This is a genomic window from Sporobacter termitidis DSM 10068, from assembly GCF_900130065.1.
In the GTDB taxonomy this organism is placed as follows: Bacteria; Bacillota; Clostridia; order Oscillospirales; family Oscillospiraceae; genus Sporobacter; species Sporobacter termitidis.
In genome coordinates, this window is the sequence record NZ_FQXV01000012.1 from 1 (window position 1) to 56,995 (window position 56,995).

54 protein-coding genes (1 of these 54 cut by a window edge) are annotated in these 56,995 nt (G+C 59.8%); 20 read left to right on the top strand and 34 right to left on the bottom strand.

All coding sequences use genetic code 11. The features are described 5' to 3' along the window. Nucleotides 1-57: 57 nt before the first annotated feature. The 7 genes from BUB60_RS14900 to panB form a co-directional block, all read right to left on the bottom strand. On the bottom strand, nt 58-1,038 hold the full coding sequence (locus tag BUB60_RS14900) for an ABC transporter ATP-binding protein (RefSeq protein ID WP_073080657.1): 981 nt from the start codon (nt 1,036-1,038) through the stop codon (nt 58-60). A 14-nt stretch (nt 1,039-1,052) separates the two neighbouring features. Next, nucleotides 1,053-1,997, bottom strand: coding sequence for an ABC transporter permease (locus BUB60_RS14905; protein WP_084726530.1), 945 nt, complete (start codon nt 1,995-1,997; stop codon nt 1,053-1,055). An 11-nt stretch (nt 1,998-2,008) separates the two neighbouring features. Then, nucleotides 2,009-2,965: an ABC transporter permease gene (locus BUB60_RS14910; protein ID WP_073080659.1), complete on the bottom strand. Its 957-nt coding sequence runs from the start codon at nt 2,963-2,965 to the stop codon at nt 2,009-2,011. Nucleotides 2,966-3,050: 85 nt separating this feature from the next. Further along, nucleotides 3,051-4,700, bottom strand: coding sequence for an ABC transporter substrate-binding protein (locus BUB60_RS14915; protein WP_073080662.1), 1,650 nt, complete (start codon nt 4,698-4,700; stop codon nt 3,051-3,053). A gap of 16 nt (nt 4,701-4,716) precedes the next feature. Continuing rightward, nucleotides 4,717-5,859, bottom strand: coding sequence for a uroporphyrinogen decarboxylase family protein (locus tag BUB60_RS14920; RefSeq protein WP_143162377.1), 1,143 nt, complete (start codon nt 5,857-5,859; stop codon nt 4,717-4,719). 12 nt (nt 5,860-5,871) lie between these two features. Then, a complete protein-coding gene (locus tag BUB60_RS14925; RefSeq protein ID WP_073080666.1) occupies nt 5,872-6,993 on the bottom strand; it encodes a mandelate racemase/muconate lactonizing enzyme family protein in 1,122 nt (373 codons plus the stop codon). A gap of 24 nt (nt 6,994-7,017) precedes the next feature. Further along, on the bottom strand, nt 7,018-7,866 hold the full coding sequence (gene panB / locus BUB60_RS14930) for a 3-methyl-2-oxobutanoate hydroxymethyltransferase (protein ID WP_073080669.1): 849 nt from the start codon (nt 7,864-7,866) through the stop codon (nt 7,018-7,020). A 327-nt stretch (nt 7,867-8,193) separates the two neighbouring features. On the opposite strand from panB, the gene BUB60_RS14935 reads away from it, so the two are divergent. The 5 genes from BUB60_RS14935 (at nt 8,194) to BUB60_RS14955 (ending at nt 14,239) form a co-directional block, all read left to right on the top strand. Beyond that, the gene (locus tag BUB60_RS14935; RefSeq protein WP_073080671.1) at nt 8,194-8,967 is read left to right on the top strand and encodes an IclR family transcriptional regulator; all 774 of its coding nucleotides are present in this window, start codon (nt 8,194-8,196) and stop codon (nt 8,965-8,967) included. A 463-nt stretch (nt 8,968-9,430) separates the two neighbouring features. Beyond that, complete coding sequence (locus tag BUB60_RS14940) at nt 9,431-10,645, top strand: sugar ABC transporter substrate-binding protein (RefSeq protein ID WP_073080673.1); 1,215 nt, start codon at nt 9,431-9,433, stop codon at nt 10,643-10,645. A 104-nt stretch (nt 10,646-10,749) separates the two neighbouring features. Next, on the top strand, nt 10,750-11,739 hold the full coding sequence (locus tag BUB60_RS14945) for an ABC transporter permease (protein ID WP_073080675.1): 990 nt from the start codon (nt 10,750-10,752) through the stop codon (nt 11,737-11,739). Continuing rightward, nucleotides 11,736-13,241: a sugar ABC transporter ATP-binding protein gene (locus BUB60_RS14950; RefSeq protein ID WP_073080677.1), complete on the top strand. Its 1,506-nt coding sequence runs from the start codon at nt 11,736-11,738 to the stop codon at nt 13,239-13,241. The genes BUB60_RS14945 and BUB60_RS14950 overlap by 4 nt, the downstream gene beginning before the upstream one ends. Further along, a complete protein-coding gene (locus BUB60_RS14955; protein ID WP_073080678.1) occupies nt 13,241-14,239 on the top strand; it encodes an ABC transporter permease in 999 nt (332 codons plus the stop codon). Before BUB60_RS14950 ends, BUB60_RS14955 begins: the two co-directional genes overlap by 1 nt. 78 nt (nt 14,240-14,317) lie before the next feature. On the opposite strand, the gene BUB60_RS14960 is transcribed toward BUB60_RS14955, so the two are convergent. The 3 genes from BUB60_RS14960 to BUB60_RS14970 all read right to left on the bottom strand — a co-directional run bounded on the left by BUB60_RS14960 (nt 14,318) and on the right by BUB60_RS14970 (nt 16,014). Next, entirely contained in the window at nt 14,318-14,653 is a 336-nt protein-coding gene (locus BUB60_RS14960) for a type II toxin-antitoxin system RelE/ParE family toxin (RefSeq protein ID WP_073080680.1), read from the bottom strand. Next, nucleotides 14,650-14,955, bottom strand: a complete 306-nt coding sequence (locus BUB60_RS14965) for a type II toxin-antitoxin system RelB/DinJ family antitoxin (protein ID WP_073080682.1) — start codon at nt 14,953-14,955, stop codon at nt 14,650-14,652. Before BUB60_RS14965 ends, BUB60_RS14960 begins: the two co-directional genes overlap by 4 nt. A 123-nt stretch (nt 14,956-15,078) precedes the next feature. Continuing rightward, nucleotides 15,079-16,014 carry a M15 family metallopeptidase gene (locus tag BUB60_RS14970; RefSeq protein WP_200796642.1) on the bottom strand — a complete coding sequence of 312 codons (936 nt, stop codon included), beginning with the start codon at nt 16,012-16,014 and terminating at the stop codon, nt 15,079-15,081. Nucleotides 16,015-16,150: 136 nt separating this feature from the next. On the opposite strand from BUB60_RS14970, the gene nudC reads away from it, so the two are divergent. Then, nucleotides 16,151-16,984: an NAD(+) diphosphatase gene (gene nudC / locus BUB60_RS14975; protein WP_073080685.1), complete on the top strand. Its 834-nt coding sequence runs from the start codon at nt 16,151-16,153 to the stop codon at nt 16,982-16,984. 64 nt (nt 16,985-17,048) lie between these two features. On the opposite strand, the gene BUB60_RS14980 is transcribed toward nudC, so the two are convergent. Further along, nucleotides 17,049-17,741 (bottom strand): Crp/Fnr family transcriptional regulator, encoded by a 693-nt coding sequence (locus tag BUB60_RS14980; RefSeq protein ID WP_084726532.1) that lies wholly within the window; start codon nt 17,739-17,741, stop codon nt 17,049-17,051. A gap of 143 nt (nt 17,742-17,884) precedes the next feature. Next, complete coding sequence (locus tag BUB60_RS14985; protein WP_159435434.1) at nt 17,885-18,940, bottom strand: FAD:protein FMN transferase; 1,056 nt, start codon at nt 18,938-18,940, stop codon at nt 17,885-17,887. Nucleotides 18,941-19,051: 111 nt separating this feature from the next. Between BUB60_RS14985 and BUB60_RS14990 the strand changes: the two genes are divergently transcribed. From BUB60_RS14990 to BUB60_RS15015, 6 genes are read left to right on the top strand one after another with little or no spacing between them, the layout of a single operon-like run. Beyond that, nucleotides 19,052-20,977: an FAD-dependent oxidoreductase gene (locus tag BUB60_RS14990; protein ID WP_073080693.1), complete on the top strand. Its 1,926-nt coding sequence runs from the start codon at nt 19,052-19,054 to the stop codon at nt 20,975-20,977. Continuing rightward, on the top strand, nt 20,970-21,941 hold the full coding sequence (locus BUB60_RS14995; RefSeq protein WP_073080696.1) for a polyprenyl synthetase family protein: 972 nt from the start codon (nt 20,970-20,972) through the stop codon (nt 21,939-21,941). The genes BUB60_RS14990 and BUB60_RS14995 overlap by 8 nt, the downstream gene beginning before the upstream one ends. Before the next feature lies 1 nt (nt 21,942). After that, complete coding sequence (locus BUB60_RS15000) at nt 21,943-22,860, top strand: UbiA family prenyltransferase (RefSeq protein WP_073080698.1); 918 nt, start codon at nt 21,943-21,945, stop codon at nt 22,858-22,860. An 8-nt stretch (nt 22,861-22,868) separates the two neighbouring features. Then, on the top strand, nt 22,869-23,276 hold the full coding sequence (locus BUB60_RS15005; protein ID WP_073080700.1) for a NusG domain II-containing protein: 408 nt from the start codon (nt 22,869-22,871) through the stop codon (nt 23,274-23,276). A gap of 25 nt (nt 23,277-23,301) precedes the next feature. After that, the gene (locus tag BUB60_RS15010) at nt 23,302-23,916 is read left to right on the top strand and encodes a Gx transporter family protein (protein WP_073080702.1); all 615 of its coding nucleotides are present in this window, start codon (nt 23,302-23,304) and stop codon (nt 23,914-23,916) included. After that, on the top strand, nt 23,891-24,886 hold the full coding sequence (locus BUB60_RS15015; protein WP_073080705.1) for a hypothetical protein: 996 nt from the start codon (nt 23,891-23,893) through the stop codon (nt 24,884-24,886). Before BUB60_RS15010 ends, BUB60_RS15015 begins: the two co-directional genes overlap by 26 nt. 98 nt (nt 24,887-24,984) lie before the next feature. Here BUB60_RS15015 and BUB60_RS15020 read toward each other — a convergent pair whose 3' ends face one another. After that, nucleotides 24,985-25,248 carry a helix-turn-helix domain-containing protein gene (locus BUB60_RS15020; protein WP_073080707.1) on the bottom strand — a complete coding sequence of 88 codons (264 nt, stop codon included), beginning with the start codon at nt 25,246-25,248 and terminating at the stop codon, nt 24,985-24,987. A 19-nt stretch (nt 25,249-25,267) separates the two neighbouring features. Continuing rightward, the gene (locus BUB60_RS15025) at nt 25,268-25,933 is read right to left on the bottom strand and encodes a GOLPH3/VPS74 family protein (protein WP_073080946.1); all 666 of its coding nucleotides are present in this window, start codon (nt 25,931-25,933) and stop codon (nt 25,268-25,270) included. 184 nt (nt 25,934-26,117) lie between these two features. Between BUB60_RS15025 and BUB60_RS15030 the strand changes: the two genes are divergently transcribed. After that, a complete protein-coding gene (locus BUB60_RS15030; RefSeq protein ID WP_200796643.1) occupies nt 26,118-26,846 on the top strand; it encodes an acyl-[acyl-carrier-protein] thioesterase in 729 nt (242 codons plus the stop codon). A 390-nt stretch (nt 26,847-27,236) separates the two neighbouring features. Beyond that, the gene (locus tag BUB60_RS15035) at nt 27,237-28,511 is read left to right on the top strand and encodes a hypothetical protein (RefSeq protein ID WP_073080709.1); all 1,275 of its coding nucleotides are present in this window, start codon (nt 27,237-27,239) and stop codon (nt 28,509-28,511) included. A 101-nt stretch (nt 28,512-28,612) separates the two neighbouring features. Here BUB60_RS15035 and BUB60_RS19865 read toward each other — a convergent pair whose 3' ends face one another. After that, nucleotides 28,613-29,011 (bottom strand): hypothetical protein, encoded by a 399-nt coding sequence (locus tag BUB60_RS19865; RefSeq protein ID WP_143162379.1) that lies wholly within the window; start codon nt 29,009-29,011, stop codon nt 28,613-28,615. Between BUB60_RS19865 and BUB60_RS15040 the strand changes: the two genes are divergently transcribed. Continuing rightward, nucleotides 29,010-29,933 (top strand): hypothetical protein, encoded by a 924-nt coding sequence (locus BUB60_RS15040; RefSeq protein WP_073080712.1) that lies wholly within the window; start codon nt 29,010-29,012, stop codon nt 29,931-29,933. The two genes, BUB60_RS19865 and BUB60_RS15040, sit on opposite strands and share 2 nt — an antisense overlap. Nucleotides 29,934-30,270: 337 nt before the next feature. On the opposite strand, the gene hypE is transcribed toward BUB60_RS15040, so the two are convergent. The 15 genes from hypE to BUB60_RS15115 all read right to left on the bottom strand — a co-directional run bounded on the left by hypE (nt 30,271) and on the right by BUB60_RS15115 (nt 46,125). Continuing rightward, on the bottom strand, nt 30,271-31,260 hold the full coding sequence (hypE, locus tag BUB60_RS15045; RefSeq protein ID WP_073080714.1) for a hydrogenase expression/formation protein HypE: 990 nt from the start codon (nt 31,258-31,260) through the stop codon (nt 30,271-30,273). Beyond that, nucleotides 31,257-32,309 (bottom strand): hydrogenase formation protein HypD, encoded by a 1,053-nt coding sequence (hypD, locus tag BUB60_RS15050; RefSeq protein WP_073080716.1) that lies wholly within the window; start codon nt 32,307-32,309, stop codon nt 31,257-31,259. Before hypD ends, hypE begins: the two co-directional genes overlap by 4 nt. After that, a complete protein-coding gene (locus BUB60_RS15055) occupies nt 32,293-32,499 on the bottom strand; it encodes a HypC/HybG/HupF family hydrogenase formation chaperone (protein ID WP_242941223.1) in 207 nt (68 codons plus the stop codon). The genes hypD and BUB60_RS15055 overlap by 17 nt, the downstream gene beginning before the upstream one ends. After that, nucleotides 32,492-34,828, bottom strand: coding sequence for a carbamoyltransferase HypF (gene hypF / locus BUB60_RS15060; RefSeq protein WP_073080721.1), 2,337 nt, complete (start codon nt 34,826-34,828; stop codon nt 32,492-32,494). The genes BUB60_RS15055 and hypF overlap by 8 nt, the downstream gene beginning before the upstream one ends. Continuing rightward, complete coding sequence (gene hypB, locus BUB60_RS15065; RefSeq protein WP_073080723.1) at nt 34,801-35,454, bottom strand: hydrogenase nickel incorporation protein HypB; 654 nt, start codon at nt 35,452-35,454, stop codon at nt 34,801-34,803. The genes hypF and hypB overlap by 28 nt, the downstream gene beginning before the upstream one ends. Next, on the bottom strand, nt 35,455-35,799 hold the full coding sequence (locus BUB60_RS15070) for a hydrogenase maturation nickel metallochaperone HypA/HybF (RefSeq protein WP_073080724.1): 345 nt from the start codon (nt 35,797-35,799) through the stop codon (nt 35,455-35,457). Continuing rightward, nucleotides 35,792-36,163: a 4Fe-4S binding protein gene (locus tag BUB60_RS15075; protein ID WP_084726533.1), complete on the bottom strand. Its 372-nt coding sequence runs from the start codon at nt 36,161-36,163 to the stop codon at nt 35,792-35,794. The genes BUB60_RS15070 and BUB60_RS15075 overlap by 8 nt, the downstream gene beginning before the upstream one ends. 116 nt (nt 36,164-36,279) lie before the next feature. After that, nucleotides 36,280-37,359, bottom strand: coding sequence for a hydrogenase large subunit (locus tag BUB60_RS15080; RefSeq protein WP_073080726.1), 1,080 nt, complete (start codon nt 37,357-37,359; stop codon nt 36,280-36,282). Between the two features lie 3 nt (nt 37,360-37,362). Continuing rightward, complete coding sequence (locus BUB60_RS15085; RefSeq protein ID WP_073080728.1) at nt 37,363-37,716, bottom strand: NADH-quinone oxidoreductase subunit C; 354 nt, start codon at nt 37,714-37,716, stop codon at nt 37,363-37,365. Next, nucleotides 37,713-38,162 (bottom strand): NADH-quinone oxidoreductase subunit B family protein, encoded by a 450-nt coding sequence (locus BUB60_RS15090; RefSeq protein WP_073080730.1) that lies wholly within the window; start codon nt 38,160-38,162, stop codon nt 37,713-37,715. The genes BUB60_RS15085 and BUB60_RS15090 overlap by 4 nt, the downstream gene beginning before the upstream one ends. A 29-nt stretch (nt 38,163-38,191) precedes the next feature. Beyond that, nucleotides 38,192-39,043, bottom strand: a complete 852-nt coding sequence (locus tag BUB60_RS15095) for a respiratory chain complex I subunit 1 family protein (RefSeq protein WP_073080732.1) — start codon at nt 39,041-39,043, stop codon at nt 38,192-38,194. Beyond that, nucleotides 39,040-40,890: an NADH-quinone oxidoreductase subunit 5 family protein gene (locus BUB60_RS15100; protein WP_242941224.1), complete on the bottom strand. Its 1,851-nt coding sequence runs from the start codon at nt 40,888-40,890 to the stop codon at nt 39,040-39,042. The genes BUB60_RS15095 and BUB60_RS15100 overlap by 4 nt, the downstream gene beginning before the upstream one ends. 551 nt (nt 40,891-41,441) lie before the next feature. After that, the gene (locus BUB60_RS15105) at nt 41,442-42,644 is read right to left on the bottom strand and encodes a type 1 periplasmic-binding domain-containing protein (protein ID WP_073080734.1); all 1,203 of its coding nucleotides are present in this window, start codon (nt 42,642-42,644) and stop codon (nt 41,442-41,444) included. 83 nt (nt 42,645-42,727) lie between these two features. Further along, nucleotides 42,728-45,178: a pyruvate formate lyase family protein gene (locus tag BUB60_RS15110; protein ID WP_073080737.1), complete on the bottom strand. Its 2,451-nt coding sequence runs from the start codon at nt 45,176-45,178 to the stop codon at nt 42,728-42,730. A gap of 35 nt (nt 45,179-45,213) precedes the next feature. Then, nucleotides 45,214-46,125 carry a glycyl-radical enzyme activating protein gene (locus BUB60_RS15115; RefSeq protein WP_073080739.1) on the bottom strand — a complete coding sequence of 304 codons (912 nt, stop codon included), beginning with the start codon at nt 46,123-46,125 and terminating at the stop codon, nt 45,214-45,216. 125 nt (nt 46,126-46,250) lie between these two features. On the opposite strand from BUB60_RS15115, the gene BUB60_RS15120 reads away from it, so the two are divergent. The 5 genes from BUB60_RS15120 (at nt 46,251) to epsC (ending at nt 51,427) form a co-directional block, all read left to right on the top strand. Further along, complete coding sequence (locus tag BUB60_RS15120; RefSeq protein ID WP_073080753.1) at nt 46,251-47,675, top strand: PucR family transcriptional regulator; 1,425 nt, start codon at nt 46,251-46,253, stop codon at nt 47,673-47,675. Nucleotides 47,676-47,781: 106 nt separating this feature from the next. Further along, a complete protein-coding gene (larE, locus tag BUB60_RS15125) occupies nt 47,782-48,594 on the top strand; it encodes an ATP-dependent sacrificial sulfur transferase LarE (protein WP_073080755.1) in 813 nt (270 codons plus the stop codon). A gap of 41 nt (nt 48,595-48,635) precedes the next feature. Beyond that, a complete protein-coding gene (locus BUB60_RS15130; protein ID WP_073080758.1) occupies nt 48,636-49,403 on the top strand; it encodes a tRNA threonylcarbamoyladenosine dehydratase in 768 nt (255 codons plus the stop codon). Between the two features lie 10 nt (nt 49,404-49,413). After that, the gene (locus BUB60_RS15135; protein ID WP_073080760.1) at nt 49,414-50,454 is read left to right on the top strand and encodes an XdhC family protein; all 1,041 of its coding nucleotides are present in this window, start codon (nt 49,414-49,416) and stop codon (nt 50,452-50,454) included. Nucleotides 50,455-50,545: 91 nt separating this feature from the next. Then, nucleotides 50,546-51,427: a serine O-acetyltransferase EpsC gene (gene epsC / locus BUB60_RS15140; RefSeq protein ID WP_073080762.1), complete on the top strand. Its 882-nt coding sequence runs from the start codon at nt 50,546-50,548 to the stop codon at nt 51,425-51,427. Nucleotides 51,428-51,499: 72 nt separating this feature from the next. Here epsC and BUB60_RS15145 read toward each other — a convergent pair whose 3' ends face one another. The 4 genes from BUB60_RS15145 to BUB60_RS15160 all read right to left on the bottom strand — a co-directional run. Beyond that, nucleotides 51,500-53,266, bottom strand: a complete 1,767-nt coding sequence (locus BUB60_RS15145; protein WP_073080765.1) for a GGDEF domain-containing protein — start codon at nt 53,264-53,266, stop codon at nt 51,500-51,502. Nucleotides 53,267-53,407: 141 nt separating this feature from the next. Next, nucleotides 53,408-55,693, bottom strand: coding sequence for an ABC transporter permease (locus BUB60_RS15150; protein WP_073080767.1), 2,286 nt, complete (start codon nt 55,691-55,693; stop codon nt 53,408-53,410). Then, nucleotides 55,693-56,394 (bottom strand): ABC transporter ATP-binding protein, encoded by a 702-nt coding sequence (locus BUB60_RS15155; protein WP_073080770.1) that lies wholly within the window; start codon nt 56,392-56,394, stop codon nt 55,693-55,695. The genes BUB60_RS15150 and BUB60_RS15155 overlap by 1 nt, the downstream gene beginning before the upstream one ends. Nucleotides 56,395-56,406: 12 nt before the next feature. Beyond that, nucleotides 56,407-56,995, bottom strand: the 3' portion of a protein-coding gene (locus BUB60_RS15160; RefSeq protein WP_073080773.1) for a TetR/AcrR family transcriptional regulator. It continues 17 nt past the right edge of the window; only the last 589 of its 606 coding nucleotides appear in the window; the start codon falls outside the window, past its right edge; it ends in the stop codon at nt 56,407-56,409.

Here is a 56,995-nt window from a genome sequence, read left to right on the forward strand (position 1 = left end):
CCGGGAAATACATCCGAAGGTTAGCGACGTCCACTATATTGCCTTTTTCCACCGGGCTCATCTCTCCCCACCTCCCAGCTTTGACGGACACGTCACATAGTGCTCCCCCTCCACGTGCTCAAGCTCATGCGCCGGCGCCGTAAAGCACCTCTTTGTCCGGCGGCGGCATCTGGGCAGGAACGGGCACGTGGCCGGGCGGTTGATGAGCGACGGCGGCATGCCCTTGATGGGCACGAGCCGCTCTCCCAGCTTCGGCACGCAGCTCAAAAGCCCCTCCGTGTACGGATGCAGCGGGTTGGCCCAGATCTCCCGCACCGTGCCGGACTCCACGATCCGGCCGGCGTACATGACGTTGATGCGGTGGGCATACCGCGCCACGATGCCCAGGTTGTGCGTCACCATGACCAGCGCCGTGTGGTATTTGTTCACCATCTCGTAAAGGAGCTCCAGCAGCTGTGCCTGGATCGTCGCGTCCAGGGCCGTGGTGGCCTCGTCGGCGATGATCAGCTTCGGATGGCACAGCATCGCCATGCCCACCATGACGCGCTGGCGCATGCCGCCCGAGAGCTGGTGCGGATAATCGTCGATCCGCTTTGACGGATCGGGGATGCCCACCTGCCGCAGCATATCGATGCTGCGCTCGCGCGCCTCCTTCCTGTCGATACCGAGGTGCTCGATCATCACCTCGGACATCTGCCGGCCGATCGTCATGGCCGGATTCAAGGACGTCATCGGCTCCTGGAACACCATGGAGATCTTTCCGCCGCGGATGGCGCACATCTCCCGGCTGTTCCTGGCGTGCTTTAAGATATCCTCGCCCTCGAACTCGGCCGAGCCGGCCACGATCTTCCCCGGCGGGTTCGGAACGAGCTGCATGACGGACAGCTGGCTGACGGACTTCCCGCAGCCGCTCTCGCCCACCAGGCCGATGATCTCGCCCTCGTCCACGTGATAGGACACGTTGTTGACGGCCTTGACGATGCCGCGCTCCGTCCTGAACTCCGTCGTCAGCCCGCTGACGGTTAACAGTCTTCCCATACGTATCCCTCCCGTCAGTTGGATGACGTGCCGCGCAGCTTCGGGTCCAGCGCATCGCGCAGGCCGTCGCCGACCATGTTGAAAGCGAAGACGAGTATCATGATGGCAAGCCCCGGCGCGATGGACAAGAGCGGCCGCATCATCAGATATTTGTACCCGTCGTAGCACAGGCTGCCCCAGGCCGCCGTCGGCGGCAGGATGCCGAGCCCCAAAAAGCTCAGGGACGCCTCCTGCAGGATCGCCACGCCCATCATCATCGTCATCTGGACGATGAGCGGCGACAGGCAGTTGGGCAGGATGTGCCGGAATAAAATCCGGGCCTTCCTTGTCCCCATGGACCGCTCGGCCATGACGTAATCGTTCTGCTTGACGGACATCACCTGCCCGTTGACAAGGCGGATATACCCCGGCAGCAGCGTGAAAGCAATGGCCAGCACCACACCGGGGACACCGGCCCTCAACAGACTCACGATAATGATAGAGAAAACCAGGTTCGGGATGGACATCATCGCGTCTGTCAGGCGCATGATGATCACCTGGGCGGCACCCTCGGCGTAGCCGGCGATCAGTCCGATGAGCGTACCGACGGCCGCCGACACGAGGACCGTAAATATGCCGACGGAGAGCGCCACGCGAGAGCCGTAGATGATCCGGCTCAGCAGGTCGCGCCCCAAGGCGTCCGTGCCCAGCAGATGCGCGCCGCCCGGCGCGGCCAGGACGTTGTGCAGGTCCTGGTCATACGGCCCATATGGCGCGATGACGCCCGCGAAGACCGCCATGAGAAGCATCAGAACAACCAAAACAAAACCGACAAAAACGACCTTTCGCTTGAAAAAGACCTTGACAAATCTTTTAAATTCGTTGACCGGAGGAAGCAGCTCTTCCCTGACGACGTCAAGTTCTTCACTCTGGCTTTCCGCCGGCACAGCGGCTGGCGTCTTCTCAAGTTCAATATTCATTCTCCGGCCCCCTATTCATATTGAATACGCGGGTCGATCCAGCCATACAGCAAATCGACGATCAGACTGGAAAAGACAACGATCAGCGTCATCACCAGGGTCACCGCCTGGACGACGGGATAGTCGTTGGCCAGCATCGAATCGACCATCAGCTTGCCCATGCCCGGAATGACAAAAACGGTCTCAACAACGACGGCACTGCCGACGATAAGCCGCAGCATGGTGCCCTGCAGCGTGATGACCGGCATGAGCGAGTTTTTTATCACGTGCCGCAGGATGACCTTTTTCTCATTGAGACCCTTGGCCCAGGCGGTGCGTATGTAGTCCTCGCCCAGCGTCTCCAGGACGCTGGAGCGCATCTGCCGGGCCGAAGAAGCGATCGGCCCCAGCGCAATGACGACAACGGGCATGATGCTCTGCCTGACACTCATGCCGAAATTGTCCCACGGCAGCGTATACCCGTAGCTGGGGAGCCACTTCAGCTTCAACCCAAACAAAAAGATGAACAGAATACCCACCCAGAACTGCGGCGCCGTGATACCGATATTCGCAAGCACCGCGACAAGATTGTCGATAAACTTTCCCCGCCGTATCGCGCTGATCACGCCCAGCAGAGGTCCCACGAGCAGGCTGATGACAAAGGCCGTCAGCCCCAGCAGGAGCGACACCGTCACCCTGCTGGCAAGCTCCTTGCCGATATCGTAGTTGTGCATGATGGACAGGCCGAAATTTCCCTGGACCACCTTGCTCAGCCAATCGGCGTACTGGACCAGCACCGGGCGGTCCAGGCCCTTTTCATGCCGCATTTCCTGAATGTCCGCCGGCGTCAGCGTTACCATCACGTTCTGCGTGACCAGCATCTCGATGGGGTCGCCGGGGAGCGCCCTGACCATGACGAAAACAGAGAAGCTCACTAAAACAATAATGACGATTGCGTGCAGCAAGCGCCGAAGAATATAACTCAGCATCGTATTCTCCTTCTGCCCAAAGGCGGCCGGGGGAAGACGCCGGAAAGCCGGACGGCTTCCCCTCGGCCGTTTGAAATATGTACCGCTATTTCGTCATGTAGGCGTCCGCCGCCAGATACATGGTGCTGGAGCCCCAATTGGTGAAATCGGCGCCCTGGATATTCGCCTTGGCGATCCAGCAGTCCACCAGGTTGTAGACGGGGACGATCAGCATGTTGTCGTAGATCATCTTGGACAGCGTTTCCAGCTGCGTCTTGTTGTCGGGGGTTGTCATGGCCTCCTGGATCGCCGCTTCCATGTTATCGGGATACCACAGGCTGGACAGCAGCATCTGTGTTTTTCCGAAATAGAAGTTGAAGGAGCTGACGATCTGCGTCAGAGACCTGGTGTGCTGGATCAAAAGGCCGTCCCAGCCGTTTTTGCGGATGGCCGAATAGCCCCCGCTGTCCGGGAACTGCAGCTCCGCCTTGATGCCGATCTGGCCGAGCATGCTCTGGATGGCGACCGCGGCGTCCTTATCCGCCAGGGCCGGCTGCGCGTACAGCGTCGTTGTAAACCCGTCGGGATAGCCGGCCTGCTTCATGAGCTCCTTGGCCTTATCCAGGTTGTACGACAGGTTGTAGGAGTCCGGCAGATGGCCGTTCCAGGCCGGGCCGATGAACTGATAGGCGGGCGTCAGAACGTCGAAGCCCCTGGCGTCGACGATGGACTGACGGTCCAGACAGTAGGAAATGGCCTCTCGAACCTCTTTTTTGCTCAGCGGAGAGCTCTGATCCAGGCTGCTGGGAACGAGAGAGATCGGCCCGATGGGCATGAGGTTCACATTAAAGCCCATCTGCTTGAGCGTGGCGACCTGCTCGCCGTTGGTCGTGTCGAGGACGTCGATGCTCTGCTCGCCGGAGGATTGCATGGCCACGTTCTGAGTCATGACGTCGCGGATGAACTCATACTCGATGCCGTCCAGATACGGCTTGCCCTTCTGCCAGTAGTCCGAATTTTTCGTATAGGATATGGACGCGCCGTGGGTATAGCTCTTGAGCATGAACGGGCCCGTACCGACAGGATTTTCCTTGGCCCATTCCTCGCCGTTTTTCTCATAGGACGCCTTGGAGATCACGGCGTTGGAGTGGGACGCCAGCGCCGACAGGATGTCGTTGGCGTATTTCTCGAATTTGAGCCCCACCTGATAGTCGCCGAGCTTGACGACGTCCGTCACGGCGGTGCTCAGGTAATTGGCCTTCTTATCGTTTAACAGGTTCCAGACCACGGCGTCGGCGTTGAAGTCAGAGCCGTCGGTGAATTTGATGCCCTGGCGCAGGTCGAGGACGACCTGCTTGTTGTCCAGGTCAATTTTGTAGGAAGAAGCGAGGAAAGGCACGATGTCGCCGTTTGTTCTTTCGAATACCAGCGTTTCGCAGACGGGGATCAGCAGCGCCGTATCGACGCCGAAGACAAGCCAGGGCACGCCGATGGGGTTGGCGCCTTCCGCCGTGCAGACGATGCGCATGATGCCGCCGGTCGGTTTTCCCGCCGTATCCGTATTGAGCGGATCGACGGGGGCGGCGGGGGCGGTGGAGGGCGCGTCGGACGTTTCGCCCGGCGAGGCCGGCGATGCGCCCGACGGGGGCGGCGCGGCGGGGCTTCCGCTCTGAGTCGCCGTGTTTGCCGCTGTGCCGCAGGCAAACAGGGAAAAGACTAAGACCAGCGCGAAGACGATAGCAATTGCCTTTTTCATTAATTTTCCTCCTAACTCATTTTTCCTCCATACTGAAAACTGTGCTCTTGTTTTGCTGGGCCTCGTAATATTCCCGGCTGCAGGCGTAAAGCTCCGCGAGCGTCTCCCACAGCTGCATGGGCTCCTGAGGGCTGACCGTTGCGTAAAAGCCGCCGTGTTTTCCGTAAAGGTCCACCGTGTTTTTGACCATGCGCGCAATCTCCCCGGCGGTATAGGCAGCGCCGGGCGCCATCCCCTCGATCCCGGTGTTAAAGCCGATGCTCTCCCCGTACTTCTCCTTCATGGCGGGGATGTCGACGGCCCGGCGCTGGATCTGCAGGAAGTCGGCCTGCAGCGCCACCATATAAGGGAGAAACCGCGTGATGTTGCCGCAGCTGTGCAGCTCGAAGGCCACGCCCCTGGACCTTATATGGTCGATGATCCGCTTCGTGGGCGGAAACACGATCTCCTCCAGCATTTTTTCCGAGAAAAACGTGTCGCGCTCCGTCCCCCAGTCATCGTGATACGTCACCATGTCCAGAGGGTACAGCCCGTACAGGAGCTCAAACAATTCGATCTCAAAGTCGGCAAAGCGCTCCAGAAAGTCCCTGACGGCCTCCGGCTCCATGGCCAGCGCCAGCATTCCCTCCGTGTAGCCTCCCAGAACGGCAATCAGCCGCTCCGTGGCGCCCCGGCCGATGTCGTAGTGCAAAGCCTTGGCCGGATCGTCGTCGTTTTTCATGAACCTTTCGGCCGGCGTTTTGAAATCCCATTCGGACAAATCCGGCCATTGGACGGCGCGCTCCCATTCGGTAATGTCGTCCAAAAGCCGCGTCCCCGGCGTGAGCATGGCGCCGCCCGCTGAGCAGACCCAGGTCCAGGAGTTTTTGAACCAATCGATGAACACGTAGTCTTCCCTGGCGTTCCGGCGGAAATCGGTGTGCATCTGCATCCCGCGCACGTCGCCGGCCACCACATCCAGCGTCATCAGATTCTGGAAATCCGTCAGAGAATTGGGCACCCAGAGCGGTGCCTGCCGCGCCGCCGCGCGGCGGAAGTTTTCTCTCGGCGAAATCGGCGTGTCAAATTTCGGCACCTCGACGGCGCCGCTGCCGTACAGGACGGGCACCTTTTCCGTCTTCACGGCGCTGTCCCCGTATGCGGGCCTTGGATATCTCACAGCATCGTCACCTCAAAAAGCGCCGCTGAAGATGATCTGCGGCGTCACCTTTTGCGGATACTTATCGCACTCCTCGGGGATGATGTCGATGCCGAGCCCCGGCGTATCCGGCACGATGATATAACCGTCCTCCACCGTCAGGTTCTCGGTGGATATCTGGCCGCGGTACGGCGCGTCGTTCATCATTTCAAGGAACTCGAAGTTCGGCAGCGTCGCACAGACGTGCAGCGTCGCCGCTGTCGCAACGGGCCCATTGGGGTTGTGCGGCGCGAGCTGAATGTTCTGCACCTCCGCCATGACGCCGATTTTCTTGAGCTCGTTCATCCCGCCGCAGTGCAAAAGGTCCGGCTGGACATAATCGGCGCCGTTTTTATGAATGAGCTCCCGGAATACCGTTTTGCCGAAAAGCCGCTCGCCCGCCGCCACCGGCACGGGGCTGTATTTGTGGAACTCCGCCGTGTCCTCCACGATATCCGTGAGGACGGGCTCCTCCATGAAAAACGGCTTATACGGGGCCAGCTCTTTCGCCACCTTGAGGGCCGTATGTAAATTGAACCGCCCGTGGGCTTCCACTAAAAGGTCGACCTCCGGCCCCACCGCCTCCCGGACCGCCGCCATGGTGCGCACTGCCCGGTCCATGGCCTCGTGGGTGATGTTCAGGTAGCTCTTGCCGAAGAAGTCCCACTTCAGCGCCTTGGCGCCCTTTTGGACAGCTTCCCTGGCGTGGGCGGCGAATTCCTCGGGCGTCCTGGCGTCCCGGCTCCAGCCGTTGACATAGATTTTGATCCTGTCGTGGACCTTGCCGCCGAAAAGCTGGTAGGCCGGCATGTTGTACAGCTTCCCCGTGATATCGACGCAGGCTATCTCCAGCGCCGCGATGGCCGAGAGCGTGCAGGGGTCCGTGTGCCAGTAGGACTGGCGGAAGCAGTCGAAGAAAAACCACTCGATCCTCCGCGGGTCCTTGCCGATGACATAAGGCCGCAAATCCTCAAACGCGCCGAGGGTGGCGTTCGTCTTCCATTCGATCGTCGCCTCGCCGACACCGTAGGGCCCCTCGTCGGTAAACACCTTAACAAAAATCAGATTGCGGTACGCCGCGTTGACGGCATACGTTTTGTAATCCGTTATCTTCACAGTCCGTTCCCCCTTTCGCCGGCGCTATTTCTTCAGCAGCTCGTCGAGCTTTGCGGCCTCGTCGCCGGAAATTTTGTAGGAATGCTCCCGGTCGTCCGGGAACCGGCCTTCCTTGACGTCCTTGCAGTATTCGGTAAAGCCCCGGAGCAGCTCGGCCCCCACGTCCGCGTATTTCCGGACAAATTTCGGCGTGAAGTTGTCGTACATGCCCACCATGTCCGCGTAAATGAGCAGCTGGCCGTGGGTGTAGGAGCCGGCGCCGATGCCCAGGATGGGAATGCCCGCCCGCTCTGTGATGGCCTTGCCCACAATAGCCGGCACGCCCTCCACAAGGATCATCGCCGCGCCCGCTTTTTCCAGCGCCTGCGCCTGATCCAGCAGCTTGAGGGCGTTCTCCGCCGTCCGGCCCTGCGCCTTGTACCCGCCCAGCTGCCCGGCGAACTGCGGCGTCAGTCCGATATGGCCCGACACCAGGATGCCCGCTTCGGCGATGGCCCGGACCCGCTGTACGATCGATGGCGTGCACCCCTCCAGCTTGACGGCGTCGCACCCTGCCTCCTTGACGAACCGGCCCGCATTCTCCACGGCCTGCTCGTCGGAGACCTGATAGGACATGTACGGCATATCCCCGACCACGAAGGTGCCGGGCGCGCCGCGCCGCACCGCGCGGCTGGCGCTGATCATATCGTCCATCGTCACCGGAAATGTTGTTTCATAGCCCTGCGTGACCATCCCCATGGAGTCTCCGACAAGGATCATCTCGACGCCGGCGCGCTCCTGATACTTGGCGGTCAGGTAATCGTAAGCGGTCAGATATGTAATCCTTTCCCCCGCCGCAGCCATTCTGTTTAAATCCAAAATCGTCTTTTTCATAAAAAGCCCTCCTCGAAAACGTTTGACATTATAGTCTATCGTGCTATAATGTCGTACATCACGAGAATCAGTTTAGCAGGGTCTGGGGAAAAAAGCTATTCGCAGATTACACAATTTTCACAGTTTGTTTCATTAATATCAGAATATCATTGTGACTTTTTTCTGTAAAATATATTGTTTTTTAGTAATATGTGCCCAAACGGCCGATGTCGACCCTATTTCTTTGTTTTTCGGCACCCGTTTGGGCGGCTGCCGGCAGGCGCCAGGCACAGGTTATTGCGCGGAAAAACCCCATATGGTAAAATGTGTCGAAAGGAAGCGGATCATATGTCAGAAGACAGCGCCAGACAGCAGCCCTTGATTCAGTCTGTCTCGAGAGCGGTCGCTATTTTAAAATGCTTTACCGGTAATCCGGAGCTCGGCCTGGCCGAGCTCAGCCGCATGGTCGGCCTACACAAGTCCACCACGGCCGGCATCGTCAATACCCTTAAGGCGGAGGGCTTCCTCGAGCAAAACGAGAAAACGGGGCGGCTCCGCCTGGGCCTGGAGCTTTTTTCGCTAGCGGTCCAGGCCCGGCACGGGCTCAGTGAGATCTGCGAGCCGTATCTCAATTCTCTGCTGGATTTCACCGGCGAGACGGTAAATCTGGCCGTTCTGGACAAGACGGAGATCGTCTATATCGCCAAGAAGGAGAGCTCCCATTCGATCCGTATCAGCACCAGCGTGGGCGCGCGCCTGCCCGTCTACTGCACCGCCATCGGCAAGTCGATCCTGGCGTTTATGGACCGGGCCAAGGCCGAGGCGCTGCTGGGCCGCGTCGTCATGACGCCCTACACGGACAGGACGCTTACGGACAGGCCCGCCCTGCTTGCCGAAATGGACAGGATACTGAACGCCGGCGTCGCCTACGATTTTGAGGAATACGAGCAGGGCGTCATTTGTATCGCCGCGCCCCTGTACTACAAAAAGGGCGACCCCATCGGCGCCATCAGCGTCTCGGGGCCGACGATCCGCATGGATGAGGCGGCCCGCAAAAAAATCACGGAAACCCTCACCGGCATCGCCGCCCAGGTCAACGGCGAGCTTTCGCGGCTGGCCTGACACCGCCCCGGTACAAGAGCAGCCGTTACCCCAAAATACGAAAAGTCACATTCCCAGGCGGAATGTGACTTTTTACGTCAAAAAAACAACATCTTTACCATGTTTCCGATCTATGTTATAATTTTAACGTAGTCATCAAAAATAACCAAAGGTCAATAAATTATGTTTTTAAATTAGCGGAAATTCTTGCCTATCAGGACTGTGTGATGTACCATAAATGAGCAGGCAATCCATCCAATAATTATATATTTCTTATAAAACACCCTCTGCATTAAGAAGAAGCGCCTTTTTTTACCGTTTTATTTGTTCGCAAAATCGCTTGTTTAGACCCCGCAATGATTCTCCCGGTCCGGAAGCCGGCCCGGAGGTTTTCATATGTGCTCTCTATGGAGGTGGTAACGGGAAACAGACATTGTTCAATTTAATTTTAGTTGCAGCAAGTTAAAAATGGAGGAAAGTAGAAATGTTCAGAGGTTTAACAAGGAAAATTGCACCCATTTTCGCGATCATCCTGAGCTTCTCCGTCGTCGTTTCGGCCTGCGGCTCGACGGCGACGACAACCCCGAGCGCTTCCCCCAGCGCGTCGGCTTCCGCGGATGCCTCCGCCTCATCGTCCGCGCCGCCGGCATCCGTCACCACATCGTATAAAATCGGCATCAACACATGGGGCTCGGGCGTTCCTGTCCTGGACCAGTTCGGCGATAACGGCGAGTATGTCTTCAAGGTGCTCGGCAGCACGACCATGAGAGCCAGCGACGACTTTACCCCCGATAAGGAATCGGCAAACGTTCAGAACTTCTGCTCGGCGGGCGTCAACGGCCTCGACCTTCAGGCCGCGGGCGTGACGAATCTGCTGCAGATGGCCCAGACGGCCCAGAACGCAAAGGTTCCTTTCGTCATCAACACCTTCGTCGGCAGCGACGCCGACCGCGCAAAGCTTGCCGACAGCAACCCCTACTACGTCGGCAGCATCGCCAACGATCTCGTTGAGGACGGCAAAACCGTCGCCGACATCGCCATCGCCGACGGCTGCAAAACGGCCGTCATTCTCGGCGGCAACATCGGCGACACCACGCAGGACCTGCGGCTGCAGGGCTTTACGGAAGAATTCACGGCCAAAGGCGGCACCGTTCTGGCGAACGCCCGCTGCACCGACGCCTCCGAAGCCCCGGCGAAGGCCGAGGATATGCTCTCGGCCAACAAGGACGTACAGGCCGTGTACGCGATGGTCGGCGACTATGTCCCCGGCGCCGTTTCCGCGCTGGACAACCTTGGCCTGACGGGCAAGGTGAACATCTATCTGTCCGGCGTCGACAAGCACTCTGCCGGCTACATCAAGGACGGCACCGTCAAGGCGGGCGCGGACGGCCTCTTCCTGGCCTCCTATATCGCCCCGACGCTCCTTTTGAATTACCTGGACGGCCACCCCATCAAGGACCAGAACGGCAAAGCCCCGGAGCTGCGCAACAATTGCTTTAAGGTCGACAGCGCGAACATTGACGCGTACATGTCTATTTTCACCACCGACGGCGTTAACCCCATCACCGACGATATGCTGAAGAACCTCTGCTGGAGATACAACTCCAGCGTCACCTATCAGACATATGTCGATCTGCTGGACAGCGGCCTGACGCTCAACGCGCTCCTGACGGCGCACAACCTGCCGACAGTCGGCTGAAACGCATCTGTATAAACCGGAAACCGGCCGAACAGCCTGCCTTTTAGGCAGGCTGTTCCGGATACCGACATGCTCCATATCAGCAGGAATAGGGGTAAAGCTTCATGCAAACATTACAACCAACAAAGGACCCGGCAAAGGAAAAGCATCATAATCCGGTCGTCTTTGCCGCAATTCTGATCGCGGCGATCGTCGTTGTTGCAGTCATCTTCAATTTTATCGTGGGGGATAACAAATTCCTCGACCCGGCAAATATCGGCGTTATCATTTCGCATACGATCTGGCCCATATTCGTGGCCTGGGGGCTCTGCTTCCTGTTTGCCTGCGGATATACGGACCTGTCCATCGGCGCGATCCTCGTGCTCGGCTCTTTCTCGACCACGCTCTTCGGCAACTGGCTGGGATTTCCGGGCGTCATACTCGGGGGCCTGATCGTCGGAGCGCTGCTGACGTTTATCAACTTCAACGTTTTTGCCTTTACGAAAATACCGTCGTGGATCGCCGGCATCAGCCTGGCGATGGTCTACGAGGCCCTGGCTGTCGCCCTCAAGGTCAATAAAACGACCTCGTCGCTCATTTATACGGATATGGACAAGGGCCTCCGGCTTCTTGGCAAGATGCCGTGGAGCCTCGTCCTCGTCGCCGTGGGATTTATCGTGGCATACATCATTTACAACAGGACCACCGTGGGCCTGAACATCCGGGCGCTGGGCGGCAACAAGGACGTGGCCAAGGCGCTGGGCATCAATATCCTGAAAACGCTCCTGTGGGTCGGCGTGATCGCCGGATTATTTATCGGGCTCGCCGCCGTCGTGCAGCAGAGCTTCGCCGGGCGCACGACGGTGAAGACGGGCCTCACAAGCATCTATATGGTCTTCCAGCCGCTGGCGATCGTCCTGCTGGCGCAGGTGCTGCAGAAAAGGCTCAATATCATCGTCGCGGTGCCGATCTGCGCCGTCGTCATTTACGGCGTTTTCAATCTGCTGACAATACTGGGCATACCGTCCGGCACGCTGCAGGAGGCGTTTCTCGGCGCCTTCATGATCGTGTTCGGCATCTTCGGCCAGAGAGGCGTCAAGGGGGTCGTGAAATGAACGCGGAAACAATTCTTGAGATCAAAAACCTCAACAAATATTTCGGCCCGACCCACGCCAACAGGAACATCAGCTTCAGCGTGAAAAAAGGCGAAATCAAGGGGCTCATCGGCGAAAACGGCTCCGGCAAGTCCACCCTCATTTCCCAGATCGCCGGCCTGTACCCGAGAGACTCCGGCGAAATGCTGCTGGACGGCCGGGATTACTGCCCCCGCAGCCCCACGGACGCCAACTGCCGCGGGATCTCCATGGTCATGCAGGAGCTGGGCGTCGTCGGCAGCCTGCCGGCGGGCGTCAACGTCTTTCTGGGCAGGACGGGCCAGTTCACGAAAAACGGCGTCGTCAGCCTGAAGGCGCTCAATAAGGCCGCCGCCGAGCAGTTTGAAAAATGGAACCTGCCCAAGGTGCCGCTGAACAAGCTGACGGACGGCATGATGATCGAGACGCGGAAAATGATCGAGCTGGCGCGGGCCCTGTCCGTGGACCCGCAGCTTTTGCTGCTGGACGAGATCACCCAGTCCCTGTCCATGAACAACAGGACGAAGCTTTACGAGCTGATCAAAAAGCTCAAGTCCATGGGCCGCTCCGTCATCGTCATCACCCACGATGTGGAGGAGCTCATCCGCATCACCGACTCGATCACCGTCCTGCGGGACGGCGAGGTCGTCGGTGACGTGGCCTCGGCCGGGACGACGCCGGAGGAGATCAAGCGGATGATGGTCGGGCGCGAGATCAGCGGCGACTACTACCGCGCCGACATGAAGCCGGACTACAAGGACGACGTCGTCCTGAGCGTCAGCGATCTGACGGTTCCCGGCGAAATCGAGGACGTGTCCTTCGACGTCCACGAGGGCGAAATTCTCGGCTTCTGCGGCCTCTCCGACTCCGGTATCCACTCGGTGGGCAAGGCCGTATTCGGGCTTTTGAAGCCCTCCCGCGGCGCTGTCCGCCTGGCGGCGGAGGGGGTCGACATCAAAAAATCCACCGGGGCCCTCCGGAGCAACATGGCCTACGTGCCCAAGGACAGGGACAACGAGGCGCTGATGATCCACGCCAGCATCTTTGACAACTTCACGCTGCCCTCCCTCACGGAGCTGCAGGGCGGCGCCGGCTATCTCTCGCCCAAGAAGCTGAAGCAGCTGGCCGCGGATATGACGAAAAAGCTGTCGGTCAAGTGCACGGATATCTACCAGGCCATGGACGCGCTCTCCGGCGGCAACAAGCAGAAGGTCAACCTGGGCCGGTGGCTGGCCAAGGACTTGAGGCTGCTCGTTCTGGATTGCCCCACCCGCGGCGTCGACGTGGGCGTCAAGGCGTATATCTACGCGCTGATGAAGGAAACGAAGGCCAAGGGGATCGCCACCATCCTCATTTCCGACGAGCTGACGGAGGTGCTCGGCATGGCCGACCGGCTGATCGTGATGAAGGACGGCCGCGTCACCGGGACGATCCGGCGGGACGAGGACTTTACGGAGCAATCCGTCATAGGAGTGATGATCTGATGAAAAGAAAAAAAATCAGTTTGCAGGATATCGTCCCCTTCGCGGCGTTCATCGTCATCTTTGCGTTCTTTGAGATCGCCAGCGGCGGCCGGATGCTCTCGCCCATGAATCTGGGCTCCATCCTGGACCAGTCCGTCATGACCATCGTCGTCGGCTGCGGCGCCCTCTTCGTCGTGGCGCAGGGCAGCATCGATCTCTCGGTGGGCGTGAACCTGGCCCTGTCGGGCGTTGTGGCCACCTGGGCGGCCAACGCCGGCGGCGGGATACTGCTGATCCCCGTGGCGCTCATCGTGGCGCTGATCGTCGGCGTGTTCAACGGCGTGATTGTCAGCCGGTTCAAGGTCCCGTCCTTCATGCTCACCATCGCCATGCTCATCGGCGTGCGCGGCATCGTCAACTACATCCAGTCGTTTATCGCCACGCAGCAGGTCCCCGAGTCCATGCTGGTGCTGAACCAGCCGTATATCAAGTATCCGGCCTTCATCGTCATCGTGGTCATCATGGCGTACGTTTTCGAGTTTACAAAGGTCGGAAAGTACAGCAAGGCCATCGGCGAGAACGAGACGACGGCCAGCTTCGTCGGCGTCCCCGTGACGCTCATGAAAATCGTCGCCTTCGGGCTCTGCGGGCTGATGGCCGGATTCGCCGCCATCTTTTCGCTCACCTCGGTGGGCGGCACGAGCCAGCAGATGGGCGTCTTCTTCGAGATGAAGGTGGCCATGGCCATCTTCCTGGGCGGCGTGCTCGTCACCGGCGGCACCTCGGCCAAGCTCTATAAGGTCCTGCTGGGCTCGTTCTCCATCACCATGATCGTCAACGGTCTGGCGCTCATCGGCCTGTCGGAGACCCAGTACTCCCAATCCGTCGAGGGCCTCCTGCTGCTTCTTATCCTCTTCGTCACCATCCTGTCCAGCAAGCGCACCGGCAAAGCGCAGCCCGACGAGCCCGACACTCCCGCCGCCCTCCAAAGCGACGAGAAACAGGCCGTCGGCCCCTGAGAATTTGTCCGCTTATATTCGAAACCGCAGCGGCGCAAGCAATCCTTGCGCCGCTGCGGTTTGTCTTTTTCATACTGGTTATTTATCCGTATCGGTCCTCAGCAGCTGCTCCTCGACATTGCGGCCGCCATACATTATACGGACCACCGCAACCGTTTTCTGTTTTTCAACAGGCAGATAAAATACCAAATAATTATCAACAGGCAGAACTCGCAGCCCTTTGCTGCGCCACGGTTCCTTTTCATAGAGCTGATGCCGCAGCGGCATATGATGCAATTTCACAACCGCGTCCATAATGCGCCTTGCTTGACCCTTCGCGATATCGGGCTCCAGCAAAGTCAGCGCGATATATTCATAGATTTCACGGAGGTCTTTTTCCGCTTGTTCGGAATAGACCACTTTATGGCCGCTCATATGCCGTAATCTCTATGCATCCTGTCTGCAACGCTCTCTGCAGGCGTCGTCTTTCCCATACGCAGGTCCGCCAGGCCCTTTTCGATTTCCGCGTTGAATTGTTCTTCGCTCAGCGCCCCTGCCGACAGCGGCTGGCTTGCCGGGAGCTTCAGATCGAAAGGAAGCCCGCGCTGCAATACGACCTGCCGCAGGAAAATTCCGATCGCGCTGGACATTGGGATACCAAGCTGATCCAGTACCGCCTCAGCCTGTTCTTTGATCTCAGGCTCAACACGGGCAAATACATTCGATGTTCTTGCCATAACACAGCACCTCCTTTGCTATATTATAGCCGATTGTATTGCAGTGTGCAATCTACTTTCAATAAAATCGCTTGCACTTTGAAAACACTTGTTTTATGTTGCCAATCTGGCATGATACTCTCGTCATGTCAGGCCCTCGTATTCCTCCAGCGTGATATTCCGGCTTGTGATCTCCGCGGCCGCCGCTGTGCCGACGTACCGGATGTGCCACGGCTCGTAGGCGTAGCCGGTGACGGACGCCTTCCCCTCGGGGTAGCGGAGGATAAAGCCGAACTTATCAGCGTTGTCCCGGACCCATTTGCCCTCCGGCGTATTGCCGAAAGCCTGCGTGAGGGCGCCGACGCCCGCGCCGGTGATATCGATGGCAAGGCCCGTCTGGTGCTCGCTCTCCCCGGGCCTCGCGCTGAACTGATTGGCTTCCACCTCGCTGCCGTGGGACTTGACACTGGCGGCGAAAACCGACTGCTGCCTGTCGTACGACCGGTAGCCGGAGACGCCGTAGAGCTTTATGCCGTCCTTTTGGGCGGCGTCAAACATCTGCTCCAGGGCAGCGGCCGCGTCCCGCCGCAGCTGGCGGACCTCTGCGGAGCCCTTGAACGGCACGTCCGGCGTCACCAGCTCCTTGGGGACGAAGCCGGACGGCAGAGGATGGGTCTTGTTGGCGATAAACAGCACGCTGTCCGGCGCTTCCGCCGCCCCGCCTGACGGCGGCGTCGTCTCCGCCGGCACCTCAGCTTCCGCATCGCCCGCCGGCGCGATGACGGACGTCCGCGGCGGCGCGTCCGTCGGCTGCTGCGCCGCCGACTCGGTCAGCGGGATCGCGGCCACGAGCATCGCGCCGAACAGGACGTAGGCCGTCCGGAGCCCGATGCCCGGCAGCCTTTTTTTAATATAGCGCCGGGCGGCCTTGTCGAGGCTCTTAATGTCCCCGTCTTTTTCGCCGCACCGCTGCCGCCCGAAAAAGTCGGACGCGAACTCATGCCTGCTCCGGTCCAGATACAGCCGGACGGAAAGCCCGCCGCCGTCGGCCACCAGCTCATATCCTGAAAATTGATACATGGAAACCTCGCGCTCTGTTGTGATGCTCTAAGTGTTTGCCTTTTTCGCCGGTTTATTGCGCCGCCGCGCTTGTTTATTCCGGGCGGATGCGCTATAGTGAAACAAAAAGATCACGACATAGAGCAGGTGTTAAATTTTGTTTCAGGATATCGAACCCCGTGTGTTCCGCAACGAATATACTCCCAAAGTCCCGTCCGGCGAGGATTACATCGCGTTCTCCCGGAAAGGCATGCTCCTCATGGAGGAGGACGGCGGCGGCGCCCTGACGCTGCCCCGCTGCAGCCAGGCCGCCGAATTGTTTCCCGAAGAGTCAAAGGACCCGGTCTATCTCTTTTCCGTGGATGGGACGTCCTTCTTCCTCGCGGCGCGGGAGGCCCCCGAGACGGGGCGCTTCAGGTACCAGAGCGCCTTTGTTTTCCGGGAGCTGGAACCGGGCTGGCTGGCCTTTGCCGGCGCCACGGCCGCCCATCTGGCGCTGTGGTACGACACCCACCGCTACTGCGGCCGCTGTACGACGCCCACGATACATAAAAAGAACGAGCGGGCCGTCGTCTGCCCCCACTGCGGCAACACCGAATATCCCAAAATCTCGCCCGTCGTCATCGTCGCCATCACCGACGGGGACAGACTCCTCTTAACGAAATACGCCGCCGGTTACAACAGGTACGCCCTGGTGGCCGGATTTGCCGAGATCGGCGAAACGCTGGAAGGCACCGTCCGGCGCGAGGTCATGGAGGAGGTGGGTCTGCGCGTCAAAAACATCCGGTATTACAAAAGCCAGCCCTGGGCCTTCTCCTGCTCCCTCCTGTCCGGCTTCTTCTGTGAGGTGGATGGCAGCACTCAGGTGCGGGTAGACCAAAACGAGCTGTCCGATGCCGTTTGGTTTGACCGGAAGGACATCCCGCCCGGCGACTCCACCCTGAGCCTGACCTGGACCATGGTCGAGGCGTTCCGCAGCGGCGGCGCCTGACAAAAAGCAAAACACCCGGAGCATTTCAAATCCGAGTGTTTTAACAGCCGATACCCATGCCGCACTATTCCAGCAGCGCCTCCAGCTTCGCCACGTCGAGGATGCGTATCGACTCCTTGTAAAAATCAATGATGCCGTTATCGCGCATCCGGCCCAGCTCTCTGGACATGGACGGCCTCGATACGTTTAAAAAATCGGCCAGCGCCTCCCGATTCAGCGGCAGCGTGAATATTGCCGTCCCGCTGGCCTTATACTGTTCCAGGAGATATTTGCTGAGCTTGCCGTTGATGCTTTTGAGCGACAGGTAATCCACCTTCCTGTTCAGTATCGTCGCCTTCTCCGAGACGACGCGGACGAGATTACCCAGAATGATCTTGTGGTATGCGCAGGCCCTCTCGCACATGGTGAGGATTTTCTCCGGATACAGGAACATGACGGTGCAGGCCGTCAGCGCCTGGGCCGTCGACGGCCATTTCGTATCTCCGCTGAAGACGACGGTCTCGCCGAACATCTGCCCCACGTGAAATATATTGACGATGACGCGGCTGCCGTTGCTGCTCTCCCGCACCACCGCCGCTTCCCCTTCGACCATGATGCACACGCCGTCTATCTCTTCGTCAATGCGCACCACATAATCGTTTTTTTCATAATTTACCACTCTATAGTTGAGGCAATTCAAAACATGCTGCAATCCTTCGCTGTCGAGGCCGCTGAAAAGGCTGGACCTGACGGCCGCCTCTATAATATTCGGATCCATAATGCCTCCTTGGTATCCTTGGATACGAGATTTATCCTTATAAATATTTTATAATTAGAATAAATTTTTAACAATCATTTAACATGTTAACATAATTTCAGGTGCACTCATCCCTAATCTTGTTATAGAGTTGACATTCGCCGTCACGGTGTCGAGGCAGCACCGGATGCGGCGTCCTGACCGGCAGGGACGAACTTGATTTTATCGCCGATACCTTTCGTGGTGATGACCTGTCCGTCCTTTGTTATAAAGATCGCCTGAATGTCGTCCATCGATTCCACCAGCTGCGTGGCTTTCTCCACGCCCAGCAGAAAGCATGTGGCCGCAAGGCCGTCTCCCTGCTTTGAATTGTCGGAGACGATGGTGACGGAGCTCAGATTATTTTCCACCGGATAACCGGTGCGCGGGTCCAGGATGTGGGCGTACAGCTTGCCGTCCTGCACGAAATACCGCTCGTAAATGCCCGAGGTAACGACGGATTTATCCGCCACGTACAGAAATCCGATATCCTCGTTCCTGTCCATAAACGGCTGCTGGACACCGACGATCCACGGCGTGTCCGCCGCTTTGGAGCCGATGACCTCCACGTTGCCCCCCAGATTGATGATAGCCCGGCCGACGCCCTTGGATTTCAGATAATCCCGGACCTTGTCGGCAATGAAGCCCTTGGCCACGCCGCCCAGATCGAGCCGCGCGTCCTTGTCTTTGAGCGCCACGGTATCGCCGGAAATGACGATGTTGTTATAATCGATCGTCTTCATCGCGGCCGCGATCTGATCCTCCGGCGGCACCTTCGGAGCGTCGCCCTCAATGTTCCACAGCGTTGACAGCGCGCCGACAGTGATGTCAAACAGGCCGCCCGACGCCTCGCTGTAGCCGACGCTCTCCCGGATCACGTCGATCGTGTCCGGATCGACCTGCACCGGCGCGCCGGACGCGTGGTTGATCTTATAGATGTCGCTGCTCTCCACATTCACGCTGAACAGCTGCTCGTAATGCGCGAGAACGTCAAAGGCCCCCTGCAGCACGGCGCTGTCCTGCTTGTCGTACAGGCTGACTGTGCAGACCGTATTGAGCAAAAACTTGGTGTCGGAGATATAGGGCTTGGCGTCTTTCCTGAAAATGAAATACGCGGCGGCGGCGCCCCCGGCAATAACGACCGCCAATACTAAAATTAAAATCTTGTTGATACGTTTCATTCGCGTCTCCATTACCCATAATATTGTCATTATTGTAGATAACCGCCTTCTTGTCAACCACCGTTTATACGAAACCTTTATCGGGGTAATTCTTGCAAAGGGGATAAGCATATGGAAAAAAACATCGTGATCGTCGGGGCAGGATACGCAGGTGTCCTGACGGCCAAAAAGCTGGCCAAACGGCTCAAGCACACCGACGTCCGCATCACCATCATCGACAAGCATCCGTACCATACGATGCTCACCGAGCTGCACGAGGTCGCGGCAAACCGCGTTCCCGAGGACCATGTGCGCATCAGCCTGAAGAAAATCTTCGCCAGGCGGAAGGTGGATGTGCGGCTGGACACCGTTACCGCCGTCGATTATGACAAGAAGGTCGTCACCGGCAAAAACGGCAGCTACAGCTACGACTACCTTGTCATCGCCGCCGGCTCCAAGCCGACGTATTTCGGTACGCCGGGCGCGGAGGAGTTTTCCTACAAGCTATGGTCCTTCGAGGACGCGGTAAAGCTCAAACACCACATCATCGACATGTTCAAGAGCGCCGTTTCGGAAACCGACCCCGACGTTAAAAGGCGGCTCCTCACCTTTTATGTTGTCGGCGCCGGCTTTACGGGCGCGGAAATGATGGGCGATCTGGCCGAGTGGATTCCGATCCTCTGCGACGAATACGAGCTCGACCGCGACCTCGTCCGGCTCGTCAGCGTGGACGCGATGGACCGCGTGGTCCCCGTTTTCCCCGAGAAGGTTTCCGCCAAGGCCGACCGCCGGCTCCGCAAGATGGGCGTGGAGCTCGCGCTCAAGACGGGCGTGTCCTCCCTCGGCGAAGGTTACATAGAGCTCAAGCGCGACGGCGAGCTCAGGCGGGACAGCACCGCCACCGTCATCTGGACGGCCGGCGTCGAGGGCGCCGAGCTCGTAAAGCAGTCCGCCGGCCTGAAGATCGAAGGCCGCGGCCGCCTGAAGACCGACGATTACCTCCACGCCGAGGGCAGAAGCGACGTCTTTGTGGCCGGCGACGATGTGTTCTATATCCCCGAGGGGCAGAAGGCCCCGGTGCCGCAGATGGTCGAAAACGCCGAGCAGAGCGCGGACACCGTCGCCCACAATATCGTCGTGGCTGTAACAGGCGCGGGCGAGATGGAAAAGTACGCCCCCAAATTCCACGGCGCGATGCTCAGCGTCGGCGGCCGGTACGCGTGCGCGCATATCGGCGGCCAGAACAGGCGCATCTCCCTGGCCTCGTTCTTCGCCATGCTCTCCAAGCATTTTATCAACGTCCTGTATTTTATACAGATTCTCGGCTGGAACAAGGTCTCCAGCTATCTGGGCAACGAATTTTTCAAAATCCGCAACAGGCGCAGCTTTTTGGGCGGCCATTTCTCCAACAGGACGCCGAGCTTTTTGCTGGTGCCGCTCCGCGTGTTCTTCGGCGCGTTCTGGATCTATGAAGGGATTCAGAAGATCACCGAGGGCTGGCTCAGCGGGGTAAAGCTGGCCGACTACTTCAAGTCGGCGTCCGACGTGTTCACGGCCGCGGTCCAGTCCGGCACCGCCGGAGCGGCGGCCGACGCCGTATCCAGCGCCACCACTGCCGACGGCGGCGCCGCGGCGTCAGTGATCCTCAACTGGAACATTCTCGGCATCTTCAAGATCATCATGATCCAGGCGTCCGACGTGGCCGTCAAGGTCCAGCTGGGCCTGATGGACTGGTTCAACAGCACCTTCCTGACAAACACCGCCGGCCATCAGATGTTCTTCCAGTACGTCGTCGTCATTTCCGAGATCCTCATCGGCGCGCTCCTGATCGTCGGGCTCTTCACCTTCCTGTCCTCCGGCTATTCGCTGGTGCTGCAGGTCATGTTCCTCATGTCCACCGGCATGTTCATGGCCCAGTGGTGGATGATCTTCGCGGCCATTGCCCTTCTGATCGGCGCCGGGCGCACCATCGGCCTGGACTACTACGTGATGCCGTCCCTCAAAAAGCACTGGAAAAATACAAGAATTGCACGAAAGCTTTACATTTATAATGACTAAAACAGAACTTCCCGAGAAAGTCCCCCTGGATCAGTCCCTGGACCTCGTCCGGGCGCTCCTCAAACAGACGCTGCTGGAATCCGACACGCTCATGACCGAGATCACGGCATACCTCACCGAATCGGAAGGCAAAAACTTCCGGGCGATGCTGCTGCTCACCTCCAGCGCCGACGCGGAGGGCTTTGTCCCCAGAAACGCCCTCATCGCCGCGGCGGCCATAGAGCTTCTGCATCTGGCGTCCCTCGTCCACGACGACGTGATCGACGACGCCGAAACGCGGCGGGGCCGCCCGAGCGTCAAACAGATGTTCGGCAACAAGCCGGCGGTCATCTGCGGCGATTACCTGTTCTGCAAATGCTTTTTGCTGGTGGCCGACATTTCCCGCGAGTATCAGGACAAATTCACGGACATGGCCAGGGCCATGACGAAAATCTGCCTCGGCGAGCTCCGGGAATACCGCCAGAGCGGCAACGCCGCGCTGAGCGTCCGCGAGTATTTTAAAATCGTCGCCGGCAAGACGTCGGCCCTCTTCGCGCTGTCGCTGTACACCGGCGCCCTTATCGGCGGGTACGACGAGGCGGAGGCGCGGCGCGCGTCCCGCTTCGGCCACTACATCGGCATGGTCTTCCAGCTCACCGACGACTGCATCGACTATCAGACGGAAAGCGCCGTGGCCGGCAAAACGGTCCAGCATGATCTGGCCGAGGGGACCGTCACGCTGCCGCTCATCTTCGCCATGATGAAGGAGCCGGCCTTAAGAGAAACCGTTGCCAAAGGGCTCGCGCCCTCGGCCGTCCGGCGCGTCGTTTCCGACGTCGTCAACCTTGGCGGCGTGACGATGACGATGGACTTGGCGCAAAAATATTGCCGAAAAGCGCAAAAGCTGCTGGACGCGATGCTCGTGGGCATCCGGCGGTCCCGGCTGGCGCTCCTCCTCGACCAGATCAGAACGCGGGTGTATTGAAATGAAGCGGCGTCTTTTCTGGAGGTTCTGGGAATACACGCAGCTGCCGGCAAAGCTGGCCTGCCTCCTCCCGTTTCTGCTGGCGCTCTTCTACGCCGATTACACGTATCACCAAATATCGCCGGTCCCGACGGTCATCTTCTTTCTGACAATGCTCCCCTTTGAGCTGACCGTCACGGCGCTCAACAATTATATGGACTCCAAGGCGGACGGCGCGGCGCTGCCGTTTCAGAGGCCTGCCGCCAAAAGGATTTTGATCGTCCTCTGGGCCGTCGCCGCCGTCGGGGCCGTGCTCCTGGTCTGGCTGGAAGGCGCCGTCGTCTTCGTCCTGGGCGGGCTGTGCGTCCTCGTCGGCATCATCTATTCCTTCGGGCCTGCGCCGCTGTCGCGCATGCCCCTGGGCGAAATATTCTCGGGCGTTTTTGAAGGCTTTTTTATTCCCTTCCTGGTTGTGTATATCAACGCGCCCGCGCAGAGCCTCCTCTGGGCCGATTTTCAGGCGCCGGTCCTCCGGCTCGGCTTCAACCTTCTGAACCTTTTCGAGCTTGCCGTGCTGGCAGTGCCCGCAATTTTAGGCATCGCGGCCATCATGCTGGCCAACAACATCTGCGATGTGGACAATGACGTCAAGGTCCGGCGGTATACGCTGCCGTACTACATCGGTACAAAAAACGCCATCCGGCTGTACGCGGCCCTTTACGGGCTGGCCTACGCCGCCGTCATTGCCGCCGCGCTGCTGAAAGTCCTGCCGCCTTATGTGCTCCTCACGCTGCCGGGGCTTTTTGTCGTCTTCCGGAACGTCCGCCGGTTCAAGGCCTTTCAGTCCAAAAAAGAGACCTTCCCCCTGAGCATTATGAACCTTCTCGTCATGCTGGTGCCGCTCATACTCGCCGCGGCCGCGGCGGCGGTATTCAGCTAGGTGAATCTATGCAGTCGAATCAAAACAGAAAATTCCTGTCCGGGAAAGATATCATCATCGTCGCCGTCATCCTGGCGGCCGCCGCGGGCTTTTATCTTTTCAACAACATTTTTATGAAAAGCGGCGCCGTGGCCGAAGCCGACATCTATTACGACATGAAGATCGTCAAAACCGTGCGCCTCACGCCCGGTCTCAACGAAACCTTCACCGTGCCCGGCCAGCCGAACGTCACCGTCGAGGTCGTAGACGGAAAGATCCACTTTCTGGAGTCCACCTGCCGGGACAAAATATGTATCAAAGAGGGCTTTTTAAGCCGCCCCGGCGAAACGGCGGCCTGCCTGCCCAACAGGGTGGCCATCAAGATCGTGGATGCCGGCGGCAGCGCATCCGGACTCGCGGACACCTATATCAACTGACACTTCTCTGCCGAAGGAAATCTTTATGAAAAAAGCACGCCGGACAGACACATACAGCCTCACTCTCCTGAGCCTCCTGTTTGCGCTGTCCATTGCCCTGACGGCGGTCGAATACATGATCCCGCCCATTCCCCTGCTGCCCCCCGGCGTCAAGCTTGGGCTGTCGAATATCGTGACGATGTACTGCCTGTTCTTCCTGGGCAAAAAATCGGCCTTTACCATCGTCGTTTTGAAGTCGGGCTTCGTCTTTCTGATCCGGGGCTTCACCTCCTTCGCGCTGAGCCTCTCGGGCGGCGTGCTCTCGGCCCTTGTCATGCTGCTCCTCCTGGCCGCCAGCAACAGGCGCATCTCCTATCTTGTCATCAGCATCGCCGGCGCCATCACGCACAACATCGGCCAGCTCATCGCCGCGTCGTTCCTTCTGGGGACCGGCATGGTCATGGCGTATTTCCCGCTCCTTCTTGTATCAGGCGTCATCATGGGCAACGTGACGGGCGCGCTCCTGCGGCTCGTCATGCCCGCCTTCCACACCATGAATAAAAGCCTGCCTGAAAGCATGAAACGGCAAAACCGTTCAGATAGAAACCACAACATCAACAAGGAGGTCATTAAAAATGAAGAAGAACACAGCAACCCGTAAATTTCTCGCCCTGCTGATCGCTCTCGTCGCCGTCCTCGCGCTCGTCGCCGGCTGCGGCGGCGGTACCACCACCCCGAGCGCTTCGCCGTCGGCATCCCCGTCGGCGTCGCCCAGCGCCGAAACATCCTCCCCCAGCGCGTCCGCGCCCGGGACTCTGGAGACTCTGGATTTTGCGTCAGTGATGACAAAATTTGACCAGGGCCAGGCAAAGAGCGCCAACTGGGACAGAACGAACATCGTCACCGCCGACACGACCACCACGGCCACCATCGAGGCGCCCCACGGCCAGACGACGCCGGTTGTCATGCTCAAGGGCAACAGCGGCAAGCTTGACGCCACCTCCACAACATCCGGCACGCTGACCACCGATCCCACCAAGGATTCCTACTTTGCCAGCGCGGTGCTCCTGAAGGACGGCGCAGTCGCCCAGTACGGCGACGGTATCTTCAAGTTCAAGCTCGCCGTGTCGGCTCCCGCCGACGGCGAATGGAACAGTGCCGTTGTTTTCAGGGATTCTACCCCCTTAAAGCCCCTGTCCGATGATTCCGTGACGAAGGCCCTGGCCATCGCCACCGTCGGCGGCACCATCCAGATCCAGAAAAACTACACCGACGCCAGCGGCAAGGTCGTCAAGCAGGAAGTCGTCAAGGATACCGGCGTCAGCATTAAGGACGGCGACTATCACTTCTTCATCCTCGCTCTGCAGGATGTGGACTCCGGCACCAACGTCAAGCTCTGGATCGACGGCAACGTCGCCTACAGCGGCGTCGTGACCGGCATCACCGGCCCAGGCGCCATCCAGCTGCTGAGCAACTCCACCCCCCTCTACGACGCATCCAACAAGCCCCTCATCCAGAAGGGCCGTGAAGAGGGCACGTTCGAGCCCATCACCGCCTGCGGCGAAAGCTATGTCGGCGGCTATGACGACGGTCCCGCCGTCACCGACATCACCCTTGACGCGGTGAAATAACTCCATAATAATGCAGTCCATCCGCCCTGAGGCGGACTAAAACAAAAAACATCTCATTGCTGAAGGCCTCTTCGGCAATGAGATGTTTTCTTTTTTGTCTATTGGTTCGTCGCGAGGGACTCCTTGATTTGCGCGATGGACAGGCCCTTTTCCTTCAACCGCCGTATCAGCAAAAGGCGTGCGACGGCCTTTGTCCGGTTATACCGGCGCGTCAGATTTTCCTCCTCCTGCACAAAAGGGAGCATGCCCTCCTCGGTATAATACTTTAAGGTACTGTACCGCATTCCCGTCAATCTTACCAGCTCGCCGACCGTTACATATTCGGCGCGCTGTATCGCCTCCATGCTTCTTTGTCTGGACAAAACACCCCGCCTCGATTCTTCAGGCGCCCGCGCTGCCGCCGACGGCGACAAGCACCGCGATCAGGGTGTCAATATAGTCCACTATCGACTTGACAAAGGCGCCGGCTTCACTTTTTTCAATTTCCTTCAGCCGCGCCTTCAGTCTGTCCGCTTCGTATTTGGAAAAATAGTTCATGATAAGGCCGGTTTTTTGGAGCATTGCGCCCAGCACGACCGTTTCGTCGTTTATTGCTCCGCTTTCCAAAAGCTCCGCCCTGACCTTCTCGATAATCTTCAAGACCTCGTCATTTTTGGGGACATATAAGGTTTTGTTATGGAACAGGCCGCCCGCTTCCACGGAAACATAACCCCCCTCCGTCAAGGGGCGGGCAAGCGCCTGAACAAATTCACCCAGAAGTTTGCCCGAACCAAAGATATATTTTGACGCGACATCCGTGACGCTCATGACCTTACCGGTTTTAATTGTCCTATAAAGCGGCTCCAGATGAAGCCCGTCCTGCCCCAGGTCTTTTTCAACGGTGATCTTCTTTTTCTCATCGATGGCAATGACCCGCAGATACAGCAGCTCCAAAAGCCCGCCCGCCACGAGGCAAGCGTTTACCTCCGTTGATTTAAAAGCGGGCACCGCCCCTTTCGGGCTCAAAGCGCACAGCAGGTATTCCTGTGTAAAAGACAAATCCTTCATGTCAATCATTCCTTTCGCCTGACAGCCATCGCTTTTTACTTACTACTTATCACTTACTACTTACAACATAACCCATAAGTATCCCAATGTCAATAGCTTTGGCGGAGGCCGCGTCACGAATTGACAACGCCCGGCAGACTACTATAATGGTAATAAAAACCACGGACAAAAGAGAGGGATCGATTTGTACGCAACACACGGGCGCGTCGGCGCCAGCGGGACGGGCATGGACGGCCTTTTAAAGCTCAGCGCGGCCCTGGATATGATCCAGGACTGCTCCCTGCACTGGATGGAATCGGAGCCTGTCTTCAGGGACTTTCTGACCGCGCACAACGCGGCGATGCTCCTCGTCTCCCGGCAGGTGGACGCGGTGCGATGGCCGGTCTACGGAGAGCGCGTTACCGCCGAGACGCGCGTATACGAGTGCCGGAGCTTCTTCGGCTATCGGAACACGGTGCTTTACGGCGAGGACGGCGGCCGCTGCGTTCTGACCTGGAGCGCCGGGGCGTTCGTGGACAGGGACTCCGGCAAAATGGTGCGCGTGCCGCCCGAGGTGCTGGACAGCGTCGTCCTGGACGAGAAAATCGACATGGAGTATCTGGACAAGAAAATCGCGCTGCCGGACATCGCGTGGCGCCTGCTGGAGGCCGTCCCCGTCCGGCGGGGCGATATTGATTTCAACCGGCATATGAATAATGCCAGATACGCGGAGGCCGCGCTGGAGCTCCTGCCGGAGGATATGGCGCCCGACCGGCTGCGCATCGAATACAAAGCGCCGGCCAGGCCCGGCGCCCTCCTGTATCCCCGGACCGGCGAAGCGCCCGACGGCAGGCGTTACGTTCTCCTGTCCGACGCGGCCGGCCACCCTTACGCCGTGATGGAATTTTCCAAGCGGCCGGGAAAAAAGACTTAACAGTTTCGTAAAACAATCTTACAGGATTTGTAATAACTATTTGAGAATCCTTACAATAAGCGGATATTTCTTTTGTCACGTCAGACGAAAAACGCCCCCAAATTTGACTTGGGGGGTCCCGGCTGGTATAATTGAATTAAAATACGGTATATCGGTCAGCCGGCGGACGCCGTTTTCAGGATTCAGCTTCTTGGGTGGTGGGCCATCACGTGGTCTGCCGCCCATTACTCATATGGAGCCGATTCCAAAGCCGAAGCCGAGAGGGAGATGATGACCAGGGCAAACGCCAAGATAAAGATGGAACGGCACCTCCCTGCAGCGACAAGAGCGTCCGGCCGCCAGAGCGCGCCCGGATGACAATTGATTCTCTGTTGGAAAGGAGTGTACACCATGGAGAAAAATACGGTTAATGTAGGAATAGGATTTGCCACAGGGAGAAAAAGCTTCAGGCAGGTCGCGCGGACATACGCGGAAAACTGGTATGAATCCGGCCTGGCCGACAACAAGAAAATCAGCCTGAATCTTTTTGTCGCCTATGACTTGAACTATAAGAACACGCGGCCCAACGACTTTACATGCCTCGACGCCAGAATCACGGATATGTTGGATTATCCTTTCTTCATCGGCGACGCGCTGATGAAAAAGGAGGCGGCAACCCTCGTCTCCACAGGCGTGATTAACAGGTACGAGGCAGAGCTCCTGTTTGGCGACGGTTATGCGAAAAAGCGCAACGCCATTATGTATTTCGCCATCAAGAATCATATGGACTACCTTCTGTTCATTGACGACGACGAATACCCGCTCGCGTCCATAAAAACGCCGGGAGGCATTGTCTGGAAGGGCCAGCACGTGCTGGAAACGCATCTGAGATGCATTAAAAACGCCGATATCACCCATGGTTATCACTGTGGTTATGTTTCTCCCATCCCTCAGCTTCATTTCAACGATACGCTGACGGAATCGGATTTCAAGCTGTTTATCGAGACGATCAGCAACGACATTATTAACTGGGATTCCCTCCGGGAAAAAATGCGGGACGGCGGCGTGACCTACGCCAACGAGGCTGTGCTGAACAGCAAAGAGCCCACAGAGGTGATGGAGGAAGGCGGGGCAAAATTTATTTCCGGTTCCAATCTTTTGATCAGGCTGGACACCGATAAGGACATTTACCCGTTTTTCAACCCGCCCGGCGCCAGAGGAGAGGACACGTTTTTAGGCACCTGTCTCTCCGATCTCAAGGTTCTTAAAGTGCCGTCCTATACTTTTCACGACGGCTTTCTGTCCTATCCGCACCTGCTGTACGGCACGCTTCCCAACAAGCTGAAGCCGGTTTTCCACGGCGACGGCGAGGTCGACGAGCGGTTTTACAAGGCCTGTGTCGGCTGGGTCCGATACAAGCCCCTGCTCCTGTACATCACGAACCGCGCCGATTACGCGCGCAATATCGCCGTGATGAAAAAAAGTCTCGCCGGTGTCCTGCCAAAGCTCTGCAAATATTTCGGCAGGAACGAGTTCAGCAGCCTTCTGTCCGAGCTCGACCGGTATTCCGCCGACGTGGAAGCCCACTATAAGATGTTTGAAATGACAAAGGCCGCATGGACGAAGGTCCTGGACTACCGCCGCAGCCAGCCTGACGGCTGTTACCGCGACGTCCGGGCAGACTGAACGAGACTGGTCCAAACGACGCATCGGAAATCCGATGCGTCGCTTTAGACTGTCGATAAAGCCCTTTGGGCTTTATCGACAAGAGGCTGTATGCAGCGCGCTCAGCCGCGCGCTGCATGAGAAGAGTCACGCAGGAGGCGCATGTCCTCCTGCGTGACAAATCTTCGATTTATTTGCCGCCCCGGCGGCAAACTCTGCGAGGCTTTGTCCTCTGTTTGCAGGTTTTTTGACAAGCCCAAGCGACGCAGCGGAAATCCGATGCGTCGCTTTTTGTTTTGTATACCGCAGTAGCAAATGGAATTCGATACGGATTTATCCAACATTTGGTCTCTATATTGTACATATATCGACACGCTTTTTGTGCAAATAAACAAATTTGCAGAGGATGCGCCGTCGTATTCGTCATTTTCCGCTTTCAGCGCAAGAAAATGCCGATAAATATAACAGACATATCCTGTCTGTCTTTGAGACACGTCGATAACGCGCAGGGAGATGGCCATGGAACAGAGCACGGTACAGACAAACACAACACAACAGAATACGGCGGTACAACAGCCGGCTCCAATCGACGGGCAGGCGGCTGCCGTCGCGGCTGCCGTCCCCATGGATTTACCCGTTTATACGGAGGACCCGGGGCCGCAGCCCGGCAGCGGCATCCCCGGCGAATTTGAGTTCCACTCCGGCCACAGGATTACGGAGCTGTCGGAGAACGTCTTCGTTTTCGGTATTATCATATCGCTGATCATCGGTTTCATCATCTGGAGCAGGCGGGCCGACCTGACGGGTTTCCTGGAAGGCATCGCGGCGACCGTGGCCGGCTATTTTCTGTCCAAAGTGCTGAGGGTCTGTTTAAACGGATACGCGCAGCTGATCAACAATGCCGCCGAGCAGACGAGAATCCTCAAGCGGATGGAGCAGGAACGCGCCGCCCAGCTTTTGAAGGAAGCGCAGGCCGAAATGGCTCAGGCCGCCGCCGCGGCGGCCCAGGAGCAGGTTGCCCAGGAGAGCACGGCCAGCGTCGAGACAACCGAGGTCTTCGAGGCGCCGGACGCATCCGACGCACCCGGCACACCCGAGGAGGACAACGGCGAAGACGCCCCCGCCGAGGACAACGAGGAGCTCAACAAAAAAGCCGCGATCGCGCTTGTGGAGGAGTCCCTTTCGGATACGGTCAAGGCCAAGGTCTTTGACGCCTATAATCCCGGTTCGCGCCGCCGCAACCCATTCGCGCCGACCCAGGAGGCGGTGGAAACGGACCGGCATAACAGGATCGCCGTTTTTTCCGCGCGCTACGGCGGCGAGGTCAAATGCCCCATCTGCAACAGGCGCCAGAGCTCCAACGACAACGTCTGCCAGCTCTGCGGCTGCCGCTTCATCTTCGTCGACAACACCAAGAAAGGCCGAAAGGCCAGCCGCCAGTAACACGGCGGCAGAATATCAACATAAGCAAGAGGCTGTACATGCTGTACAGCCTCTTAGACTGTCGACAAATTTATCGACAAGGGGGGTAGCATGCAGCGCGCTCAGCCGCGCGCTGCATGAGAAGAGTCACGCAGGAGGCGCATGTCCTCCTGCGTGACAAGTTATGAATTTATTTGCCGCTCCGGCGGCAAACTCTGCGAGGCTTTCCTCTGTAGTTTTCGACAAGCCGGTAAGAGGCTGTACGCATATGCGTAGGGCGCGGCTTCCCAAACGCGCCTCTCCTGCCGGCGCGGCAGTCACATGAGTGGGAATGATGGTGTACATCAAGCCGGCAGTATCAGCAGATCCTCGGCAGCCCCTCGCCCAGGAGCGGGGTGACAACGCGGGTGCCGCCGGCGCGGGTGGTGATGACGACCTCCGGCCTGTCCGTATCGCGCACCGTGCCGACGCGTATGGCGTCCGCGCCGTATTTAGAGCCCCGTATGAGCGCCAGCGCGCGCTCGGCGTCCTTTTCCGGGAGGAGGAGCGCCAGCCTCCCCTCGTTGCCCATGGTGAGCGGATCGAGCCCCAGGATATCGCAGAAGCCCCGTACCTGTTCGTCGGCGTATTCCGCCCCGCCGTCGAGCGTGATGCGCACCTTCGACGCCGCCGCGATCTCATTCAGCACGGTGGCCAGCCCCCCGCGGGTGATGTCGCGCAGCGTATGGATGTCGAGCCCGCTCTCCAAAAGGCGCAGTACCATCTCCCCCAGTGGCGCGCAGTCGCTCTCGATGGTGTTCTCTATGCCCATGCGGCGGGACAGGAGGCATGCCTGATGGTTTCCCAGGTGCCCGCTGATAATAACAGCGTCGCCGGGCCGCGCCGCGCCGGCGCTGATATCGCCCCGCGCCTCCACCATGCCGATGCCGGAGGTGTTCACATACATGCCGGCTTTCCCCTCCACGACCTTTGTGTCGCCCGCCACGATCAAAACCCCGGCCTCCCGCGCGGCGTTGTGCATGGAAATGACCACGCGCTCCAGATCATCGGTGTCGAGCCCCTCCTCCAGGATGAAGCCGGCGGACAGATACTTCGGCCGCGCCCCCCGCATTAAAAGGTCGTTGACCGTCCCGCAGACGGCCAGCTTGCCGATGTCGCCGCCGGGGAAAAACAGCGGTGTCACCACGAAGGAGTCCGTCGTAAAGGCGATCCTGGTCGAGGGCAGATCGAGGACAGCCGCGTCTTCCATGCGGTCTAAAATCTCGTTGGTGAAATATACCCCGAAAATAGCGCCGATCAGGTCGCCGGTCTGCTTCCCGCCGCCGCCGTGGGCCGATGTGATTTTCATAGCCTCTCCCTGTTTCTGTAATAAATGCCGCAGGCGCCCTCCGCGGAGACCATGCACGGCCCCACCGGGTCCAGCGGCGTGCACCGCGTCCCGAAAAACGGGCAGTCCGTAGGCGCCGAAGCGCCGATGATGACGCTGCCGCACAGGCAGCCGGGCGGCTCGGAGATATCCGAGTCGGCGTCCCAGTCCCCGGCGCTGTATTCCGCAAACGCCGGCCGCAGGACGTAGCCGGAGCCTTCAATAACGCCGAGGCCCCGCCAGGCGGTGTCTGCTTTTACAAAATATTTGTCGATCAGCGTCAGCGCGGCCGTGTTCCCGGAAGGGGTCACCACGTTGGGGTAGAGGTTGTGCACCGCCGCCGACCCCGCCCGGCACTGGTTCACAAGGTCCCACAGCGCGGCGGCGAGATGCTCATACTCAAAGCCGGCCACGGCCACCGGCACCCCGAAATCGCCGGATATTTCCCGGTAGGCGTCCGCGCCGATGATGGCGCTCACATGGCCGGGGCCGATAAAGCCGTCGATAGCATGGCCGCCGGCGCAGATCCAGCGGAGCGCCGGCAATATGGCCTTGACGGCCGTCAGAAACCGGACGTTTTTGATATTCCTCCGGCACATCTCCTCCAGCATCAGCGCGTAAATCGGGAGCGTCGTTTCAAAGCCGACGGCCGTCATGTAAAAGGTCAGATCCGGCGCCTTTTCGGCAAGGTCCAGGACCTCCATCGGGGAATAGACGATCCGGACCCGGCCCCCCTGGGCCCGCGCCTCGGCAAGCGACCCCGCCGTCCCCGGCACGCGCATCATGTCCCCAAAGGTGCACAGGACGTTGTTGTCCTCCCGGGACAGGCGGCACGCCGCGCCGATATATCCGCCCGGCGTCACGCAGACGGGGCAGCCCGGCCCGGAGATGAGCCGGATGGTCTCCGGCAGCACGTCCCGGAGCCCGCTGCGGAAGATGCTGTCGGTATGCGTCCCGCAGACCTCCATAAAGCGCAGCGGCGGGCCGGAATATTCCCGGATCGCCCGCAGGCAGTCAGCGGCGCTCTTCATCGATGACCTCATTTAAAAGGCCGAACAGCTCTTCAAGCTCCTCTTTTTCCTTCTTTTGCAGGATCGAGATGGCGCAGCCGGCGTGGATAAGCACGTCGTCGCCCACCTTGGCCCCCACGAGCCCCAGCTCCACCGGCAGGATGTTCCCGCTGATTTCAACCTTGCCCTGATGACCTGAACGCTCAATCAATTTGCCGGATACCGCCACGCACATGTGCCGTTCCCTCCCCGTTTGAATTCATGATCCGATGGCCGGCCGCGTATGCCTGGCCCAGCGCGATGCCGCCGTCGTTCGGCGGCACCTTTTCGTTGAGGAACACTTCAAATCCCTCCGATGCCAAAAGCGGCCCGGTTTTTTCCAGCAAGACGCGGTTTTGAAAAACGCCGCCGCTGAGACATACCTTTGTAATCCCGTGCTCTTCCCTGAGCCTCGTGCACATATCGGCGATCAGCCCGGCGATCGTCAGATGGAACCGGAGCGCCAGAAGTCCGGTCTCCGCGCCCGTGTCTCTTTCCGCGACGATCGCGCGCAGGCACGGCGCGAGGTCTGCGATAAAAGCCCCGCCGCCCCGCCGTATCCCGTACGGCAGCGGCCCGGCGTCCTCCTCGGGGGAAAGCCGATACGCGGCCGCCGCGTTTTCCAGCTCTATGGCGCCCTGGCCCTCGTAGGTGGATTCCCCGCAGATGCCCAGCATGGCGCTCACCGCGTCGAAAACCCGTCCCATGCTGGACGAGCGGATGGTGTTGATATTATTGCCCAGGGCGGCCCGGACCAGCTTCTCCCGCTCCGAGCACGGCGCGTGCCCGATACCCGCGTCCGCCATATAGCAGGCGGCTGTCTTCCAGTTGTGTTTCACCGAATCGTCCGAACCCAGGAGCTTCACCGCTTTCAGGTGGCCGGCTCTTTTAAAGCCGCCGGGGGATGCGATCAGAAACTCGCCGCCCCACACCGTGCCGTCCGTCCCGTAACCGGTGCCGTCAAACGCCACGCCGATGACAGGCTCGCGGATATCGTGCTCGGCCATGACGGAGGCAATATGCGCGAAGTGGTGCTGCACCTCGATCACCGGCAGGCCGGTTTCACGGGCGTATCGCGCGGCGGCGTAATCCGGATGCATATCGCAGACGGCGTACGCCGGCTTGAGATGGAAAAGCGCCGCCATGTCCCGGACCGTCTCGCGGTAAAAATCCATAGCCTCCACGCTGTCCAGGTCGCCCATTTCGGTCGTCGGGTAGCACAGCGGCCCCGCCGTCATGAGCGCGGCACTCTTCTGCTGCGCCCCGCAGGCCAGCAGCGGCGGGCAGCCCTGCAGCGCGGCAATCTCGACGGGCAGCGGCACATAGCCCCTGGCGCGCCGAAGGAGCTGGATTTTACCGTTCACCACGGTGGCCACCGAATCGTCCAGCCGCCGGAGGATGCGCCTGTTGTGGGTCAAAACCCCGTCTAGCAGCGCATTCCGCTTAAAAAAAGCCCGCATCTCGCCGTCGTCCTTGATGATCGGCAGGGACGAGACGTTGGCGCTCGTCATCACAAGGGGCCCCGTTTCGCGCAGCAGCAGGTACTGCAGCGGCGTGTACGGCAGGAACGCGCCGAGAAACCGGCTCGCCCCGCAGACACTCTCCGCGAAATCGCCGCGCGCCCGGTTTAACAAAACGATCGGCCGCGCCGGCGACAGTAAAAGCTCTTTTTCCGCGTCACTCACCCGGCAGCAGGACAAAATATCCTCCGGTGCCGGGAACATGACGGCAAAGGGCTTATCCTCGCGCCCCTTGAGCTCCCGCAGCTTGCCGACGGCCCCGCCGTCGTACGGGCTGCAGGCGAAATGGTACCCGCCGATGCCCTTGACGGCCACGATGCCGCCGCTTTTCAGCGCCGCAACAGCGCGGGCGACGGCGTCAGCTTCCACAGGCGCTTCGCCGCGCCCCTCGTAGCGCAGCACCGGCCCGCAGCCGTTGCAGCAGACCGTCTGGGCATGGCAGCGCCTGTCGGCGGGGTCATGGTACTGGCTGCGGCAGAGGGGACACATGTCGAAGTCGCTCATCACCGTCGTCTCCCTGTCGTAAGGGAGCGCGTCTATGATCGTAAACCGCGGCCCGCAGGCCACACAGCTGATAAACGGATTAAGATAACGAGGATCGCCCGGCGTCGTCATTTCACGCAGGCAATCCTCACACACGGCGATATCGGGCGATATCATTGCTCTTGAGAAATCGGACCGGCCGCTGCCGGCAATGACGAACCCGCCCTCCTCCGGCTGAGACGGCGCCGACAATTCCTTCTCGATGCTGTCGATGCGCGCGCCGGCGGGCGGCTTCTCGGCGAGCTCATCCAAAAAGCGGCGGACGGCCTTTTCCGGCCCCAGCGCCCGGATCACCACATGGCCGCTTTCGTTTTTCACAAAGCCCGTGAGCCCGTGCCGATTGGCCAGCCGGGCCACAAACGGGCGGAAGCCGACGCCCTGGACGACGCCTCTGATTTCGATATCGGCCGTTATCCGGCCATTTTGGCTATGAGCCATGTGACGACCTCATCAAACCCCTCGCCCGTTTTCGACGAGACCTTAAAAATGGGCGCCGCCGGATTCAAGGCGCGGACACCCTTTTCAAAATAGTCCAGGTCGAAATCGACGTAGGGCAGCAAATCCGTTTTGTTCAGTAGAACCGCCGCCGCCTTCTCAAAGGCCAGCGGGTATTTGTAGGGCTTGTCGGCCCCCTCCGTAACGGAGGAGACGAGCAGCTTCATGTCCTCGCCGATGTTGAACTCGGCCGGGCAGACCAGGTTGCCGATGTTTTCGATAAAAAGGACGCCCTTCTCCTTTGGGGCCAGCGCCTTCACCGTATTGTCGATCAGCACCGCGTCCAGATGGCAGGCCCCGCCCGTGTTGATCTGGACGCTGTCGATCCCCAGGGACCGCAGCTTCGCCGTATCGATATCGGACTGGATATCGCCCTCGACCACATAGGCCTTGACGCCCTCAAGCCCCTCGATGAGCTTGATGAGGCTGGACGTTTTGCCGATGCCGGGAGCCCCCATCACGTTGACGGCGTAGATGCCGCGGCCTTTCAGGTAGGCGCTGATCTCATCCGAGATTTTGTCGTTCTCGGAATAGATATTCTCCATGACTTCCACTGTTTTTGTGCTCATTCAAATCTCCAGTTCGACGCTTTCGATGTAAAACTCCCTGCCGGTCTCCGTGGGCTCCCCCAGCGCGCCGCAGTCGGGACAGCTGAACGAAAATCTCGGCCGTATGAACTTCCTGCCGCAGGCCGGGCAGCGCATTTCCGGCTTCACGCTTGTGATCAAAAGCTCGGCGCCCTCCGCGGGCGTCCCCTCGGCGATAACGTCGAAATACATCTGCACCGACTCGGCGATGATGCCCGACGTCTCCCCGACGACAAGGCGGACAGCCAGCACCCGCCGCGCCTTCTGCTCCTCCGCTTCCCGCACGGCGATATCGACGATCCGTTTCGTCAGGGGATACTCATGCATCCGGCTTCTCTTCCGCCTGAGGCTGCGGCTGCTGGACGAAGCGGTCCGTCGATTTTTTGGTGGCCGGCGGGGCGTAGTTGTTTTTCATGTCCAGGCATTTCTTCGGGCACGCGCCCACGCAGGCGCCGCAGGCGATGCATTTGAACCGGTCGATCTCCCAGCTCTTCCCGTCCCGGGAAACGGCGATGGCGCCCGTGGGGCATTTTTTTGAGCAGATGCCGCAGAAGATGCACTCCTGTATCCTGTTTTCGATCGAGCCCCGCGTCGCCGCGTAGGGTTCCCGCTTTTTGACCGGGTACATGGCCGTCGCCGGCTTTGAAAACAGGCTCCTGAGCATGACCTTTGATGCGTTCATAAATGACATATGAGTCCCTCCGCTTTTTCGGGGATGTTCGGGTCAGCGGGCGATCACAGATCGCCGCTACGGGGTATTTGCATTAACGGCGTAGGGGCGAACTGTGTCCGCCTGCCGTCGTATTTCTATCTCTCTGTGCAGCTGATGCAGGGGTCGATCGTCAATATCAGCACCGGCACATCGGCCAGGTCGCTGCCCTTGAGCACCTGGATGAGGGGCGGGAGGTTGGCGAAGGTGGGCGTGCGCACGCGCATCCTGTCCAGCATCTTTGTGCCGTTGGCCTTGACGTAATAGACCACCTCGCCCCGGGGCTGCTCCAGCCGCGCCATGAACTCCCCGTCGGGATTGCCCTTGACGGGCACGTCGATGGGGCCCGCCGGCAGTCTGCCCACGGCCTGACGGATCAGGTCCATGGACTGGAATATCTCGCGGATGCGGACCTGGCAGCGGGCCATGCAGTCCCCGTCCTTTTCAACGATCGGCTCGAAATCAAGCTGCCCGTAGGCGGCGTATCCCGTGGTACGCAGGTCGTAGGCGACGCCGCTGGCCCGGAGCATCGGCCCCACCGCGCCCAGCTTCCGCGCTTCCTCCTCGGACAGGGCGCCGACGCCGCTCATTCTGGAGCGGACCGTCCTGTTGTCCAGGAAAATGCTCGTGATCTCCCGGAACTCCGGCTCGAGCTCCTTTAAGATGTCCAGTATCTTGTTGGCCATGAGCGCGTCCACATCGCTCTTGACGCCGCCGATCTTCACGTGGGAGAAGATGACCCGCCCCCCGGTGATCTCCTCCATCAGGTCCAGTATCTTTTCCCTGAGGCGCCAGGTGTGCATGAACAGGCTTTCAAACCCGAAGGCGTCGGCGCAAAGGCCCAGCCACAGGGTGTGGCTGTGGATGCGGGAAAACTCCCCGCCGATGACGCGCAGGAAATTCGCCCGCGCCGGCACCTCCAGGCCCATGATGTTCTCCACGGCCTGGCAGTAGCCCATGCCGTGGATATAGCTGCAAATGCCGCAGATGCGCTCGGCCACGAAGGTGTATTCCTGAAAGTCCTTTTTCTCCACCAGCTTTTCAAGCCCCCTGTGGATAAAGCCGATGGAGGGGATCACGTCGGCGACCTTTTCGTCCTGCAAAACGAGGCTCAGATGGATCGGCTCCGGCAGCACGGGATGCTGCGGCCCAAAGGGCATGATCATTTTTTCCGACATCTCTTACGCCTCCTGTATCGTGATGCCCGCGCCGAAGGGCGACGGCCGGGCCGTTTTATAAAGCTGCCCCTTGAAGTCCACCGCCATATCGGCAACGGTCACGCCGAACAGCTCGGCGATCTCGTTTTCGTAGATGAAGGCGCACCAGTAGAGCGCCTGGATGCTGGGGATCGTCCCGTCCTCCGTCCAGTACGTGCGCAGGTGGAGGATCTCATAATCCTTTTCAAACGAATACGTCAGCTCCATGCCGCTGTCTGTCTTCGTACAGCTGATCTGGACAAGGCGGTAGCCCCAGCTTGCCAGCACGGCCACGCGCGCGTAAAGCCCGCCGGTCTCCACTGTCTCTGTCTGCATCATGCGTTCACCTTCTTTTTCCGCTCTTTCCTGTTTTTATACTTCTCCTCCAGGACGCCGAGGCCCTGGACGACGCCGTCGATGATCGCCTCGGGGCGCGCGGCGCAGCCCGGCACGTAGACGTCCACGGGTATGAGCTTGTCGACGCCGCCCAGGACGTTGTAGCAGTCGGCAAAAATGCCGCCCGAGGTGGCGCAGATGCCGACGGCGACCACCACCTTGGGGTCCGGCATCTGGTCGTAGATATTCTGTATAACGCTTTTGTTCTGCTCGTTGACGGAGCCGGTGATCAGCAGAATGTCGGCGTGCTTCGGGTTACCCGTATTGACGATGCCGAACCGCTCCACGTCGTATAGCGGCGTCAGGCACGCGAGCACCTCGATGTCGCAGCCGTTGCAGCTGGAGCCGTCGTAATGGATCAGCCACGGAGATTTCTTGAAATATGACACGGTGATATCTCCTTCAACCTGAAGATTTTCTATTGGACGATATAGAGGATGAAAATATTGAGCACCCCGAGGCCGATTGCCGCGCCCCAGGCCGATTTGAGCATCCACTGCCATTTGACCCTGGCATTGATATTATCAATGAATATCTCGAGAAAATACGCCAGCAACGCCACCGCCACGCCGATAACGGGCACCGGCGCGAAAAAAAGATAAACAATGCCAAGCAGAAACACGTTTTCATACCAGTGCGCCAGCTCGATCCAGGCCAGCGGCTTGCCGGAGAACTCCGTGGTAACGCCGCTCACCAGCTCCTGGTGCGCGTGGTGAGAGGTGGACAGGTCGAAGGGCGATTTTTTCAGCTTGATGGTCAGAATGAAGAGGAAGCCCAGAAAGACGCCCGGGATGTAAAAAAACAGCGGCGTGCCGTAAGCGGCGATATCGGCCACGGAAAAGCTTTTCGTCACCATGTACATGCCTACGGCGGTGAGGATGATCATCGGTTCATCGGCCACCATGGACAACAGCTCCCGCTCCGACCCGATGAAGCTGTAAGGCGAAAAGGTGGAATAGCCGCCCAGGACGAAAAAGATGCCCGCCAGCGTCAGCGAGAAGATGATGAGCAGGATATCCGCGCCGTTAAAGAACAAAACGCCCGTGAACACCGTAAAGAACAGGAAACAGAACGCGTACAGGTTCTGCGAGATATTGACGACGACGTTCTCCTTTTGAAAGAGCTTGAGCACGTCGTAAAACGGCTGCAGGATACTGGGGCCCACCCTCTTCTGCATTCTGGCCGAAATCTTCCGGTCGAAGCCGGACAGCAGCCCCCCGGCAACGGGCGCCAGGATAATAAACAAAACGGTTGTCAGCAGAATTTTCATAAAAACATCACCCCGCACAGTATGGCCAGCAGCATGGATGTCAGGACGATCCCCACAAGCCCGAGCCTTTTCTCCCCGAACATTTCTTCCAGATAGTAGTTGGACAGCTTCAGCTCCTGGACGTTATGCCCCGCTGTGTAGAAATGGTCGTTGGCCTCGGCCGCGTCTTTGTATTCGGTCAGATTCGCGCCGTTCAGGTACGCGCTGACATGCCGTTTGTCCCGCCGCTGGAGGACGATCTGCAGCGGGAGCAGCAGGAGGAACACCATCATCAGCAGCATGATGACGATATTGCCCGCGCTCATGGAGACGGTGCTATGATAGACCAGCTTGATAAACGGGTCGATGAGATACTTTGAAATGACCGGGAAGACGACGCACGCCGCCACCGTCAAAATCGACAGCGTGCCCAGCGTGAACCACTCTCCGCCCGTGACGCCCTTTTCCAGCTTCCCGGCAGGATGCACGATCATGATGAGCTTTCCCATCAGCTTTGTGTAGAAGAAGAGCGTGGCCGAGCTGCCGAAGATCACGAGCACCGCGATCAGCGGATTGACGGAAACGAGCGCCTCCAGCGCCTGCCATTTACTGATAAGCATGCCGAAGGGCGCCAGGAACATGCCGGCGATGCCCACGAGGATGAACACCGTCACCTTCGGCATTTTCATGATGAGGCCGTCCATGTCCTCAATGGAGAGGCTGTCGGTACCGCCCTCCACCGTGCCCGCGCACAGAAAAAGGAGCGCCTTGGCCACGGCGTGGAAGATCATGAGGAGCATCGCCGTCCATACCGCCTGATACGTGCCGACGCCGGCACAGGCCACGATGAGGCCCAGCGTCGAGATGGTGGAATAGGCCAGCAGCCTTTTGAGGTTCCGCTCGGAGATGGCGATGAGCGAGGCAAACAGGAACGTCACCGCGCCGATGAGGGCGATGAACAGCCCGGCCTTGGTGCCCGCCAAAAGGGGTGACAGCCGGATGACGATGTACACGCCGGCCTTGACCATCGTCGAGGAGTGCAGGAGCGCCGAGACGGGCGACGGGGCGACCATGGCGCCGAGAAGCCAGGAGGAAAACGGCATCTGGGCCGATTTGACAACGCCGGCAAAGCAGATGAAGACGACAGGCACGACCACCAGCGCCGGATTCAGCGCCAGCAGCTTGTCGACCTCGATGATGCCCTGTGTCTCATAGAGCCAGACGATGCCGGCAAGGAAGCCGAGCCCCCCGACGATATTCATCACAAGGGCGCGGTAGGAATTGCGTATGGCCTCCGCCGTGCGCGTGTAGCCGATGAGCAGGTAGGAGCAGAAGGTCGTGATCTCCCAGAAGAAGAGCAGCCACTTTAAATTATTGGACAGCACAAGGCCGAACATGGCCGACATAAATACAAAGACCACCGCAAAAAACATCCGCGATCTGTCCGCGACATGCTTATGATGGTGGTACTTCTCCATATAGCCGACGGAGAAAACGCAAATCAGGCTGCCCACCACGCCGACGAGCATGACCATCAGCAGCGACAGGTTATCCAGCATGAGGGCGTTGGCCGCCTCCGCCTTTCCGCCGAAAAGGAGCTCCGAGCCGACGGTGGCGAGAATCTGCACAATGGCCAGGACGACGGCGTGATACTTCTTATCGCGCGCGCCGGCGTAGATGATGTAGACGGAGATCAGCAGCAGGACCGCCGTCATGGCGTACTCGATGTACTCCATATGTACGGCGTACTCCACAAATCCCGAATTGTTCAGATTCATGACCAGCAGTGCCACAGACGCCGCCGCGATCACCAGCGACGCGGCCATAACGAAGAAGCCGCGGACCTTCGGATTTTTGAGAAGTGTCATCAACAACGCCGCAAACAGCGGAAAAATGATCAGAAACAGAATGAGCGACATAAATGACATAACTTACCCCGACCGCCTTTTCAAATAATGCGGATAACTCAACTTTTCAAAAAGCTTTAAATTAATGTATCCCGTGCCTTAATCCATTATTTCGCCATTGTTCATAGTTAAATCGTCCGAATTTACAAAAATCCGATATGAATTACCAAACCCAATTATAACGACGCGAGAAGTAAACTCAATTCCCTTTTTGTTGATGTTTTTACTCATCTAAAATGATAATATAATTATTATACAGGATTAATAATAATTATTGCGTAGAAACGTACCTAATATTAGCACGTGTCGGGCCGCCGCACAAGGAAGAAGATTTTGGGTTTTGGTACATTTCAATGTTTTTTTACTCCCGGGGGCCGCCCGGGCAGCCCCGGCGCCCTAAATCTGCCCGTTCCGACTTCAAAAAAAGGAAGGCTGCGTACTTTTTAAAGTACGCAGCCTTCCCCGGTTTGTCGAAAAATCTGCTTACAGCGGGCACGCGCCGCGCGGATTTATTATCCTTGCCGAAGCCCCGCCGTCAGGGTGTCGAAGCTCGTATTCTTCTCCCAGTCCTTATACGTATCTTTTGTAATCATCGTCCCTTTGATCTTCATACAGGCGTAATTGCTGCCCGGCGCCTTCCATTCGGGCCAGATCGTCTCCGCCGTCGCCCTGCCCTCCAGGATCGTCACAATGTTGGCGGCCATGTAGGAGGAAAACTCCGCCGGGGAGATGGCGCAGGCGGCAACGTAGATGCTGTCCGCGTTACCGCTTTCCAGCTCCTTGATAAACGCGTCGGACTGCACGCTGACCACCAGGGCGTCCTGCCCCTTGTTCAGGGACTCCACGGCTCTGGCCGCACCGATGGCCCAGTCGTCCACCAGGGCAACGACAAACCATTTGGCGATCTCGCTGTGGGTGGCCATGATGCCCGACGCCAGATCGCTGGCCCCCTGGGCGGTGGGACCGGTGCTGAGTGTGGCCAGGTCGGCGACATAGTAGTTGCCCGAGGCCTCCGGGAAGTCCTTGACAAATGCGTCATGGGCGCCCGGCGCGCGCTCGTGGATGCCGTTTACCAACGTGAAATCAATGACAATGAGCCCGATTTTGGACAGGTCCACCTGATCCGTCCAGTAATTATTGTAGTTGTCCGCCAGCCACTGGACGCACTCGGCGCCGTTGGCGTACTGATCCTGGGCCACGCTGGGCCATATGCAGCTGCCCGACGCGTCCAGAAACGACGTCGACTCGGCCACAAAGGGGATATCCAGCTCCTTGCCGACCTCATAAATACGCGGCATGACGGAATCGTCCGCCCCGACGATGAGGCCCTGATAGCCCTGATCGGCATAGACCTGCATCTGGTTGACGAGGCCGTCGTAATCCATATTGGCCGAATACATCGTGTATTCATAGTTCAGAACTTTTCCGAATTTCTCGAGATTGTTGGAAATCCCCTGCTGCAGCGCCTCGGCGGCGCTGAGGCAGATATAGGCGATCCTGTACGGTTTTCTGTTGAAATGCTCCGCCTTGTCCGTCAGGTAGCCGATGCCGCTCTCCGGCGGCGGGGACTGGTCCGGCGAAACCGGGGGCGGCGCCGTATCGGAGGGGGCGGCGCCGGGTGCGCTGCCCGAGGGGCCGGCACCGGTGCCGGCGCTGCAGGAAACAAGCGTTAAAACGAGCACTGCGGTCAATAGAATTGCCGTGAACCTTTTCATGTTATCCTCCTGTTTCTTTAGTTAAAATACATGTGAATCGCCTTTTTTCCGCCGTCGCCTCCTTTCCCATACCGATTTTATATTTACAGCAGATGTTCGCTCCTGTTGATCACGTCGTCCTGGATTTCCGGGGACAGCTGGACGAAGTACGCGGAAAAGCCGCCGATGCGCACGATGAGGTCCCTGTGCTCCTCGGGCTTCCGCTTTGCCTCCAGGAGCTCCTCCTTATCCGCGATATTGTACTGGATATGGGTGCCGCCGTTTTTGAAAAACGCGTTCGTATATGTCACGAGCTTATCCAGGCTTTCCGGGCTTTTGAGGATGGAGGAGGTGAACTTCTGGTTGAGGACGTGGGCGTAGGAGTCCTCGAACCCGGCCTTCAGCACCGAGCGGATGACGGCCGTGGGCCCGTTGGTGTCGGCGCCCCGCATGGGCGAGATCGAGCCGTCGTCCAGCGGCTCCAGCGCCTTCCGCCCGTTGGGGAGCGCGCCGACGCCGAGCCCGCCGTAATAGTGCCACGCCAGCCCCTCCCGGGCGATCATATAGGGCCTGAAAGGCGCGTTGTCGTAACTTTTGATAACGCCCGCCGAGAATTCGCTGATATCCTTTGCCAGCAGGTCCACCTCGTCGATGTCGTTGCCGAACTTGGGCTGCTTCAGGCACATCCGCCGGATTTCCTCGCCCCGCGGCCCGTCGAAGTTGGCGTTCAGCGCCGCCATCAGCGCCGCCATCGTCAGCTTCCCGTCGTCGAACACCAGCTTTTTGACGGCGATGAGCGCGTCGGCCACGTCGATGATCGCCCTGTCGGAGATGCCGAACATGGCATAATCCGGATGCGGGATGAGCACGTCCTGCCCCAGGTCCATGCTGGCCTGCAGGCCGATCGTCGAGATGAGCGGCAGGCGCATGTATTTGTGCTGCACATTGCGCGCGATGGCCGCCAGCCAGAAGGCCCTGTAAAGCACATACCGGTGCTGCTGCTTAAACGCGTCGTACAGCGCGTCAAAGGACTCGAAATCCGCCGGGTCGCCTGTTTCCAGCCCGATGAGCTTGCCCGTGACGCCGCGCCCGTTGTGGAGCGCCAGATGCAGCACCGCCGCCAGATTGAAGCCGGCGATGCCCTCCGCGCCGTAATGCTCCGCCCGCGACGGCAGGCAGGGATAAACGCAGCCCAGCCCGCACCACTCCACGGCCTCCTCGTAAGGTATCCCGTCGTCGGTGTAATGCCTGATCATGTTTTCGTCGTTCTGGAACAGCGGGATGCCGCCCTTTGTGGCAAGGTTTGTTTTGATGGCTTTCCGCATCAGCCAGTCCGGCGTCTTCCTGTTCCACCGGACGCCGACCGTCGGCGACGACAGCTGCAGTAATCCCACCATGTGCAAAAACAGGTAGCTCAGCTCGTTGGAGGCGTCCTCTCCGTCCTGCCCGAGGCCGCCGAGAAGCACGTTGTTGATGGCAAAGTTGATCTGGTGCGATTCCCGCTGCGTCTCGTTGGTGACGAAGATCTGCGTGCCCCACCGGCCGATGAGCTCCGCCAGAAGGCTCGAGGCCTTCTCCAGCGAGACCCGGCCCCCGGTGATATCGCGGATGAAATACGGGTAGAGATACTGGTCGCCGCGGCCCCAGTGGGGGTTGTTGTGCATCGGGTGCTCCAGCACCTTGCAGGCGCTGACGATCGCCATGGACTGCAGCGCCTCGTGAAAGGACCGCGCCGGATGCTCGGGCACCCGCATGCACGTCTCCGCGATCTCCAGAAGCTGCGTCCGGCGCGCCGGGTCTGTTTCGGCGGCGGCCAGCTCTCCGGCCAGCGCGGCGTAGCGCCGGGCATGCTTGATGATCGCCTCGCAGACGATGACGGCCGACTTCCAGAAGTAGAGCCTGTCGATATCGGTCTCACGATTTTGGATAAACGCGTCGATGTGCCCCTGCGCCTCACCGATATAGCTCCGCAGGCCCTTCGACAGGAGCTTGCCCCACATGGGCACGGAGGTCACCTGGCCGAAGATGCCCGCGTCCAGCGTCGGGTCCTTCACCTTGGCGTCGGTGGCGTCCTTGGGCCAGGTGCCGAGCACCTCGGCCCAGGCCTTGTCGGCCATCTCGGGCGCGGTTTTCCCGCCGAAGACGCGGGCGCTCTCGCGCAGGATTTCCAAACTTTCCTCGTCCAGCGCGGCGGAGGCATTCAGCGTGAGATTCACCTCGCTCGTGTCCTTCCAGAGGTCCGGGATATAGTCGCCGCAGACGTCGATGGCCGTGCACGCGCCGATCACGCCGGGCGTGGACCGGCCGGCCAGCGCGTCAAAATCCAGGATGGCGATGTCGATGTTGTCCAGAATATTCGCCACGAGCTTGGCGCGCCGAATCTGGATGTCCTCCCCCTCGGTGGCCCGCCAGGAGGCCACCGTGTAGCGCTCCCTGTCGGCAAACAGCTTCCAGGGGGCGGCCCGCATCGCCTTTCTCCAGGCGAGAATGCGCTCATCGAGCTCCAGCGCGTCGATCCGGCGCAGGAGCTCCTCATCGATTTTTGTCTGAGCCATAGCAATACCTTCCTTTATATTATTAATATTTATCTTTATCTCGAAATCGTACAGTCCACGCCCTCGGCGATAAATGCCCGGCGGACGGCCTCAAGCCGCTCCGGCGCCATCACCTCAAGCGCTGCCAGCCGGTTCGGCGCGTTCAGCGCCCGATACTTGCTGTCGCCGAGCCTGTGATACGGCATGAGCTGGACGGCCGGCTGCTTCAGAACGCTCTTTACAAACTCCGCCGTCTGCCGGATATTGCCCTCGTCGTCGTTCACCGTCGGTATCAGCGGGACGCGGAAGAGGATATCCGCGCCGGCCGCCGCGGCAAGCCGCGCATTCTGCAAAATCATCTCGTTGGACTGCCGGGTATACTGCCGGTGCTTCCCGGGGTCCATCAGCTTGAGGTCGAACAGCACATGGCCGGTGACCGGGAGGACCTCCAGCAGCTGCTCCGGGGCCGCGCAGCCGGACGTTTCCACGCAGGTGCCGATGCCGTCCGCCCGGCACAGCTCGAAAAGCGCCCGCACGAACGGCGCGCGGAGCAGCGGCTCCCCGCCCGACGCCGTCACGCCCCCGTCCGGCTCGTAAAACATCCTGTCGCGCCGGACGGCGGCAAAGACCTCCTCAACGGTCATTTCCCTGCCGTACCGGACTAGGGCGCCGTACAGGCACGCGTCAACGCATTTGCCGCAGGCGGTGCAGCTGCTGTCATCAACGCGGTGCTTCCCCTCGTCCATGGAGACGGCGTTCTCCGGGCAGGCCTCAAGGCACTTGCCGCAGCGGGCGCACAGGTTCCCGATAAAGCCGATCTGAGGCTGGGGGGAAATGGTCTCGGGGTTGGCGCACCAGGCGCAGCCGAGGCTGCAGCCCTTAAAAAAAACGACTGTTCTGATGCCGGGCCCGTCGTGGATGGAATATCCCTGAATATTTGTGATCAAAGCGCGCTTGACATCTCCCAAATTCTTACGCCTCCCGCCTTTTGCCGTTCTCCGGCATAATCAAAGCATACCATTCCTCCATAGTGACGGATATCCTCGGGTTCCGGCGGACATTGCCTTGATTTTCGCCTGGTTCAGGTGGTAATATGGATTTATCACCGGCAAAGTACCGCCTTATTCAGGCGGACACGCCGCCGGCAATACTGTTCAAGCGGGGGTCTTATATGGAGCGGGAACACCGGCAAAAGGCCGCCGGCAGCGGCGGTCCCGAAGCCTCCTGCGCGGGGCCGGAGGCGGCCCTTCGCGTCCAGTCGGCGCTGACGCCGCTCATTGCATCCGGCGCGGAGACCGGCGGCCTCGTCGCGGCTCTGGCCGGAGCAACGGCCTGCGCCGCCGTTTTCGAGGATACGGGGCTCACGCAGGCCGTTGCGTGGCTGGAGGCGCTCTCCGATGAAAAAGAGCGCCTTATGCCCTATGTCTCCGCCGGGACGAGCCCCGGTTTTAAAAACGCGGCTTTCTTCGGCGGGCAAAGGCCCGTCCCGGTCGCGGACGAATTTCCCGGCCTGACCGTCTTCCGGCTCGTCGCGCCCGTAGCGGCGGGCGGCGAGCGGCTGGGCTACCTGTCGCTTCTGCGGACGGACCGGCCCTTTGGCGCCGGCGACGTTACGGCGCTCGGTCACGCGGCGGGCCTTTTCGCCGTCCATCTCGCGCAGCATAAGCGCATGGCGGAGGTAGAGCTCCGGCTCAAGGGGAATTTTGTGGACGATCTCGTGTCCCTCCGGTACTCCGATCCCGACTCCATCCTGAGCCGGGCCCGGGCGCTGGACTTCAACCTGGCGCTGCCGCACCGGGTGCTGGTGGGCGAAATCGAGAACCTCGGCCAGCTCATGAGCCATTTCAAAAGCGACGCCCAGGCGGTGTCGGAATTCAAAACGGCGCTCGTCGGCCGGATTCAGGGCCGGCTCGACGGCCACGGCGGCGGGATGGCAATCCCTCATAAGGACGAGATCATCATCCTCATCCGTCAGGAGAGCGCCGGCAGCCCCATCGGCCCGGTCAAAAAGCTGGCTCAGGAGATCATTGACGACGTCCTGCCGTTGTTTAAAGCAAAGCTGTACATCGGCATCGGCAGCGTCTCGGGCGCGCTGCCCGATTACCAGACGTCGTACCTAGAGGCCAAAAAGTCGCTGGAGATCGGGGCGTATATGCTCACCGAGGGGCAGGTCCGCTCCTTTGAGCAGTTCAAAATCCACGCGCTATTCCTCAGCACGCTGAAGCCCGCGGAGCTGTACAACTACGCCCGCAGCCAGCTGGGCGCGCTCCTGGATTACGACGCGGGGCATCAGACGGAGCTTTTGAAAACGCTGCAGGAATTCCTGTATCTCCGAAACACCGTGGAAAAAACCGCCCGCAGCCTCAACATGTCGGTCAGCGGCCTGAAGTACAGGCTGGGGAAGATCGAGCAGGTCCTCGCGCTGGACCTGAAGGATTACAAGGTCTGCTTCGACCTGCAGCTGGCGCTCATCATCCTGCAGCTTTTCGGCGAATACCGCATCCGCGGCGCCGGCTGAAAACGGCCGCCCGGGCGGCTTCCTCCACCTAGATTTGCCTTGACATTCAAACGCATTAATCATACTATGTTCATATGAATTATGAATCGCAAAGGAAACTGTAACAATGGATGCATTGCATAAGAAATACGAGGAACTCAGAACATATATCGAGCAGTTAAAAAGCGTCGCCGTGGCGTTTTCCGGCGGCGTGGACTCCACGTTTCTCCTGAAGGTCGCCAGCGACGTGCTGGGCGGCAATGTCGTGGCCGTGACGGCGCGCTCCCTGAGCTTCCCAAAGCGGGAGCTGGACGAGGCGACCGCGTTTGCCAAAGAAAACAATATCGCCCACGTGGTCGTCGACTCCGAGGAGCTGGACATCGAGGGCTTCTCGAAAAACCCGGTCAACAGGTGCTACCTGTGCAAGACCGAGCTCTTTACCAAAATCAAAAAAATCGCCGGGGACCGGGGCGCCGCCAACGTGGCGGAGGCCTCCAACATCGACGACAACGGCGACTACCGCCCCGGCCTCAAGGCCGTTGCCGAGCTGGGCATTTTGAGCCCGCTCCGGGCGGTGGGCCTCACGAAGGCCGAGATCAGGGAGCTCTCCAGGGAGCTCGGCCTGAGGACCTGGAACAAGCAGTCCTTCGCCTGCCTGTCCTCCCGCTTCCCCTACGGCGAGTCCATCACCCCCGAACGGCTGACGAAGATCGACAAGGCCGAGCAGTTCCTGCTGGATTTGGGCTTTCATCAGGTGCGGGTCCGCTATCACGGGGACCTGGCGCGCATCGAGACCGACGAGAAGGGCTTTGACAAAATGCTGGAGCACGGCATGCGCCAGAGGATCGACGAGGAATTCCGCCGCATCGGCTTCAATTACGTGGCGATGGACCTCAAGGGCTACCGGACGGGCAGCATGAACGAAACGCTGCAGCAGTAGCGGCTATTCCGGCAATTCATGAATCCGAGGAAACAATAAACATGCTCAACGAATTTTCAAGAACGCAGCTTCTTATCGGCAAGGAGGGCATGGAGCGCCTTAAAAACGCCACCGTCGCCGTCTTCGGCATCGGCGGCGTCGGCACGTTTACCGCCGAGGCGCTGGCCCGCAGCGGCGTGGGGGGCCTTGTACTCGTGGACGACGACAGGGTCTGCCTCACCAATATCAACCGCCAGCTCATCGCCACCCACCGCACCGTGGGCAAAAAAAAGGTAGAGGTCATGAAGGAGCGGATACTGGATATCAATCCCCACTGCCAGGTCGAGACCCGCGAGAGCTTTTACTCGGCCGAGACGGCCGCGGACTTCGAGCTCACCCTCTACGACTACGTGGTCGACGCCATCGACACCGTCTCGTCCAAGCTCGTCCTGATCGAGGAGGCGGCGTTCGCCGGCGTCCCGATCATCAGCTGCATGGGCGCCGGCAACAAGCTGGACCCCACCATGCTGGAGGTGGCGGATATCTACGAGACCTCCGTCTGCCCCCTGGCCCGGGTCATGCGCAAGGAACTGCGCGCCCGCGGCGTCAAGGCCCTGAAGGTCGTCTATTCCAAGGAAGAGGTCATCACCCCTCTCGAGGACGAGGAGCTCAGCTGCAAGTACAATTGCGTCTGCCCGCCGGGGACGACGCGGAAGTGTACCGTCCGGCGGCAGGTGCCCGGCAGCACGTCCTTCGTCCCGTCGGTAGCCGGCCTCATCCTCGCCGCCGAGGTCGTCAAGGACCTCACGGGGCTGAACAAAAAGAGATAAGGAGAAAGCGATGCATCCGACGGATATTTACAAAAGAGTCACCGAAACGCTTGACGCCGGGCAGCGGGCGGTGGTCGTCACCACGCTTTCCGGCGACGCGGCGGCCCTGCCGGAAAAGCTCGTACTGACCGAAGAGGCGCTCCAGGAGGCCGGTGGGGATGCCTCCCAGGCGCTGGCGCTCTCCGCGCTGGACGCCGGGGAACTGGCGCTGCAAAAATCCGCGTCCGGCGGCGTCTGCTTCGCCGAGCCGTATTTTCCCGAGTCGCGCATGATCGTCCTGGGCGGCGGGCATATCGCGCGCCCGCTGGTGGAATTCGCCGCCAAATGCGGCTTTAACGTCACCGTTACGGACGACCGCCCCTCCTTTGCCAACCGCCAGCGGTTCCCGCTGGCAAAGCGCGTTTTGTGCGAGAGCTTCGACAGGTGCATCCCGATGCTGAATATCAACAGGTCGTGCTTCGTCGTTATCATCACCCGGGGCCACCGGCACGATCTGGACTGTCTGCGTGAGATTTTAAAGCTCGAAACGGCCTATACCGGCATGATCGGCTCGCGCCGCCGCGTGGCCGGGGCCCGGCAGCAGCTTTTAAGCGAAGGCTATACGCAGGAAACGCTCGACTTGGTCCGCGCGCCCATCGGCCTGGATATCGGCGCCGAAACGCCGGAGGAAATCGCCGTTTCCATCCTCTCCGAGGCGGTCCGCTATAAGCGCGTCGTCTCCAAGTCCCACTGGCCGGAGCTGGACACGGAGGTTCTGGCCGAGCTGGCCGCCCCGCGCAGCGAGCCGCGCGCGCTGGTGACGATCATCGAGACAAAAGGCTCCGTCCCGCGGGACGTGGGGGCCAAGATGGTCGTCTGGAGCGACGGCAGGACCCTGGGCAGCATCGGCGGCGGCTGCAGCGAGGGCGGGGTCATCACCGCTGCCTACGACGTCATCCGGAACGGCGGCCACCGGCTCGTGGACGTTGACATGACGGGCGACGTGGCTGAGGACGAGGGCATGGTCTGCGGCGGTACGATGAAGGTTGTGATTGAAAAATACGCGTCATAGCGGTTACAATAACCGTATGACGCTTTCGCGCCGCCCGGTGACGTCAGGCACGGCGGCGCGATTGTTTTTCCGATGATTTGGAGGGTCGATTATGCCGCAGGACACGAGTCACGAAAATCTGGAAAGCCTTGTTCTGGCTGTCGTCAACAGCTATTCCGAGCAACCCAGCTTTCTGCCGAATAAAGAAGAGATCATCGACATCCTGGAAATGGTGCGCAAGCTCCTGTTTCCCGGTTATTTTAAAAACGAGAGCACGGAGCTGACCGACCTGTACTTTTACGTCGGCAGCATGATGATGGAGCTGGGTGACAAGCTGCAAAAGCAGGTCTGCCGCGCGCTGCTGCACGACACGACGCTGAAGGGCACCTGCGGCGCGGACGCGGAGTCCCTCTCCGCCCAGATCGCCTACGCCTTCCTCACCAAAATCCCGAAGCTGCGCGAGATCCTGCTCACCGACGTGGACGCCACGCTGGACGGCGACCCCGCCGCCCGGAACAAGCACGAGATCATCTTCGCCTACCCCGGCATTTTCGCCATCAGCGTCTACCGGATCGCCCATGAGCTCCACGTCCTCGGCGTGCCGCTGATCCCCAGGATCATGACCGAGCACGCCCACAGCATCACCGGCATCGACATCCATCCCGGCGCCGCCATCGGCCACCATTTCTTCATCGATCACGGCACCGGCATCGTCGTGGGCGAGACGACCGAGATCGGCAATTACGTCAAAATCTATCAGGGCGTCACGCTGGGCGCTCTGTCCACCCGGGGCGGCCAGAGCCTCCAGGGCAAAAAGCGCCACCCCACCCTGGAGGACGAGGTCACCGTGTATTCCTCCACCTCCATCCTCGGCGGCGAAACCGTTATCGGCCGCGGCGCCGTCATCGGCGCCAACGCCTTTATCACCCGCTCGGTGCCCCCCGGCACCCGCGTGAGCATCAAGACCCCGGATATGGACTTCAAAACACTATAAATAGACCGCGACGGGTGGTCCCCCGCCCTATACGCAAAAAACGGCCTCACCGGCCGTTTTTTATATTCCCGATCATTTCCCCGTGATATGGCAGCTTCTCCAGATGAGCTTGCATTGCTTTTTGAGGGCGCTGGCGTATTCGGCCAGCTCCTGGACGTTGGCGAAAAAGCGGTAGCGATTCGACACACTGGCCACCGAGACGCTCATGATGGGGTACTGCTCGTCCTCGCCGCGGCGGTTTTTTGTGAGGATGTAGCCCCGGGCAAGGTCCTCGTTTGAATAAAAACTGCAAATCCCCTCGTCAAAGCGCTGAATAAAGGCGTCACACAGCGCGCTCACGTCAAAGGTGTTCAGCATGACGACAAAGTCGTCGCCGCCGATATGGCCGATAAAATTGTCGTCCGGGATAATATCCGTCAAAAGCTGGGCAACGAACCGGATCACCCTGTCGCCGTTGCCGAAGCCGTAAATGTCGTTGTAGGCCTTGAAGTTGTCCAGGTCGATATAGAGGATCGTGTGAGGCTCGCGGGCCGTGATAAAGCGCTCGAAATTCTTTTCGATCGCCAGATTACCGGGCAGGCCGGACAGCGGGTTTAATTGCCGGGAATTGAAAACCTCGATCTCCATCGTCTTTTCCAGCAGGTCCTTGATGGTCACAACGCCGAGATACCGGTTCTGGTCCGTCACGACGATAAAATCGTAGATGGACTTCAGGGGCCGCGACATCGCCAGCTTTGAGACCACGTCGATGGAGGTCTTGGCGTCCATCGCCAGCGGGCTGCTGTTCATGATGTTGGAGATGGGCCGCTTGGTGTACAGTGAAAAGCCGTACTGCCCGCTCATGGTGTGCTCGATGTTGGAGCGCGTCACCGCGCCGAGGATCTCCATATTGGCGTCCACCACCGTGACGCCGCTGAGGTTTTCGTCGCTCAGGAAATAATTATAGACGTTGCCGGCCAGGTCGTTGGGGCCGACGGTGATCCCGTCAAAGCAGAGATTGCCGATATAAAAGTTGGAGACGTGGCGGAACTGGTGGTTTTTCTGGGCGTTGCAGGCGTGGATCGTTTCGATCACGCGCTTGTCGATCTCCGCGATGTCGTGCTGCGGATACTGTATGTAATACCCCTGCCCGTAATGCACGCCGATCTCGATAAGCGCCCGGAGCTCCGCCTCCGTCTCGATGCCCTCGGCGATGAGCGCCACGTCTGTCAGGCAGCAGAAATCGTACAGGCTTTTCACCAGGGACTTTTTGTAGGCGTCTCTGTCGATGTCCCGTACCAGCTTCATGTCCAGCTTGATGTAGTGCGGGTGGACGTCGGTGATCAGGTTGAGGCCGGAGTACCCGGCGCCGGCGTCGTCGATGGCGATCTTGTAATTCTGCGTTTTGTAATGCTCGATGGTCTTTTTAAACCCGGGCAGGTCGCCCACGGCGTTCTTCTCGGAAATTTCAAAGTAGATATACGACGGGTCGATGTTGAACGCCTGCAGATATTCCTTTGTAAAGCCCTGCTTGAACTTGTCGTCGTGGATCACGTGGGGATTGACGTTCAGGAAAAGCTGAAACGCCGCGTCGTCCCGGTACGCCGTCTCCAGCGCCTTTGTCCGGCACAGCTGCTCCAGCTCCCAGAGCTTCCCGCACTCCGCGGCCACGCCGAAGAGCGCGTCCGGATTTTGGAGCGGCGTCCCCGCCGGCCCCCGGCTCAACGCCTCATACCCGAGGATTTCGCCGTCCCGCAGCGAGATGATCGGCTGAAAAACGATCTTGATGTCCGCGTCGTTGATGATCTGTGTCAGCTGGCTTTCCAGCATGTTGTCCGTATTTTTGCTTTGCTCTTGCATACATCCCACTCCCCGAAATACGGCGTCACGTCCGCGCTACTTATTTTTGCGCTCCGGGGAAAAGTACACTAGCACCCGCATGTTAAATTCTCGTCAAATTTCGCCGCCGATGTCTGAAAATTTCTTGTAAAATATAACATTTTACTCCACGGATTTCAGCGCGCCCACCATGTCGATGGACCGCACCCGGCGCGACATGAGCAGATTTACGGCAAACGACAAAAGGAACGTGGCGGCGATGGAGACCGCCAGGGAGACAGGCGAAACGTACGTTACAAAATCGCTGGACTCCGACATCGTCGACAGCATGCAGCCGATGAAAAAGAACCCTGCGGGGATGCCCAGCACGATGCCGAGGGCGGTGAGCCAGATATTCTGCGTCTGCAGGAGCGCCCTGATCTTGCGCTTGTTGAAGCCGAGGACCTTGAGCGTGGCCAGCTCCCGCGTGCGCTCGTTAAACGCCAGCGCGCCCAGATTGTACAGCACCACGGCGCCCAGCAGGAGCGCCGCCAGGATCAGTATCGCGATGAGGGACTGCATGCTGTCCACCATGGCGTTAAAGCTGTCGATGAGCTGCTGCCTGCTCTGGACGTTTTCCACGCCGGGCAGGCCGTCGGCGTTTTTCACATCGCCCGCCGTGAGCAGCGCCGTCGGGCGCATGGCGCTGCCGGTCTTTTCAAAGGCGGCGCTGCTGAACGACAGTCCCTGCCCTATCGGCGACCTGTAGACGGCGCCGATTTTGACCTCCTGCCAGCTTTTCTCTCCCAGGGGCCTGTAGGCGACCGTGTCCCCGGCGGCCACCCCCAGAAGCTCCGCCATCTTATAGGAGATGGCCGCGCCGTCGTCCGGCAGGCTCATGGCGCGCCCCCCGGCGTCCTCGAAACGATACAGGCTGCCGTCGCCCACGACGGTGAGGTTGCCGCTTTTGACCGTATCCCCGGCCCTGATCTCTGCGCTCGCCTCCTGAAGCAGCTGGCCGGGGTACCGCGCCTGCAGCGCGTCCAGCGCGGACGCCTCGATATCGCCCTCAAGGCCGATCTTCGTCCCGTATGTGTACAGCTCGCCGTAGAGCCGGTCCGTCACGGCGCGGATGCTGTCCCGCAGGCCGAGCCCCCAGAGCAGCAGCATGATGCAGCCCACGACGCCGACCACCGCCATGGCCGACCGGACCTTATTTCTGAGGACGTCGCGCAGATTCCACTGGGCCGAAAACCCGAGAGAGCGCCACAAGCCGCTTTTCTCCAGCCGCGAAAGGCGGCCGGCCTTCGGCGCGCGGGGGCGCAGGGTGGCCGCGGGGACGTCGCCCAGCTCCCGCCGGCAGGCAAACCAGCTCGACAGGAGGCAGCACAGCACAGCCACCGCCACGGCGGCGATGTCGGCGGCGGAGACGGCCGCCTTCCACTCCGGCAGCTGATAAACGGTCTTCTGCATGGGGAAAAGGAGCGCCGGGATCGCCAGCGGCCCTGTTACAAGGCCCACAAGCCCCCCGGCAAGGCCGAGCCAGAGGCCGTAGGATACGTAGTGCCGCAGGATTTTCCGGCGGGAGAAGCCCAGGGATTTGAGCGTCCCGATCTGGAGCCGCTGGCCGCTGGTCAGGCGCGTCATCGTGGTGAGCATCGCCAGCGCCGCGATGAGAAAGAAAACGATGGGGAAAATCCCGCCGATGGCCCTGTTCTGCGCGATCTCGTTTTTGAACATGGCGGTTGAAAGCTGCGTGTCCCGCGTCAGGACGACGGTATATCTGCCGTCGAACGCCTGCTCCAGAGATTTTTTGACGCTGTCGCCGTCGGCGCCCCCGCCGGAGGACACCATGAGCTCGTTATACGGCAGCGCCGCCCCGCCCGGGAGCGCCTGCCGCGGCACAAAGGCAAAGCCGAACGCTTTGGCGTCGGGCATGAAAACCGAATCGTCCTTGACGTCGTAGATATACTCCGGGCTCATAACGAGGCCGAGGATCGTCTTTTCGATCCGGCTGCCGCCCAGGCTGACGGCCAGCGTATCGCCGGTCTTCAGGCCGTTTGCCCTGGCAAAGGCGCTGTCGAGCCAGACGCCGTCCAGCGCGGTGTCGAACTGCCGCCCCTCCACCGCCAGGGGCCTGGAGAGCGTGTTCTCGTCCAGCACGTTGACCCGCAGGGCGGGCGAGCCGCCCAGCACGGCCGTCCCGTCTATCGTCAGGCGGCGCTGGGCGGCGGCCGCGCCGGGGAGCGCCGCCGCCGCCGAGACATCCTCGGCGCTGAAGCCGCTGCCGACGATCCAGAAATCGGCCAGCGCGGTGTCCTCATAATAGCGGTCGGCCTCCTTCTGCATGCCGTGCCACTCGGCGTTGATGCCGGTGTAGACGAATACGCCCAGCAGCGACATGAGAAAGATGGAGATGAACTGCACCTTGTGCAGGCGCATGTCCCGGAGCATTTTCCGCAGGAGCATCACCAGCTCACCTCCTCCGCGCGCATGGGGGCGGGATTCACCGATTGCTCGACGATCCTCCCGTTTTTCAGCCGGATGACCCGGTCGGCGATCTGCGTCAGCACCGTGTTGTGCGTGACGACGACGACGGTCTGTCCGTTCTCCCGGCACATCCTCTGCAAGAGGGCGAGGATCATCATGCCGGTCTCGCTGTCCAGGGCGCCCGTCGGCTCGTCGCAGAGGAGCAGCTTCGGCTTCTTGCTCACGGCCCGGGCGATGGACATGCGCTGCTGCTCGCCGCCGGAGAGCTGCGCCGGGAACTGGCGGAGATGGTCCCCCAGTCCGACGGCTTCCAGCGCCTCCCCGGCGTCGGCGGCGTTTTTGACGATGTCCTTCACCAGCGCCACGTTCTCGCAGGCCGTCAGCGTCGGTATCAGGTTGTAAAACTGAAAGACAAAGCCGATCGTATCGCACCGGTATGACGTCAGCGCGTCGTCGTTAAAGCGGCTGATGTCCGTCCCGTCCACGCGGATGGCGCCGCCCGTGGCCCTGTCCATGCCGCCCAGCAGGTTGAGCACCGTGCTCTTCCCCGCGCCGCTGGGCCCCAGGATGACGGCGAACTCGCCCTTCTCGATTTCAAAACTCACGCGGTCGGCCGCCCGGATCGCGTGCTCCCCGGCGCCGTACTCCTTCACCACGTCTCTAAATTCAATGAATGCCATATCCGTACCTCCCTATATCCGTTTCAGGTCTTCCTCGGAAACGCCCAGCACCCGCGCGGTCAGCCTGACGACCTCCGCCGTGTCGAAGGCGATCCTGTGGATGTGCTCGAGGTCTCCGTGCAGGAGGCCGTAAATGCCGAAAATCAGGAAGGTGGCCGTGGTCTCCGTGTTTTCAAGGCGGGTAAAGCCCTTGTCGTTCATCTCCCTGAGCACGCCCGTCACCGGCTCGATCAGCAGCTGGGCCACATGCAGCGACAGCCTGTTATCCAGCTCGATGTGCTCGGCCAGGTGGAGCGTGTCCATCAGGGCGTGCTCGGACTCGGCAAACATGACCTCAAAGGTTTTGACGACCATTTCAATTTTCCCGATGAACGGCCTGTCCTCGAGGATCAGCGCGGTCAGCCGCAGCGCGAAATCGTCCGTATACTGCTCCAGCGCCGCCCGGTAGACCTCCTCCTTCGATTTGAAATAATAGTAAAACAGCCCCTGGGCGACGCCGAGCCGCGCCACGATGTCGGCGACGGACGTGTTCTCGTAGCCGTTTTTCAAAAAGAGCTCCAGCGCCGCGTCCAGAATCTCCTTCCGCCGTTCCTTGGGCGGC

Bases quoted from the DNA above. Each gene is read 5' to 3' on its own strand.
- BUB60_RS14900 (WP_073080657.1), bottom strand. From the start codon at position 1,038: ATGGGAAGACTGTTAACCGTCAGCGGGCTGACGACGGAGTTCAGGACG.
- BUB60_RS14905 (WP_084726530.1), bottom strand. From the start codon at position 1,997: ATGAATATTGAACTTGAGAAGACGCCAGCCGCTGTGCCGGCGGAAAGC.
- BUB60_RS14910 (WP_073080659.1), bottom strand. From the start codon at position 2,965: ATGCTGAGTTATATTCTTCGGCGCTTGCTGCACGCAATCGTCATTATT.
- BUB60_RS14915 (WP_073080662.1), bottom strand. From the start codon at position 4,700: ATGAAAAAGGCAATTGCTATCGTCTTCGCGCTGGTCTTAGTCTTTTCC.
- panB (WP_073080669.1), bottom strand. From the start codon at position 7,866: ATGAAAAAGACGATTTTGGATTTAAACAGAATGGCTGCGGCGGGGGAA.
- BUB60_RS14935 (WP_073080671.1), top strand. From the start codon at position 8,194: ATGTCAGAAGACAGCGCCAGACAGCAGCCCTTGATTCAGTCTGTCTCG.
- BUB60_RS14940 (WP_073080673.1), top strand. From the start codon at position 9,431: ATGTTCAGAGGTTTAACAAGGAAAATTGCACCCATTTTCGCGATCATC.
- BUB60_RS14945 (WP_073080675.1), top strand. From the start codon at position 10,750: ATGCAAACATTACAACCAACAAAGGACCCGGCAAAGGAAAAGCATCAT.
- BUB60_RS14950 (WP_073080677.1), top strand. From the start codon at position 11,736: ATGAACGCGGAAACAATTCTTGAGATCAAAAACCTCAACAAATATTTC.
- BUB60_RS14955 (WP_073080678.1), top strand. From the start codon at position 13,241: ATGAAAAGAAAAAAAATCAGTTTGCAGGATATCGTCCCCTTCGCGGCG.
- BUB60_RS14960 (WP_073080680.1), bottom strand. From the start codon at position 14,653: ATGAGCGGCCATAAAGTGGTCTATTCCGAACAAGCGGAAAAAGACCTC.
- BUB60_RS14965 (WP_073080682.1), bottom strand. From the start codon at position 14,955: ATGGCAAGAACATCGAATGTATTTGCCCGTGTTGAGCCTGAGATCAAA.
- BUB60_RS14970 (WP_200796642.1), bottom strand. From the start codon at position 16,014: ATGTATCAATTTTCAGGATATGAGCTGGTGGCCGACGGCGGCGGGCTT.
- BUB60_RS14980 (WP_084726532.1), bottom strand. From the start codon at position 17,741: ATGGATCCGAATATTATAGAGGCGGCCGTCAGGTCCAGCCTTTTCAGC.
- BUB60_RS14985 (WP_159435434.1), bottom strand. From the start codon at position 18,940: ATGAAACGTATCAACAAGATTTTAATTTTAGTATTGGCGGTCGTTATT.
- BUB60_RS14990 (WP_073080693.1), top strand. From the start codon at position 19,052: ATGGAAAAAAACATCGTGATCGTCGGGGCAGGATACGCAGGTGTCCTG.
- BUB60_RS14995 (WP_073080696.1), top strand. From the start codon at position 20,970: ATGACTAAAACAGAACTTCCCGAGAAAGTCCCCCTGGATCAGTCCCTG.
- BUB60_RS15000 (WP_073080698.1), top strand. From the start codon at position 21,943: ATGAAGCGGCGTCTTTTCTGGAGGTTCTGGGAATACACGCAGCTGCCG.
- BUB60_RS15005 (WP_073080700.1), top strand. From the start codon at position 22,869: ATGCAGTCGAATCAAAACAGAAAATTCCTGTCCGGGAAAGATATCATC.
- BUB60_RS15010 (WP_073080702.1), top strand. From the start codon at position 23,302: ATGAAAAAAGCACGCCGGACAGACACATACAGCCTCACTCTCCTGAGC.
- BUB60_RS15015 (WP_073080705.1), top strand. From the start codon at position 23,891: ATGAAGAAGAACACAGCAACCCGTAAATTTCTCGCCCTGCTGATCGCT.
- BUB60_RS15025 (WP_073080946.1), bottom strand. From the start codon at position 25,933: ATGAAGGATTTGTCTTTTACACAGGAATACCTGCTGTGCGCTTTGAGC.
- BUB60_RS15035 (WP_073080709.1), top strand. From the start codon at position 27,237: ATGGAGAAAAATACGGTTAATGTAGGAATAGGATTTGCCACAGGGAGA.
- BUB60_RS15040 (WP_073080712.1), top strand. From the start codon at position 29,010: ATGGAACAGAGCACGGTACAGACAAACACAACACAACAGAATACGGCG.
- BUB60_RS19865 (WP_143162379.1), bottom strand. From the start codon at position 29,011: ATGGCCATCTCCCTGCGCGTTATCGACGTGTCTCAAAGACAGACAGGA.
- hypE (WP_073080714.1), bottom strand. From the start codon at position 31,260: ATGAAAATCACATCGGCCCACGGCGGCGGCGGGAAGCAGACCGGCGAC.
- hypD (WP_073080716.1), bottom strand. From the start codon at position 32,309: ATGAAGAGCGCCGCTGACTGCCTGCGGGCGATCCGGGAATATTCCGGC.
- hypF (WP_073080721.1), bottom strand. From the start codon at position 34,828: ATGGCTCATAGCCAAAATGGCCGGATAACGGCCGATATCGAAATCAGA.
- hypB (WP_073080723.1), bottom strand. From the start codon at position 35,454: ATGAGCACAAAAACAGTGGAAGTCATGGAGAATATCTATTCCGAGAAC.
- BUB60_RS15070 (WP_073080724.1), bottom strand. From the start codon at position 35,799: ATGCATGAGTATCCCCTGACGAAACGGATCGTCGATATCGCCGTGCGG.
- BUB60_RS15075 (WP_084726533.1), bottom strand. From the start codon at position 36,163: ATGTCATTTATGAACGCATCAAAGGTCATGCTCAGGAGCCTGTTTTCA.
- BUB60_RS15080 (WP_073080726.1), bottom strand. From the start codon at position 37,359: ATGTCGGAAAAAATGATCATGCCCTTTGGGCCGCAGCATCCCGTGCTG.
- BUB60_RS15085 (WP_073080728.1), bottom strand. From the start codon at position 37,716: ATGATGCAGACAGAGACAGTGGAGACCGGCGGGCTTTACGCGCGCGTG.
- BUB60_RS15095 (WP_073080732.1), bottom strand. From the start codon at position 39,043: ATGAAAATTCTGCTGACAACCGTTTTGTTTATTATCCTGGCGCCCGTT.
- BUB60_RS15100 (WP_242941224.1), bottom strand. From the start codon at position 40,890: ATGACACTTCTCAAAAATCCGAAGGTCCGCGGCTTCTTCGTTATGGCC.
- BUB60_RS15105 (WP_073080734.1), bottom strand. From the start codon at position 42,644: ATGAAAAGGTTCACGGCAATTCTATTGACCGCAGTGCTCGTTTTAACG.
- BUB60_RS15110 (WP_073080737.1), bottom strand. From the start codon at position 45,178: ATGGCTCAGACAAAAATCGATGAGGAGCTCCTGCGCCGGATCGACGCG.
- BUB60_RS15120 (WP_073080753.1), top strand. From the start codon at position 46,251: ATGGATTTATCACCGGCAAAGTACCGCCTTATTCAGGCGGACACGCCG.
- larE (WP_073080755.1), top strand. From the start codon at position 47,782: ATGGATGCATTGCATAAGAAATACGAGGAACTCAGAACATATATCGAG.
- BUB60_RS15130 (WP_073080758.1), top strand. From the start codon at position 48,636: ATGCTCAACGAATTTTCAAGAACGCAGCTTCTTATCGGCAAGGAGGGC.
- BUB60_RS15135 (WP_073080760.1), top strand. From the start codon at position 49,414: ATGCATCCGACGGATATTTACAAAAGAGTCACCGAAACGCTTGACGCC.
- epsC (WP_073080762.1), top strand. From the start codon at position 50,546: ATGCCGCAGGACACGAGTCACGAAAATCTGGAAAGCCTTGTTCTGGCT.
- BUB60_RS15145 (WP_073080765.1), bottom strand. From the start codon at position 53,266: ATGCAAGAGCAAAGCAAAAATACGGACAACATGCTGGAAAGCCAGCTG.
- BUB60_RS15150 (WP_073080767.1), bottom strand. From the start codon at position 55,693: ATGCTCCTGCGGAAAATGCTCCGGGACATGCGCCTGCACAAGGTGCAG.
- BUB60_RS15155 (WP_073080770.1), bottom strand. From the start codon at position 56,394: ATGGCATTCATTGAATTTAGAGACGTGGTGAAGGAGTACGGCGCCGGG.